The 57,485-nt window shown below is 73.2% G+C and carries 48 protein-coding genes and 1 tRNA gene (1 of these 49 running past the window's edge); 21 read left to right on the top strand and 28 right to left on the bottom strand.

Features of this window, described 5'->3' with window-relative positions:
• From AB0H37_RS32105 to AB0H37_RS32075, 7 genes are all read right to left on the bottom strand, one after another.
• Window positions 1-1,194, bottom strand: partial view of a sugar transferase gene (locus AB0H37_RS32105; RefSeq protein WP_329094964.1) — the 5' portion only. Its footprint begins 282 nt before the window's first position; only the first 1,194 of its 1,476 coding nucleotides appear in the window; it begins with the start codon at window positions 1,192-1,194; the stop codon falls past the left edge of the window.
• 420 nt (window positions 1,195-1,614) lie between these two features.
• Window positions 1,615-2,190 carry an aminoacyl-tRNA hydrolase gene (gene pth / locus AB0H37_RS32100; RefSeq protein ID WP_179832668.1) on the bottom strand — a complete coding sequence of 192 codons (576 nt, stop codon included), beginning with the start codon at window positions 2,188-2,190 and terminating at the stop codon, window positions 1,615-1,617.
• 125 nt (window positions 2,191-2,315) lie between these two features.
• On the bottom strand, window positions 2,316-2,960 hold the full coding sequence (locus AB0H37_RS32095) for a 50S ribosomal protein L25/general stress protein Ctc (RefSeq protein WP_329094967.1): 645 nt from the start codon (window positions 2,958-2,960) through the stop codon (window positions 2,316-2,318).
• A 299-nt stretch (window positions 2,961-3,259) separates the two neighbouring features.
• Window positions 3,260-4,240 (bottom strand): ribose-phosphate diphosphokinase, encoded by a 981-nt coding sequence (locus AB0H37_RS32090; RefSeq protein WP_141578287.1) that lies wholly within the window; start codon window positions 4,238-4,240, stop codon window positions 3,260-3,262.
• A 195-nt stretch (window positions 4,241-4,435) separates the two neighbouring features.
• A complete protein-coding gene (glmU, locus tag AB0H37_RS32085; protein WP_360616679.1) occupies window positions 4,436-5,875 on the bottom strand; it encodes a bifunctional UDP-N-acetylglucosamine diphosphorylase/glucosamine-1-phosphate N-acetyltransferase GlmU in 1,440 nt (479 codons plus the stop codon).
• A gap of 165 nt (window positions 5,876-6,040) precedes the next feature.
• Window positions 6,041-6,113, bottom strand: a tRNA-Gln gene (locus AB0H37_RS32080).
• Window positions 6,114-6,185: 72 nt separating this feature from the next.
• Window positions 6,186-6,410 carry a hypothetical protein gene (locus AB0H37_RS32075; RefSeq protein WP_329094975.1) on the bottom strand — a complete coding sequence of 75 codons (225 nt, stop codon included), beginning with the start codon at window positions 6,408-6,410 and terminating at the stop codon, window positions 6,186-6,188.
• A 329-nt stretch (window positions 6,411-6,739) separates the two neighbouring features.
• On the opposite strand from AB0H37_RS32075, the gene AB0H37_RS32070 reads away from it, so the two are divergent.
• Both AB0H37_RS32070 and AB0H37_RS32065 read left to right on the top strand, forming a co-directional pair.
• Window positions 6,740-7,693, top strand: a complete 954-nt coding sequence (locus tag AB0H37_RS32070) for an acyl-CoA desaturase (RefSeq protein WP_179832664.1) — start codon at window positions 6,740-6,742, stop codon at window positions 7,691-7,693.
• 17 nt (window positions 7,694-7,710) lie between these two features.
• On the top strand, window positions 7,711-8,493 hold the full coding sequence (locus AB0H37_RS32065; protein ID WP_329094977.1) for a TetR/AcrR family transcriptional regulator: 783 nt from the start codon (window positions 7,711-7,713) through the stop codon (window positions 8,491-8,493).
• Here the strand turns inward: AB0H37_RS32065 and AB0H37_RS32060 are convergent.
• A complete protein-coding gene (locus AB0H37_RS32060) occupies window positions 8,485-8,847 on the bottom strand; it encodes a VOC family protein (protein WP_360616678.1) in 363 nt (120 codons plus the stop codon). The two genes, AB0H37_RS32065 and AB0H37_RS32060, sit on opposite strands and share 9 nt — an antisense overlap.
• A 173-nt stretch (window positions 8,848-9,020) precedes the next feature.
• Window positions 9,021-9,809, bottom strand: coding sequence for a trans-aconitate 2-methyltransferase (locus tag AB0H37_RS32055; RefSeq protein ID WP_360616677.1), 789 nt, complete (start codon window positions 9,807-9,809; stop codon window positions 9,021-9,023).
• A 114-nt stretch (window positions 9,810-9,923) separates the two neighbouring features.
• On the opposite strand from AB0H37_RS32055, the gene AB0H37_RS32050 reads away from it, so the two are divergent.
• Both AB0H37_RS32050 and AB0H37_RS32045 read left to right on the top strand, forming a co-directional pair.
• On the top strand, window positions 9,924-10,727 hold the full coding sequence (locus AB0H37_RS32050) for a patatin-like phospholipase family protein (protein WP_360616676.1): 804 nt from the start codon (window positions 9,924-9,926) through the stop codon (window positions 10,725-10,727).
• Window positions 10,728-10,771: 44 nt separating this feature from the next.
• Window positions 10,772-11,260 carry a MarR family transcriptional regulator gene (locus tag AB0H37_RS32045; protein ID WP_179832660.1) on the top strand — a complete coding sequence of 163 codons (489 nt, stop codon included), beginning with the start codon at window positions 10,772-10,774 and terminating at the stop codon, window positions 11,258-11,260.
• A 79-nt stretch (window positions 11,261-11,339) separates the two neighbouring features.
• Here the strand turns inward: AB0H37_RS32045 and AB0H37_RS32040 are convergent, their stop codons facing one another.
• The 9 genes from AB0H37_RS32040 to metG all read right to left on the bottom strand — a co-directional run bounded on the left by AB0H37_RS32040 (window position 11,340) and on the right by metG (window position 20,803).
• Window positions 11,340-13,103, bottom strand: coding sequence for an ABC-F family ATP-binding cassette domain-containing protein (locus AB0H37_RS32040; RefSeq protein WP_329094986.1), 1,764 nt, complete (start codon window positions 13,101-13,103; stop codon window positions 11,340-11,342).
• A 60-nt stretch (window positions 13,104-13,163) separates the two neighbouring features.
• Window positions 13,164-13,652 carry a hypothetical protein gene (locus AB0H37_RS32035; protein WP_360616675.1) on the bottom strand — a complete coding sequence of 163 codons (489 nt, stop codon included), beginning with the start codon at window positions 13,650-13,652 and terminating at the stop codon, window positions 13,164-13,166.
• Window positions 13,653-13,716: 64 nt separating this feature from the next.
• Window positions 13,717-13,956 (bottom strand): hypothetical protein, encoded by a 240-nt coding sequence (locus AB0H37_RS32030; RefSeq protein ID WP_179832657.1) that lies wholly within the window; start codon window positions 13,954-13,956, stop codon window positions 13,717-13,719.
• 128 nt (window positions 13,957-14,084) lie between these two features.
• Window positions 14,085-15,014, bottom strand: a complete 930-nt coding sequence (locus AB0H37_RS32025) for a 4-(cytidine 5'-diphospho)-2-C-methyl-D-erythritol kinase (protein WP_329094991.1) — start codon at window positions 15,012-15,014, stop codon at window positions 14,085-14,087.
• 21 nt (window positions 15,015-15,035) lie between these two features.
• Complete coding sequence (locus AB0H37_RS32020) at window positions 15,036-16,217, bottom strand: hypothetical protein (RefSeq protein ID WP_360616674.1); 1,182 nt, start codon at window positions 16,215-16,217, stop codon at window positions 15,036-15,038.
• Complete coding sequence (gene rsmA / locus AB0H37_RS32015) at window positions 16,214-17,119, bottom strand: 16S rRNA (adenine(1518)-N(6)/adenine(1519)-N(6))-dimethyltransferase RsmA (protein ID WP_360616673.1); 906 nt, start codon at window positions 17,117-17,119, stop codon at window positions 16,214-16,216. The genes AB0H37_RS32020 and rsmA overlap by 4 nt, the downstream gene beginning before the upstream one ends.
• Before the next feature lie 58 nt (window positions 17,120-17,177).
• Entirely contained in the window at window positions 17,178-18,002 is an 825-nt protein-coding gene (locus AB0H37_RS32010) for a transglycosylase family protein (RefSeq protein ID WP_329094996.1), read from the bottom strand.
• A 156-nt stretch (window positions 18,003-18,158) separates the two neighbouring features.
• Entirely contained in the window at window positions 18,159-18,983 is an 825-nt protein-coding gene (locus tag AB0H37_RS32005) for a TatD family hydrolase (protein WP_179832655.1), read from the bottom strand.
• Entirely contained in the window at window positions 18,980-20,803 is a 1,824-nt protein-coding gene (metG, locus tag AB0H37_RS32000) for a methionine--tRNA ligase (protein ID WP_329094999.1), read from the bottom strand. The genes AB0H37_RS32005 and metG overlap by 4 nt, the downstream gene beginning before the upstream one ends.
• Before the next feature lie 92 nt (window positions 20,804-20,895).
• Between metG and AB0H37_RS31995 the strand changes: the two genes are divergently transcribed.
• On the top strand, window positions 20,896-22,512 hold the full coding sequence (locus AB0H37_RS31995) for a glycosyltransferase family 39 protein (RefSeq protein ID WP_360616672.1): 1,617 nt from the start codon (window positions 20,896-20,898) through the stop codon (window positions 22,510-22,512).
• A 161-nt stretch (window positions 22,513-22,673) separates the two neighbouring features.
• Here the strand turns inward: AB0H37_RS31995 and AB0H37_RS31990 are convergent, their stop codons facing one another.
• A complete protein-coding gene (locus tag AB0H37_RS31990) occupies window positions 22,674-24,560 on the bottom strand; it encodes a hypothetical protein (protein ID WP_360616671.1) in 1,887 nt (628 codons plus the stop codon).
• A gap of 46 nt (window positions 24,561-24,606) precedes the next feature.
• Complete coding sequence (locus tag AB0H37_RS31985; RefSeq protein WP_360616670.1) at window positions 24,607-25,962, bottom strand: glycosyltransferase family 2 protein; 1,356 nt, start codon at window positions 25,960-25,962, stop codon at window positions 24,607-24,609.
• A gap of 392 nt (window positions 25,963-26,354) precedes the next feature.
• On the opposite strand from AB0H37_RS31985, the gene AB0H37_RS31980 reads away from it, so the two are divergent.
• Window positions 26,355-28,181 carry a hypothetical protein gene (locus AB0H37_RS31980; protein ID WP_360616669.1) on the top strand — a complete coding sequence of 609 codons (1,827 nt, stop codon included), beginning with the start codon at window positions 26,355-26,357 and terminating at the stop codon, window positions 28,179-28,181.
• An 11-nt stretch (window positions 28,182-28,192) separates the two neighbouring features.
• On the opposite strand, the gene AB0H37_RS31975 is transcribed toward AB0H37_RS31980, so the two are convergent.
• Together AB0H37_RS31975 and rsmI are read right to left on the bottom strand one after the other, a co-directional pair.
• Complete coding sequence (locus AB0H37_RS31975; RefSeq protein ID WP_329095009.1) at window positions 28,193-28,495, bottom strand: hypothetical protein; 303 nt, start codon at window positions 28,493-28,495, stop codon at window positions 28,193-28,195.
• Between the two features lie 137 nt (window positions 28,496-28,632).
• Entirely contained in the window at window positions 28,633-29,478 is an 846-nt protein-coding gene (gene rsmI / locus AB0H37_RS31970) for a 16S rRNA (cytidine(1402)-2'-O)-methyltransferase (protein WP_179832649.1), read from the bottom strand.
• 97 nt (window positions 29,479-29,575) lie between these two features.
• Between rsmI and AB0H37_RS31965 the strand changes: the two genes are divergently transcribed.
• A complete protein-coding gene (locus tag AB0H37_RS31965) occupies window positions 29,576-31,405 on the top strand; it encodes a phospholipid carrier-dependent glycosyltransferase (protein WP_360616668.1) in 1,830 nt (609 codons plus the stop codon).
• A gap of 16 nt (window positions 31,406-31,421) precedes the next feature.
• Here AB0H37_RS31965 and AB0H37_RS31960 read toward each other — a convergent pair whose 3' ends face one another.
• A complete protein-coding gene (locus tag AB0H37_RS31960; protein ID WP_329095013.1) occupies window positions 31,422-32,630 on the bottom strand; it encodes an MFS transporter in 1,209 nt (402 codons plus the stop codon).
• Window positions 32,631-32,753: 123 nt separating this feature from the next.
• Between AB0H37_RS31960 and AB0H37_RS31955 the strand changes: the two genes are divergently transcribed.
• The 3 genes from AB0H37_RS31955 (at window position 32,754) to bla (ending at window position 35,929) form a co-directional block, all read left to right on the top strand.
• Entirely contained in the window at window positions 32,754-33,767 is a 1,014-nt protein-coding gene (locus AB0H37_RS31955) for a LacI family DNA-binding transcriptional regulator (protein ID WP_360616667.1), read from the top strand.
• A 66-nt stretch (window positions 33,768-33,833) separates the two neighbouring features.
• A complete protein-coding gene (locus AB0H37_RS31950) occupies window positions 33,834-34,868 on the top strand; it encodes a magnesium transporter CorA family protein (RefSeq protein ID WP_360616666.1) in 1,035 nt (344 codons plus the stop codon).
• A gap of 107 nt (window positions 34,869-34,975) precedes the next feature.
• Window positions 34,976-35,929, top strand: a complete 954-nt coding sequence (gene bla / locus AB0H37_RS31945) for a class A beta-lactamase (protein WP_360616665.1) — start codon at window positions 34,976-34,978, stop codon at window positions 35,927-35,929.
• Window positions 35,930-36,008: 79 nt separating this feature from the next.
• Here bla and AB0H37_RS31940 read toward each other — a convergent pair whose 3' ends face one another.
• A complete protein-coding gene (locus tag AB0H37_RS31940; protein ID WP_360616664.1) occupies window positions 36,009-37,658 on the bottom strand; it encodes a penicillin-binding transpeptidase domain-containing protein in 1,650 nt (549 codons plus the stop codon).
• A gap of 154 nt (window positions 37,659-37,812) precedes the next feature.
• On the opposite strand from AB0H37_RS31940, the gene AB0H37_RS31935 reads away from it, so the two are divergent.
• From AB0H37_RS31935 to AB0H37_RS31925, 3 genes are all read left to right on the top strand, one after another.
• Window positions 37,813-38,787 (top strand): LysR family transcriptional regulator, encoded by a 975-nt coding sequence (locus AB0H37_RS31935; protein WP_329095024.1) that lies wholly within the window; start codon window positions 37,813-37,815, stop codon window positions 38,785-38,787.
• Window positions 38,784-39,689 carry a serine hydrolase gene (locus AB0H37_RS31930; protein WP_179832642.1) on the top strand — a complete coding sequence of 302 codons (906 nt, stop codon included), beginning with the start codon at window positions 38,784-38,786 and terminating at the stop codon, window positions 39,687-39,689. Before AB0H37_RS31935 ends, AB0H37_RS31930 begins: the two co-directional genes overlap by 4 nt.
• A 98-nt stretch (window positions 39,690-39,787) precedes the next feature.
• Window positions 39,788-42,520: an AAA family ATPase gene (locus AB0H37_RS31925; RefSeq protein ID WP_329095026.1), complete on the top strand. Its 2,733-nt coding sequence runs from the start codon at window positions 39,788-39,790 to the stop codon at window positions 42,518-42,520.
• Between the two features lie 15 nt (window positions 42,521-42,535).
• Here AB0H37_RS31925 and AB0H37_RS31920 read toward each other — a convergent pair whose 3' ends face one another.
• Entirely contained in the window at window positions 42,536-43,867 is a 1,332-nt protein-coding gene (locus AB0H37_RS31920) for an amidase (protein ID WP_360616663.1), read from the bottom strand.
• Between the two features lie 494 nt (window positions 43,868-44,361).
• Between AB0H37_RS31920 and AB0H37_RS31915 the strand changes: the two genes are divergently transcribed.
• From AB0H37_RS31915 to AB0H37_RS31905, 3 genes are read left to right on the top strand one after another with little or no spacing between them, the layout of a single operon-like run.
• Window positions 44,362-46,722: a phosphoketolase family protein gene (locus tag AB0H37_RS31915; protein ID WP_360616662.1), complete on the top strand. Its 2,361-nt coding sequence runs from the start codon at window positions 44,362-44,364 to the stop codon at window positions 46,720-46,722.
• Window positions 46,722-47,816, top strand: coding sequence for an acetate/propionate family kinase (locus AB0H37_RS31910; RefSeq protein WP_360616699.1), 1,095 nt, complete (start codon window positions 46,722-46,724; stop codon window positions 47,814-47,816). Before AB0H37_RS31915 ends, AB0H37_RS31910 begins: the two co-directional genes overlap by 1 nt.
• Before the next feature lie 16 nt (window positions 47,817-47,832).
• Complete coding sequence (locus tag AB0H37_RS31905; RefSeq protein WP_360616661.1) at window positions 47,833-49,065, top strand: GAF domain-containing SpoIIE family protein phosphatase; 1,233 nt, start codon at window positions 47,833-47,835, stop codon at window positions 49,063-49,065.
• Between the two features lie 142 nt (window positions 49,066-49,207).
• Here the strand turns inward: AB0H37_RS31905 and AB0H37_RS31900 are convergent, their stop codons facing one another.
• The gene (locus AB0H37_RS31900; RefSeq protein WP_179844046.1) at window positions 49,208-49,708 is read right to left on the bottom strand and encodes an Lrp/AsnC family transcriptional regulator; all 501 of its coding nucleotides are present in this window, start codon (window positions 49,706-49,708) and stop codon (window positions 49,208-49,210) included.
• A 34-nt stretch (window positions 49,709-49,742) separates the two neighbouring features.
• On the opposite strand from AB0H37_RS31900, the gene AB0H37_RS31895 reads away from it, so the two are divergent.
• Window positions 49,743-53,315, top strand: a complete 3,573-nt coding sequence (locus AB0H37_RS31895) for an indolepyruvate ferredoxin oxidoreductase family protein (RefSeq protein ID WP_360616660.1) — start codon at window positions 49,743-49,745, stop codon at window positions 53,313-53,315.
• A 3-nt stretch (window positions 53,316-53,318) separates the two neighbouring features.
• On the opposite strand, the gene AB0H37_RS31890 is transcribed toward AB0H37_RS31895, so the two are convergent.
• Entirely contained in the window at window positions 53,319-54,128 is an 810-nt protein-coding gene (locus AB0H37_RS31890; RefSeq protein ID WP_360616659.1) for a DUF6338 family protein, read from the bottom strand.
• A 272-nt stretch (window positions 54,129-54,400) separates the two neighbouring features.
• Between AB0H37_RS31890 and AB0H37_RS31885 the strand changes: the two genes are divergently transcribed.
• From AB0H37_RS31885 to AB0H37_RS31870, 4 genes are all read left to right on the top strand, one after another.
• Window positions 54,401-55,627 carry a protein kinase gene (locus tag AB0H37_RS31885; protein WP_360616658.1) on the top strand — a complete coding sequence of 409 codons (1,227 nt, stop codon included), beginning with the start codon at window positions 54,401-54,403 and terminating at the stop codon, window positions 55,625-55,627.
• On the top strand, window positions 55,624-56,190 hold the full coding sequence (locus AB0H37_RS31880) for a hypothetical protein (RefSeq protein WP_360616657.1): 567 nt from the start codon (window positions 55,624-55,626) through the stop codon (window positions 56,188-56,190). The genes AB0H37_RS31885 and AB0H37_RS31880 overlap by 4 nt, the downstream gene beginning before the upstream one ends.
• Window positions 56,191-56,310: 120 nt before the next feature.
• The gene (locus AB0H37_RS31875) at window positions 56,311-56,916 is read left to right on the top strand and encodes a DUF2975 domain-containing protein (RefSeq protein WP_360616656.1); all 606 of its coding nucleotides are present in this window, start codon (window positions 56,311-56,313) and stop codon (window positions 56,914-56,916) included.
• Entirely contained in the window at window positions 56,916-57,140 is a 225-nt protein-coding gene (locus AB0H37_RS31870; RefSeq protein WP_179832632.1) for a helix-turn-helix transcriptional regulator, read from the top strand. Before AB0H37_RS31875 ends, AB0H37_RS31870 begins: the two co-directional genes overlap by 1 nt.
• Window positions 57,141-57,183: 43 nt before the next feature.
• Here the strand turns inward: AB0H37_RS31870 and AB0H37_RS31865 are convergent.
• A partial coding sequence (locus tag AB0H37_RS31865) for a hypothetical protein (RefSeq protein WP_360616655.1) occupies window positions 57,184-57,485 on the bottom strand: 302 nt, incomplete at its 5' end.

The following is a 57,485-nucleotide window of genomic DNA, read 5'->3' as shown; positions in this document are numbered from 1 at the left end:
CTCGTCCAGCGAGTACCGGCGCAGCCGGCGCCCCACCCGCGTCACCCGCGGGTCCTGCCGGATCTTGAACAGCACCCCGTCGTTGTCGTTGGCGGCCAGCAGCTCCAGCCGGCGCGCCTCGGCGTCGGCGACCATCGTGCGGAACTTCAGCACCGTGAACTCCCGGCCCCCGCGCCCGACGCGCGTCTGCCGGAACAGCACCGGGCCCTCCCCGGACATCTTGATCAGGACGGCGATCAGCAGCAGCAGCGGGCTCAGCACCACGATCCCGGCGAGCGCCGCCATCCGGTCGACCAGGCCCTTGAGGATCTTGCGGCCGCCGTCCAGCTCCGGGTGCTCCACGTGCAGCAGCGGCAGGCCCGACACCGGGCGGATCGAGATCCGCGGCCCGGTCACGTCCATCAGCGCGGGCGCCACCACCAGCTCGACGTCGTTGCGCTCGATCTGCCACGCCAGCCGGCGCAGCGCCACCCCGTCCATCTCCGGGCACGCCAGCACGGCCACCGAGTCGGCGCCGATCCGGTCGGCGACCGCCGCCGCCTGGCCGAAGTCGCCCAGCACCGGGACGCCCTCCACCTCGGCGACCGCGTCCTCGCCCGACGCCAGCGCCGGGGGCAGGCACACGGCCACGATGTCCATCCCGTGGTACCGCTTCTTCTGCAGCAGCCGGATCAGGTCGGACACCGACGTCCGGTGCCCCACCGCGACCACCCGCCGCATGCACTCGCCGTGCCACCGCTTCTTGTGCAGCCACTTGCGCAGCCGGTACCGCGCCAGCAGCGCCAGGAACGTCCCGAGGGGCAGCGCCATCACCACGTAGCCGCGCGCGACGTCGGTCTTGGTGGCGTACGCCCCGATCGCGAGCACCGCCATCAGGATGAATCCCGCGCGCAGGACCCGGTGGAACTCCTCGTACCCGACGCCCACGTACCGCGGCTGGTACGCGCGGCACAGCGCCAGCGCCGGGAGCCACACCACCGGCAGCGCCACGGTCAGCACCACGTACGGCGCGTCGAGCTCCGTCGGGACGCCCGGGAACCTGAGCACGAAGGCGATCACTCCGGCCATCAGCATGCTGGCGAAGTCGAGGGCCCGCGCGAGCCGCCGGTAGGTCCGGCTCCAGTTCTGCGATGCCGCGCGCTCGTGCTCATGGCGGATCGATGACTCGGCCTGAACCTTGTCAACGACGGCCATAAACCACTCACCAATCCTGTGTAACGCGCGCCCCGTCAGCGCGATTCACACCGAAGACGGCTGAACGTCGCCCGAGGTTCACATTGAACCTGAACCTCGATCGGCCTGCATCTTACGTTCGCTTTGCCGTGGTCACGGACGGAACGCGGCTATCAGTTGGACAATGCACCCGAACCACCCCGAGCGCACACGAAAGAGACGCCACTCGGCCTTGATCACGGTTGCCCGCCGGTCGCGAGGCCGGATCCGGTCACCCGACCGTAGGCGGCCGGTCACTTTGTGTGAGCGACTTCTCGTCCCGCGCCGGTAGCCATCCGACAGCGACGCAATCACGGGGCCGAAAACCAGGTCGCACTCGATTCGGCCTCTTCCGCGCGGCGATGCGAACGGTCCTTCCCGCCCTTCACGCGGCAGATCCGGTCAGTCCGCGTGGAAGGCGTTCTGCGCCGCGGCCAGCCCGTCCACCAGCAGCGCCTCGACCGCGTCCGCCGCCCGGTCCACGACGAAGTCGAGCTCCTTGCGCTCCGCCGCGGAGAAGTCCTTCAGAACGAACGCCGCCGCGTCCATCCGCCCCGGAGGCCGTCCCACCCCGAACCGCACGCGCGGATACTCCTTCGCGCCCAGCGACCTGGTGATGGACCGCAGCCCGTTGTGGCCGTTGTCACCGCCGCCCTGCTTCAGCCGCACCGCCCCGAAGGGGATGTCCAGCTCGTCGTGGACGACGACCACCCGCTCCACCGGCACCTTGTAGAAGTCCCGCAGCCCCTTCACCGGGCCGCCCGACTCGTTCATGAAGGAGCGCGGCTTCGCCAGCACCGCCCGCGCTCCGGCCAGCCGGCCCTCCAGCACGTCCGCCCGCGCCCGGTGCGACTTGAACCTGCCCCCGGCGCGCGCCGCGAGGACGTCCAGCACCATGAACCCCGCGTTGTGCCGGTTCTTCGCATACGACGGCCCCGGGTTGCCCAGCCCCACCACGAGCCAGAGATCCGCGTCCACCCGCACTCCTCACACGCGAGCACGGCCCCCGCCGGTGCGCGCACCCGCGGGGGCCGTGGAAGTACCTGCGGCCCGCCGTCCGGCGCGGCCGCGCGCCGTGCCGCCGGGCCCCGGCGGCACCGCCGTCACTCGGCGGCGGCCTCGCCCTCACCCTCGGGGGCCGCGGCCTCGGCCGCGGCGGCCTCGGCCGCCTCGGCGGCCTCCGCCTCGGTCTCGGTCGCGCCGGCCGACGCGGTCGCGTCGGCGATCTGCAGGACGAGGGCCTCCGCATCGACCTGCAGCGTGACGCCCGATGGCAGCTTCAGGTCGCCGGCCAGCACCTGCGTCCCGACCTTCAGGCCCTCGATGGACAGGTCCACGGCCTCGGGGATGTGCGTCGCCTCCGCCTCGACCGACACCTGGACCAGCTCCTGCTGGATGACGCCGCCCGCGACGACGTCGCCGACCAGGTTGACCGGCAGGTCCACGACGACCTTCTCGCCGCGCTTCACCAGCAGCAGGTCGACGTGCTCCAGGAACCCCTTGACCGGGTCGCGCTGGACGTCCTTCGGCAGCGCCAGCGAGGCGCCGTCGGAGAGGCCCTCGATGGTCAGCAGCACGTTCGGCGTCTTCAGGGCCAGCATCAGGTCGTGGCCCGGCAGCGCGATGTGCTGCGGGTCGGTGCCGTGACCGTAGAGGACGGCGGGCACCTTGCCGGCCCGGCGGGTGCGCCGCGCGGCACCCTTACCGAACTCGGTGCGCGGCTCGGCGGCAATGCGTACCTCGGACACGGCGAAAACTCCTCGTTGTTGCTTCCACGGCCGTCCGCCATCGGACGTCCGCTACGGACGATGCGTTGCGTTCCTCGCGCGCCGTCGAAGGGCGGGCGCGCTCAAAGATTCGTTTGCGTTCCCCGGGGAGTGCGGCCCCTGCGCGGGCACCGCACTTGAACGTCCCAGGGCATACGCGGTTGCACAAGTCTAGCCCAATACGGCAACGCCCAACGCCAAGGCCCTGCCGTCGCCATGACCCCCGCCATGGCCCCGGCCACGGCCGCCGGCACGCGGCGCGCCGTGCCCGACGTGGAGGTTCAGCTGTGGCCGCCGAAGAGGCTCGTGACCGAGCCGTCGGAGAACACCTCGTTGATCGCACGCGCGACCAGCGGCGCGATCGACAGCACCGTGAGCTTGTCGAACTGCTTCTCCTCCGGGATCGGCAGCGTGTTGGTCAGCACCACCTCGGAGATCCGGGAGTTCTTCAGCCGGTCCACCGCCGGACCCGACAGCACGCCGTGCGTCGCCGCGACGACGACCTTCGTCGCGCCCTGGTCGAACAGCGCGTCCGCCGCCTTCACGATCGTCCCGCCGGTGTCGATCATGTCGTCCACCACGACGCAGGTGCGGCCGGCGACCTCGCCGACCACGTCGAACACCTTGACCTCGTTGGCCACGTCCGGGTCGCGCTTCTTGTGGATGATCGCCATCGGGACGCCGCCCAGCCGGTCGCTCCACCGCTCGGTGACCCGCACCCGGCCCGCGTCCGGCGCGACCACGGTGACCTGGGAGGTGTCCAGCCGGCTCTCGAAGTGCCGGGCCAGCAGGTCCAGCGCGAACAGGTGGTCCACCGGGCCGTCGAAGAAGCCCTGGATCTGCGCCGTGTGCAGGTCGACGGTGATCAGCCGGTCGGCGCCCGCCGTCTTGAACAGGTCGGCCATCAGCCGTGCCGAGATCGGCTCGCGGCCGCGGTGCTTCTTGTCCTGCCGGGCGTAGCCGAAGAACGGCGCCACCACCGTGATCCGCTTGGCCGACGCGCGCTTCAGCGCGTCCACCATGATCAGCTGCTCCATGATCCATTGATTGATGGGAGCCGTGTGACTCTGGACCACGAAGGCGTCGGAGCCGCGGACCGACTCCAGGAACCGCACGAACGTCTCGCCGTTGGCGAAATCGTAGGCGGACGTCGGCGTCAGCTCGACCTGGAGGTTGTCGGCTACTTCCCTGGCCAGGTCAGGGTGGGCTCGGCCGGTGAAGAGCATCAGCTTCTTCTGACCGCTCGTTTTTATCCCACTCACCTCTGACAACTCCCCCTCAATGGAACCGTGCCCTGCATGTGGGTTGTCGTCCCCACCTCCCGCGCACCAAAGATCCGGCGCGCGGGTCGTCTTGTCGTCGAGCCGCTCTCCGGTCGGGCGGCTCTGTGTTGTCCTGGAAGACGCCGTCGTCCTCCACCTCCCCGCCCTGAGGCGGGGCAGTCCTCATCGGGCGCGCTAAGGCGCGCTCTCCTCGCCGGCCCTCCGGGCCGCCTCGGCCGCCGGCGTCCCCGGCCGCTTCCGCTCGACCCAGCCCTCGATGTTGCGCTGCCGCCCTCGCGCGACCGCCATCGCCCCCGGCGGGACGTCCTGGATGATCACCGAGCCGGCCGCGGTGTAGGCGCCGTCCCCGATCGTCACCGGCGCGACGATCATGTTGTCGCTGCCGACCTTCACATGCGACCCGATGACGCTGCGGTGCTTCTCCACACCGTCGTAGTTGACGAACACCGAACTCGCGCCGATGTTCGAGCCGGCGCCGATCTCGGCGTCGCCGACGTAGGTCAGATGCGGCACCTTGGTGCCCTCGCCGATGTCGGCGTTCTTGGTCTCGACGTAGGTCCCGACCTTGGCCCTGGGCGCGAGCCTCGTGCCGGGCCGCAGGTAGGCGTAGGGCCCGACCGAGGCCTCCGGCCCGATCTCCGCCCCGACGCACACCGCGTTGGTCACCGACGCTCCGGCGCCGACCGTCGTGTCGGTGAGCGTGCAGCCGGGGCCGATCCGCGCGCCCTCGCCCAGGTGCGTCCTGCCGTGCAGCTGCGTCCCCGGGTGGATCTCCGCGTCGGGTTCGGCGGTCACCTGCACGTCGATCCAGGTCGACGCCGGGTCGACGACGGTGACCCCGGCCCGCATGTGCGCCTCGAGGATCCGGTCGTTCAGCTGCCTGCGCGCCTGGGAGAGCTGGACCTTGTCGTTGACGCCCTGCGTCTCCACCCAGTCGGCGGCCAGGTGCGCGCCCGCCCGGTGACCGTCGCCGCGCAGGATCGCCACCACGTCGGTGAGGTACTCCTCGCCGCCCGCGTTGTCGGTCGTCACCCGCTTCAGCGCGTCCGCCAGGAGCGCGCCGTCGAACGCGTACATCCCGACGTTGATCTCGTTGATGGCGCGCTGGTCCCCGGTGGCGTCCTTGTGCTCGACGATCGCCTCGGCGCTGCCGTCGGCCGCCCGGATCATCCGCCCGTAGCCGGTCGCGTCCGGCATCTCGGTCGTCAGCACGGTGACGGCGTTGCCCTCGTCCTCGTGCGCCTGGACCAGCGCCCGCAGCGTCTCGCCCCGCAGCAGCGGGTGGTCGCCGTTCGTCACGACGACCGTCCCCTCCAGCGCGCCGGTCTGCTCCAGCGCCATCCGCACGGCGTGGCCCGTTCCGCCCTGCCGCTCCTGCACGGCGGCCTCGGCGTCCGGGGCGTGCTCGGCGAGGTGCCCGGCGACCTGCTCGCGCCGGTGCCCGACGACCACGACGAGCCGCTCGGGCTCCAGTTCGCGGGCGGCGGCCAGCACGTGGCCGAGCATGCTGCGCCCGCACAGCTCGTGCAGCACCTTCGAGGTACGGGACTTCATCCGGGTGCCCTCGCCCGCGGCGAGGACGATGACGGCGGCCGGGCGGCTCGCAGCACTCACAAGGAGGCTCCTCGGCATCGCGGACGGGGATCGGTCGCGGGCCCGCCCACCTGCGACATCATCACACGGCAGGCCGGGGCGAACCCGACACGGGCAGGATACCGCCCACCCCGCTCCTGTCACCCCACCGCCCGCCCCCGGCGAACCAGACGGCATTTCCGACAGCTCCGCCGCCAGGGCTCGAACCTGGAGTCTTCTGGACCAAAACCAGCTGCGTTTCCAATTACGCTACGGCGGATCGGCAGGACTCTTCGCTAACGCGGGGGCGCCTGCGAGGCCCACGATACCGGTGTGGGCTCGCGGCCCACACCTACTTACCTCGCCTGCCGCGGTCACCGAGGATCTTGCTGAGGACCTCGTCGGAACGGCTGACCAGCCGGGCCTCCGCGACCTCACCGCCGAGCATGGCACCGTAGGCCCATCCCTCGACGCGTCGGTACAGGTCCGCGCCCTTGCTCACAGTGATCTGCAGGCGCCCCCGGGACTCCCCGGGCTTGAGCTTGTCTCGGATCTCGCCCGGCATCGGTCCACCCATGGGAGAAGCATAGCGGAGACTTTGACTCTCCGCAGTTGATTGATTACCGAAGGCGATGCTAGGAGCATGGTCGTTTTGTCCGGATCGGTTTAGATCGTGCGGTACCGAGCAAGCCCACTGCGTGTCGGTCGGCCAGGGCCCGGTCGGGCGGCGCGGCGGTCTCCGCGCAGATGCGGCGGGCGGCCGCCTGGCCCCCAGTCCACACGAGAGTTATGTGACCGAAGGGGCAGTTTCCCGCTGAGTTTACTGTTCGGCTCTGCACAACCTACGGTCTCGTAGGTTACGTTGACGTAGGTAAGGCTGCCTCGAGTCACGGGAAGTGATGACGCATGACGACAGCTCCGGCCATGGATCCACCCCGCCCGCAGCGACGCCCCGAACTCGCGCCCCAGCAACGGGGCAACGCGGAGCGGGCGCTGGTCGCCACGTTCACCGCGCTGCCCTTCCTGGCACTGTTCGCCGCCGTCCCGCTGGCCTGGGGCCGCTTCCTCGGCTGGACGGACGTCGTGCTCACCGCGGTCTTCTACCTGGTGTCCGCTGGGGGCATCACGGTCGGCTACCACCGGTACTTCACCCACGGGTCCTTCAAGGCCACGCGCGGCCTGAAGATCTTCATGGCGCTGGCCGGGAGCCTGGCCATCGAGGGGCCGGTCATCACGTGGGTGGCCGACCACCGGCGGCACCACAAGCACTCGGACAAGGAGTTCGACCCGCACTCGCCGTGGCGGTTCGGCGACGACTGGAAGGCGCTGGGCAAGGGGCTGGCCTGGGCGCACTACGGCTGGCTGTTCGACGCCAACCGGACCTCCAAGCAGCGGTTCGCCAAGGACCTGCTGAACGACCGCGACATCAGGCGCATCCACCTGGCCTTCCCCGGTCTGGTCGCGGTGTCCTTCCTGCTCCCGGCCGTGATCGGCGGCCTGGTCACCATGTCGTGGACGGGTTTCCTCACGGCGCTGTTCTGGGCCGGGTTCGTCCGGATCACCCTGGTGCACCACGTGACGTGGTCCATCAACTCGATCTGCCACACCTTCGGCAAGGAGGAGTTCGAGGTCCGGGACAAGTCGCGCAACGTGTGGTGGCTGGCGATCCCGTCGCTGGGCGAGTCGTGGCACAACCTGCACCACTCGGACCCGACCTGCGCGCGGCACGGCGTGCTGAAGGGGCAGATCGACATCAGCGCGCGCATCATCTGGGCGTTCGAGAAGATGCGCCTGGCCCATGACGTCCGGTGGCCGAACCCCGACAGGCTGGCCGCCAAGCGCACGAAGCAGGCGGTTTGACCGCCACAATTGATTCCGTGACAGATCCCGCTCCCCGGACCCGCAGAAAGCGGATGACCGGCAAGGAACGCCGTGAGCAGCTCCTCGACATCGGCCGGACGCTGTTCGCCGAGCGCGGGCTGGACGGCACCTCGGTGGAGGAGATCGCGTCGGCGGCCGGCGTGTCCAAGCCGGTGGTGTACGAGCACTTCGGCGGCAAGGAGGGGCTCTACGCGGTCGTCGTCGACCGGGAGTTCGAGCGGCTGCTGAGTCTCGTCACCGACGCGCTGAACTCGGCGGTCCACTACCGGAGCAAGCTGGAGAAGGCGGCGCTGGCGCTGCTGGAGTACATCGAGGAGCACCCGGACGGGTTCCGCATCCTCGTCCGCGACTCGCACGGCGGGACGGGCCGGGGCAGCTACGCCAGCCTGCTGAGCGAGATCGCCGGCGAGGTGGAGCACATCCTGGCGCAGGAGTTCGACCGGCACGGGTACGACGACAAGTTCGCGCCGCTGTACGCGCAGAGCCTGGTCGGCATGGTGGCGCTCACGGGCCAGTGGTGGCTGGACGTCCGCAAGCCGCATCGCGAGGACGTGGCCGCGCACATCGTGAACCTGGCGTGGAACGGCCTGTCCGGGCTGGAGCCGAGGCCGTCGCTGGATCCGCGCCGCCGCCGCAAGGAGATGGAGCGGCAGGAGAAGCGCGCGGAGAAGGCGGCCGCCAAGGCCGGGCGGGCCGAGGAGAAGGCGGCGGCGAAGGCGGAGAAGGCCCAGCGCCGGGGACGGCGCGACTTCGAGGAGATCGTCGACCCGTCAGCCTGAGGGCCGTAGGAACTCCAGCCGGTTTCCCACGGGGTCGTCGGCGTAGAAGCGGTGGTGGCCGGGGAACAGCTCGTCCGGCGTGACGTCGTGGCCCGCGGCCCGCAGGCGCGCCGCGAGGGCGTCGAGGTCGTCGACGAGCAGGCCCGGGTGCGCTTTGCGGGCAGGCCGGAAGCCGGGCTCGACGCCGAGGTGGAGTTCGACGCCCGGGCCGCGGAACCAGGCTCCCCCGCGCTTGGCGAGTTCGGGCGGCTTGGGGATCTCCTCGAGGCCGAGGACGCCGCCGTAGAAGGCGCGGAGCCGGTCCTCGCTGCCGGGCGGGGCGGCGAGCTGGACGTGGTGGACACCGGTGATCATGGTCGCCTCCCGACATGACACCGGCGGCCTCCCGGAGTTCGTCCGGGAGGCCGCCGGCAGGGGTCGCCGGTCTCGGGTCGCGAGCCGGGTTTCGCGGACGCCGCCCATCCGCCGGAGATGGCACACCGCAGGGGAACGAGTCGCTTCCCTCGGGCGGGCGGGCGGCATCCCGTCTAGGGGGGTGTGGCGATCACGAAGATCCTCCGGAAGGGGAACACGGTGCCGTAGGGGGCCGCGGGGTAGGCGCGCCTGAGCCTCTCCCGGTACTCGGCGAGGAACTCGTCCGCCTCGGCGGGCGGGAGGGCGGTGAGGACGGGGCGCAGCGCGCTGCCCTTGACCCATTCGAGGACGGGGTCCTCGCCGTGGAGGATCTGCGCGTAGGTGGTCTCCCAGGCGTCGACGGCGCATCCGAGGCGGGCCAGGAGGTCGGCGTATCCGGCGGCGTCGAGGACGGGGGCGTCGCGCTGCAGGTGGGCGAGCCGGTCGCGCCACCTCTCGGAGCGGCCCATCTCGCGGAGCATGACGTGGCTGGGCGCGTCGAAGTTGCCGGGGACCTGGAAGGCGAGGCGCCCGCCCGGGGCGAGGGCGCCGACCCATCGGGGCAGCAGGTCGAGGTGTTCGGGGACCCACTGCAGGACGGCGTTGGAGATCACGAGGTCGAGGGGCCGCTCGGGCTCCCAGGCGGCGACGTCGGCGACGCGGAAGGCGAGCCGTCCCGGGATCTCGTGCGCGCGGGCCACCGCGATCATCTCCGGTGAGCTGTCGAAGGCGTCGATGACGGCGTCCGGCCAGCGGGCGGCGAGGGTGGCGGTGAGCTCGCCGCTCCCGCAGCCGAGGTCGGCGACGCGCGCGGGCGGGGCGCCGCCGAGCCGTCCGGCGAGTTCGGTGAAGGGCCTGGCGCGCTCGTCGCCGAAGACCCCGTACTGCGCGGGGTCCCACACGGCCGCGGTTTGTCTCGACATCAAGAAACATCATGCCCCGCGCATATCTTGATGTCAAGAATCTTGGGCGCGTGTCACGGCGACCGGTCGCCTGACGGATGCGCCGCCGCGCGCGGCGCTCCTAGGCTCCCCGGCATGACGGACGACAAGAGCGGATGGGCGCTGGCGCTCGGCCCCGGCGGGCCGGTCGGGACGGCGTGGCTGGTCGGCCTGGCGGCGGGGCTGCGCGAGGCGGGCGTGGACCCGGCGGGTGCGGGCCTGGTCGTCGGGACGTCGGCGGGCGCCATCGCCGGCGCGGCGATCACCACGGGCAGGGACCTGGCGGCGCTGGAGGAGCTGGCGCCGCGCAGCGGCCCGCCGGCGCCGGCGGACGACTCGGTGATGGTGCGGGTGTTCGAGGTGGGCGGCACTCCGGGCCTGGAACCGGACGAGGTCCGGCGGCGGATCGGGCGGCTGGCCCTGGACGCGGCCGCGCTGCCCGCGGACCGCCACCGCGCGAGCATGCGGTACCTGGTCGGCACGGACACGTGGCCGGACGCCCGGTTGCTGATCACCGGCATGGACGCCGTGTCGGGCGAGCCGGTGCTGTGGGACGGGTCGAGCGGCGTCCCGCTGTCGCTGGCGGTGGCGGCGAGCAGCGCCGCACCCGGCTTCGCCGAGCCGGTGCCGATCGGCGGGCGCCGCTACATGGACGGCGCGTTCGCCGGGTGGTCGGAAGCGGAGCTGACGAAGGGGGCCGGGCCGCTCGTCGCGGTGGACCCCGTGCCCCACATGCGCGGCGGCGGTGACGTCCGGATCGTCCCGGACGGACGGGCGCTGGAGGTGTTCGGACCGAGCCTCGGAGACCGGTCGCGCTGGACGCCCGTCTACCGGGAGGGCCTCCGGCAGGCGCCGGAGGCGGCCGAGCGGATCACCGCCGCGCTGGCCGCCCGCCGCTGATCGCACCCCGTCTTTCTCGATATCAAGACAGGTAGGGTGTCGGCATGCGCGATGAGGTCGACAGGCTGGTCGAGGCGTGGAACACCGAGCGTCCGGACCTGGACGTCCGGCCGCTGCAGGTCCTCAGCCGCGTCTCCCGGCTGGCCCGCCACCTCGACCGCGCCCGGCGCGCCGTGTTCGCCGACCACGGCCTGGAGCCCTGGGAGTTCGACGTGCTCACCGCGCTGCGCCGGGCCGGCGCCCCCTACCGGCTGAGCCCGGGCCGCCTCCTGCACGCGACGCTGGTGACCTCCGGCACGATGACGAACCGCATCGACCGGCTGGCGGCGGCGGGCCTGGTCGAGCGGCATCCCGACCCCCAGGACAAGCGCGGCGTGCAGGTCCGCCTCACCGACGCGGGCCTGACCCGCGTCGACGCCGCCTTCGCCGACCTGCTCGGCCGCGAGCAGGCGATCCTGGAAAGCCTCACCCCCGACCAGCGCGAAGCCTTGGCCGACCTCCTCAGAACCCTGCTCGTCCCCTTCGACCAGTAACGCCCAGGGGTTGCGCTTCGCCCCCAGGGCCAACACGGCCCGTTGAGCCGGACGACCGCGGAGACACGTCAAGACACGGCTAGCCGAGGTCCTCGGCGAGCATGAGCCACTCTTCCTCGACGTCGGCGGCCTCAGCCTGGATCTCCTTGAGCCGGGCGTCCAGCTCCTGGAGCTTGGCGTAGTCGGTGGCGTGCGCGGCGAGCTGCTCGTGGAGGGCGGCCTGTTGCCCGGCGAGCTTCTCCAGGCGGCGTTCGAGGCGGTCGAGCTCCTTGCGGGCCTTCCAGTCCTGGCCGCCCGCCTTGGGCTTGGGGGGCGCCGGGGCGGGCTCGTCGCGGACGACGCCGGGCTTGGGCGCGGTTCCGGCCGCGCGGCGTTCGAGGTACTCGTCGACGCCGCCGGGCAGCAGCGACACGCGGCCGTCGCCGAGCAGCGCGACGACGTGGTCGGTGATGCGCTCCAGGAAGTACCGGTCGTGGCTGACGACGACGAGGGTCCCGGGCCAGCCGTCCAGGAGGTCCTCGACCTCGGTGAGGGTCTCGATGTCGAGGTCGTTCGTGGGCTCGTCCAGGAGGAGGACGTTGGGTTCGGCCATCAGGAGGCGGAGCAGCTGCAGGCGGCGGCGTTCACCGCCGGACAGGTCGCCGATGGGCGTCCACTGCCGGTCGCCCGCGAAGCCGAGCCGTTCGAGGAGCTGGCTCGCGGTCCATTCGCGCTTGCCGACGGTGATGCGGCGGCGGATCTCCTCGACCGACTCCAGGACGCGCCGGGACGGGTCGAGGTCCTCCAGGTTCTGCGACAGGTGCGCGAGCTGGACGGTCTTGCCCTGCACGACCGTTCCCGAGACCGCCCGGACGGAGCCGTCGAGGAGGCGCAGCAGGGTGCTCTTGCCGCTGCCGTTGACGCCGACGAGACCGACCCGGTCGCCCGGGCCGAGCCGCCACGTCATGCGCTGGAACAGGTCGCGGTCGCCGAGGCGGACGCTGACGTCCTCGAGGTCGTAGACGGTCTTGCCGAGCCGCGCGGTCGCGAACCGGGTCAGCTCCACCGCGTCGCGCGCCGGCGGCTCGTCGGCGATGAGGGCCTGCGCGGCGTCCACCCGGAACTTGGGCTTGGACGTGCGGGCCTGCGGGCCGCGGCGCAGCCACGCCAGTTCCTTGCGGAGCAGGTTCTGCCGCTTGGCCTCGGTGGCGGCGGCGATCCGGGAGCGTTCGGCCTTGGCGAGGACGTAGGCGGAGTAGCCGCCCTCGTAGCGTTCGACGCGCCCGTCGACGACCTCCCACGTGCGGTCGGTCACCTCGTCCAGGAACCAGCGGTCGTGAGTGACGACGAGCAGCGCGACCTTGCGGCCCCTGAGGTGCCGGGCCAGCCAGTCGATCGCCTCGATGTCGAGGTGGTTGGTGGGCTCGTCCAGCAGGAGCAGGTCGGACTCGGGGACCAGGAGGCGGGCCAGCGCGACGCGGCGGCGCTCCCCGCCGGACATGCCGGCCAGCGGCGCGTCCAGGTCCAGGTCGGCGAGCAGGCCGCCGAGGATCTCGCGGACGCGGACGTCGCCCGCCCACTCGTGCTCGGCGCGGTCGCCCAGCACGACGGACCGGACGGTCGCGGTCTCGGCGAACGCGTCCCGCTGGGTCAGGTAGCCGAGCCGGATCCCGCGCGCATGGGTCACGCGCCCGTCGTCGGGTTCGGTCTCCCGGGCGAGGACGGACACGAGGGTGCTCTTGCCGCCGCCGTTGCGGCCGACGACGCCGACGCGGTCGCCCTCGTCCAGGCCGAGGGACACGGCGTCGAGCAGCGGCTTGGGCCCGTAGGCCTTGGCGACGTTCTCAAGATTGATCAGGTTCACGGCGCCTTCAAGCGTAGGGCCCCGCGCGCACCGCTCGCACGGCGCGCCCGGCCCGGACGATCAGTTCGGGGGCACCAGGCCCGAAGATCCCGGCTGATCCGGCTGATCCGGCTCATCTGGCTGACCCGGCTGACCCGGCTGACCGGGCTGACCGGGCTGCCCGTACTGGTCCGGCTGGCTGGGCTGGCCCGGCTGACCCGGCTGACCGGGCTGCCCGTACTGCCCCGGCTGCCCCGGCTGCCCGTACTGGCCGGGTTGGCCGTACTGGCCGGGCTGACCAGGCTGGCCCGGCTGCCCGTACTGACCAGGCTGGCCCGGCTGCCCATACTGGCCTGGCTGACCTGCTTGCCCGTACTGGCCGGGCTGCCCGTACTGGCCGGGTTGCTGTGGCGGGTATGGCGCGCCGGGCGGCCCGTACGCCGCGCCCGAGGCTGCGGACCTCGACGACCTTGTGGCGAGGACCACCACCAGGGCCACGATGCCGACGACGACGATCAGGAAGAGGATCACGAGGAGAAGCAGGAATGTCATGCCGCGGCCGCTCGCCATCTTGTTAGCCGATCTCGGGGGAGCCGATTGGTCGAGGCGGCCGCGTTCCGGCCGCGCGGCGAGCCTACTGCCCGCCCGCCTCCCCCGGCATCACGGAGCCGGGCGCCACGGCGCCCGGCACGGCGGGGCCCGGGACCGCGGGGCCCGGCACGGCGGAGCCCATTCCCGCGCCCGCCGCGGAGGCCGCCACCACCTTGTCGGGGGCGTTGCGGCGGAGATCCCGGTCGCGGCGCACCGCCAGCAGGATGAGCGTCGCCATCACGGCGATCGCCACGAGGCCCAGCATCCCGGACAGATACGTCATCGCTCCACCTCGCCGGTCGGGTCAGTCCCGGAGGAACCGGTGTCACGGATAGATGACGCGCTCCGCGACCCCGGGGTTCGCTTGTGTGACGATGGCAGCTACCGGGACAGGGCCGTCCCACCGTCGCGTCAGATGATTGTGGCCCCGGGGACGGGTCCATGGGCCCGGACGATCTGCTCCGCGACGCCGGCGGAGTCCAGCGCGTCCGCGAGCCCGGCGGCGTCGTCGTCGCTCTCGGCGAGGAACGCGCAGGTGGGGCCCGAGCCGGAGACCAGCGCCCCGATCGCGCCGAGGTCGCGGCCGGTGTCGAGCGTGCGGCGCAGCGACGGGCGCAGCGACAGCGCGGCGGGTTGCAGGTCGTTGGACAGCGCGGCGCCGAGGGCCTTGGCGTCCCCGGTGGCGAGCGCGGTCATCAGCGCCTCGGACACGGTCGGCCAGGCGGCCGCCTCCCCCGCCGCCAGGCGGAGCCGGTCGCATTCGCCGTAGACGGCGGGCGTGGACAGGCCGCCGTCGGCGGTGGCGAACACCCAGTGGAAGGTGCCGCGGGTGAGGGCGGGAGTGAGCCGCTCGCCGCGCCCGACACCGACCGCCGTGCCGCCGAGGACGGCGAACGGGACGTCGCTGCCGAGGTCCCCGCCGAGCTCCATCAGGTCGTCGCGGGTGAGCGCGGGCTCCTCCCGGTCGTCCCAGAGCCGGGCGCAGGCGACGAGCGCGGCGGCGGCGTCGGCGCTGCCGCCCGCCATGCCCCCCGCGACCGGGATCGCCTTGCGGATCGAGAGCCGCACGGCCGTCTCGACGCCGAGGCGCGCGGCGACGAGCCGGGCCGCCCTGGCGGCGAGGTTGTCCTCGCCGGTGGGGACGCCGTCGACCGCGACGCGCGCGTGCGGGGCCGCCCGGACCTCCACCGCGAGCCGCTCGGCGGGCTCGGCCGTCACCTCGTCGAACAGGGACACGGCGTGGAACACGTTGACAAGGTCGTGGTAGCCGTCGTCGCGGATCGGCCCGACGCCCAACTGGAGGTTCACCTTGGCGGGGACCCGCACCGTCACTGCGCTCACTCGCGAAACCCTACGGGACCCTCAGCCGCCGCTGGTGACGGGGAGGTTGCGGGGGTTGAAGTACGGGGTCGTGGCGAGTTCGCGCAGCGCCGAGGTCGCGTGCTTGTCGCCGGTCACCGAGTAGGAGCGGCGCTTGTCGCGGGCGTTCTTCGCCTGCTCGTCGGAGTCGAAGTACACGATGGCCTTGACCTGCGGGTCCTGCAGGGTCTTGGCGGCCTCGCGGAGCCATTCGGCGCGGCGCGGACCGTAGGACTTCGGCACCCCGAACTCGGCGATCATGATGGGCTTGTGGCGCCCCCGGGACCACTCCATGAACAGCTTCAGCGCCTCCGACAGGTCGCGGTAGTCGTAGTCGGCGCCGGGCTGGGCGTCGGCGCAGATCCAGTCGACCTGGTCGTCGCCCGGGTAGTAGGACCCGGCGTTCGCGCCGCTGAAGCCGCGGGCGGTGGGGCACCACACCCAGGCGACGTTGTCGACGTTCTCCCGCTTGAAGATCTCCCGCAGGTGCTTCCAGGCGGCGACGAAGTCGGCCGCCGAGTGGACGCCCTTCTGGCCGGACGACTTGTCCATGTCCCGCGCCCAGCGCAGGAACACGGGCTTGCCGAGGGCCTTGACGGCGCGGGCGCGCTTGGCGATCAGGTCGTCGTGCTCGCCCTGGACGATCTCGCGGGTGTCGCCGCCGTCCCAGGTCAGCAGCAGGTAGCGGTTCCCGTCCGCGACGGACTTCTCCAGCCCGCCCGGGAAGTCGCTCTTCCAGCCGCGGTAGCTCTGCACGATGTCGAGCCGGCGGCCGAGCTTCTGCTCGAAGTCCAGGACGGGCGCCATGCCCGGCTTGCCGGCGTCCTTCCCGGACGGCGTCGGCGACTGCGAACCGGATGGCGACTCCGAGGGCGATCCCGAGTCCGACGGCGACTCCGACGGCGAGCCCGACGGGGACGGCGAGGCGGACGGCAGGCCGGCGCCCTCCGCCGGCACCCACGCCCCGAAGTAGGCCCCCTGGTCCGGTGGGACCGGGGCCACGCCCGCCCGCGCCGTCGTCGTGATCTTGGGTGCCGCGCCGGCGCCGCCGCCGCAGCCCGCCGCGACCGTGGCGATCACGCCCGCGATCGCGAGCAGCGCCGTCCCCACGATCGGCATCCGGGTCCGCGCCGCTCGCGAACGCGCCTTCACATCGACCTCCGGCTCATACTGATGCTGTCTCATCCCCCGCGGGGTGCCCTCGCCTCAGGGGTTCGAGGGTGATCACCCCGGCGAGAAGGACCATACTCGGCAATCCGGGCAAATGCGGTCACGTCCAGCGCTTCGCCCCTGGCCCGCGGATCGACGTCCGCGGCGCGCAGCGCCTCCTCCGCGGCGGCCGCCGACCCGGCCCAGCCCGCGAGGGCCGCGCGCAGCGTCTTGCGGCGCTGCGCGAACGCGGCGTCGACCACGGCGAACACCTCCCGCCGGGACGCCCCGGTCGGAGGCGGGTCGCGGCGGGTGAACGCCACGAGCCCGGAGTCGACGTTCGGCGCGGGCCAGAACACGGCGCGCCCGACGGGCCCGGCCCGGCGGGCGTCCCCGTACCAGGCGAGCTTCACCGACGGCACCCCGTAGATCTTGGAGCCGGGCCCGGCGACCATCCGGTCGGCGACCTCGGCCTGCACCATCACCAGCGCGGACCGCAGCGACGGCAGCGCGGCCAGCAGGTGCAGCACGACGGGGACGGCGACGTTGTAGGGCAGGTTCGCCACGAGCGCCGTCGGCGCCGGCCCCGGCACCTCCGTGATCCTCATCGCGTCGGCGCGCACGACCTCCAGCCGCGCCGCGAGGTCCGGTTCCCGGGCCGCGGCCGTGGCCGGCAGCTCGGCGGCCAGCGCCGGGTCGATCTCCACCGCGACGACCCGCCGCACCTTCGGCAGCAGCGCCAGCGTGAGGGACCCCAGCCCGGGGCCCACCTCGATGACGACGTCATCGGGGTCCAGCTCCGCGGCCCGGACGATCCGCCGGACGGTGTTGGCGTCGATGACGAAGTTCTGCCCCAGCGTCTTCGTCGGCCTGATGCCGAGCCGCCCGGCCAGCTCCCGCACGTCCGCCGGCCCGAGCAGGCCCCTGGTGTCCCCCATGCGACAAGTCTCTCCTGTCATCGCGCGGACCCGTCCCCCAGGTCCCCGCGGGCGCCGGTCAGGAGAACAGGAACTTCCCGCAGTTGGGCCACTGGCCCTGCCAGCGGCCGTTCACCCGCTTGTAGAGCAGCTGGGCCCGGTAGGTCTGCTCGGCCGAGCTGGCGTCCGACGGCCTGCCCGAGCCGCCGACCGACGCCCACGACGCCATGGAGAACTGGTAGAGGCCGTAGTACCCGGCCGGGTTCACGGCCTTCGGGTTGTTGTGCGACTCGCAGTTGGCGAGGCCGTGCCAGTTCAGCCGCGTCACCGAGCCGCTGTTCGCCGACTTCGGCCCCACCGCGATGATCTGCGCGACGGGCTTGCGCTTCACCTTCCTCGCGAGGACCTTCGTGACCTTGCGGCCCTTGCGCCGGACGTAGGCCACCTTGACGATCGTGAGCCCGGGGCGGCCCTTGCGCAGCTCCTTCTCGCTCCACGGCGGGACGGACGAGCTCTTCTTGCGGACCGTCGGGGCGTTCGTCTTCACGACCTTGGTCACCGGGTCCGACAGCAGCCGCATGATCTTGATGACGTCCCCGGCGGGCTTGTCGGCGGCCGGCTCGACCAGGTCGTGCGGGCCGAGCGCGATCTTCGCCTGCTCCAGCACCTGGCCGACGGTCGCGCCGGTCGTCATGGTCTCGGTCTTCTTCGCGTCGACCATGATGACGATCTTGCGCGGCGCGGGGGCGGTGGTGCGCGGCGCGTCCGCGACGACGCCGTTCTTCGGGGCCGCCGATCCTCCGTCCCCACCGCACGCCGAGGCGAGCAGCGCGGACGCCAGCAGGACGGCGAGGGGCGCGATCGCGCGGGGCGCGCGCCCGCGCGGCGCGGATGGGGAAGGCACGGGGAGTTCCTCCAGGGAGCCGGGCTCGGGGGGCGCCCGTCCAACGGCCAGAGATTAGAGGTCCCCGCCCTTCTCCGCCACCGCAACGCCGCCACTCGCCCCATTTGCCCGATATGCGTGCCACGGGACCCGCGCCGCCGGCCGGCTTCGCGCGGGTCACCAGGGACCGAAGGCGCGCTCCCCGTTCGCGGCGATCGCGGCGCACAGCTCCGCCAGGTCCACGCCCTTGACCTCCGCCATCGCGCGGACGGTGTGCGGGATCAGGTACGAGGCGTTCGGCTTGCCGCGGTGCGGGATCGGCGTCAGGAACGGCGCGTCGGTCTCCACGAGCAGCAGGTCGAGCGGCGCCGCGCGCAGCGCGTCCCGCAGGGGCTCGGCGTTCTTGAACGTGACGTTCCCGGCGAAGCTCATCAGGTAGCCGCGATCGGCGCAGACCCGCGCCATGGCGGCGTCGCCCGAGTAGCAGTGGAAGACGACCGTGTCGGGCGGGCCCTCCTCCTCCAGGATCGCCAGCACGTCGTCGTGGGCCTCCCGGTCGTGGATGACCAGGGCCTTGCCGGTGCGCTTGGCGATGTCGACGTGGGCGCGGAAGGAGCGGTGCTGGTCCTCCTTGGGCGCCCAGTCGCGGTAGTAGTCAAGGCCCGTCTCGCCGATCGCACGGACCTTCGGGTGCGCGGCGAGCAGGGCGACGTCGGCCAGGACGGCGTCGCTGATGCCCGTCGTCTCGTTCGGGTGGATCGCGACCGCCGCGTACACGTCGTCGAACTCGCCGGCGGCGTCCACCGCGAACCGGGAGGACGGCAGGTCGCAGCCGATCGTGACGATCCGCGCGATCCCCGCCGCCCTCGCCGACCTCAGCTGCTCGTCCACCGGCGTGTCGACGATGTCGAGATGGCAGTGGCTGTCGAAGACGTCGACGGGCAGCCGCTCGGGCAGCGGGGGGTAGGACCGTGAGGCCTGCCCGTCCCCCTCCTCGCTCACGCCTTCTCCAGCCGGGCGAGTTCCTCGTCCACCACGGACGCGTCCAGCTTCTTGAACAGCGGCACCGGCTTGGCCAGCGGGACGCCCGGCTTGACGGGGATGGACTCCCAGCGCGCCTCGGTCGCGTAGTCGCCGGTGAGGATGCGGTAGTCGGGGCCGCCCTCCTCCGACACCGTCTCCAGCCTCGGCATGCCGCTCCACACGCCCTGCCCGCCGAGCATCTCGTAGACCTTCTGCGAGGAGTTCGGCAGGAACGGCGTCAGCAGCGTCTTGGCGTCGTCGACGACCTGCAGCGCGGTGTGCAGGATCGACTTGACCCGCTCGGGGTCGTCCTTCAGCTTCCAGGGCGCCTGGTCCGACAGGTACTTGTTGGCGTCGCGGACGACGTCCAGCGCCTCGGTGATCGAGTTCTTGAACCGCGACCGCCCGAGCTCGGCGCCCACGGCCCCGAACGCGGCGCGGCTGCGCTCCAGCAGCGCCCGGTCGGCGTCGGTGAGGTCGCCCGCCTCCGGGATCGCGCCGAAGTTCTTCGCCGCCATGTTCACCGAGCGGTTCACGAGGTTGCCCCACGCCGCCACCAGCTCGTCGTTGTTGCGGCGGACGAACTCCGACCACGTGAAGTCGGTGTCCTGGTTCTCGGGGCCGGCGACCGCGACGTAGTAGCGCAGCGCGTCCACGTCATAGCGCTCCAGGAAGTCCTTCACGTAGATGACCACCTGGCGGGACGAGGAGAACTTGCGGCCCTCCATCGTCAGGAACTCCGACGACACGACCTCCGTCGGGACGTTCAGCGCGCCCAGCGAGCCGGGCGTGCCGCCCCGGTCGCCCTGGCCGCTGTAGCCGAGCAGCATCGCCGGCCAGATCTCGGCGTGGAAGACGATGTTGTCCTTGCCCATGAAGTAGTAGGACAGGGCCTCCGGGTTCTGCCACCAGGCGCGCCACGCCTCGGGGTCGCCGGAGCGCCGCGCCCACTCCACCGACGCGGAGAAGTAGCCGACGACGGCGTCGAACCACACGTACAGCTTCTTGGCCGGGTTCTCGCGCCAGCCGTCCAGCGGGATCGGCACGCCCCAGTCGAGGTCGCGGCTGATCGCCCGCGGCTGCATGTCGTCCAGCAGGTTCAGCGCGAACTTCAGCACGTTCGGCCGCCACGGCGCCTCACCCCCGGGGCCGCGCCCCGCCCCGCCCTGCTTGCCCCGCAGGTACCGGCCGAGGACCTCGGTGAACGCGGGCAGGTCGAGCATGAAGTGCTCGGTCTCGGTGAACTTCGGCGTCTCGCCGTTGATCCGCGACACCGGGTTGATCAGGTCGATCGGGTCGAGCTGGTTGCCGCAGTTGTCGCACTGGTCGCCGCGCGCCCCGTCGTACCCGCAGATGGGGCAGGTGCCCTCGATGTAGCGGTCCGGGAGCGTCCGGCCGGTGGACGGCGAGATCGCGCCCATCGTCTTGGTCGCGAAGATGTAGCCGTTGTCGTACAGGCCCTTGAAGACCTCCTGGACGACCGCGTAGTGGTTCAGCGTCGTGGTCCGCGTGAACAGGTCGTAGGACATCCCGAGGCCGTACAGGTCCTCGGCGATCACGGAGCTGTAGCGGTCGGCCAGCTCGCGGGCCGTCACGCCCTCCTTGTCGGCCTGCACCTGGATCGGCGTGCCGTGCTCGTCGGTGCCGCTGACCATCAGGACCTTGTTGCCCGCCATCCGCTGGTAGCGGCTGAACATGTCGGCGGGCAGCGCGAAACCGGAGACGTGCCCGATGTGACGGGGCCCGTTGGCGTACGGCCATGCGGGCGCGGTCAAGATATGACGGCTTGACGAGGACATGGAATCAAGGGTAGTCGCGTCACGGGGGCCGCGGCACGCGAGTAATCTGGCTCGGCGTCACAGCACGGACCAGCGGAGGCGGGACTCAAGGCATGGCCCAGACCACGTCCGACCAGGCGGTCGCCCGGGAAGCCGGCGACGCGGGGCCGGAGGCGCCGTCCCTCCCCTCCCGCCTGCTGGCCCGGGTGCGGCGGACGCGGCGGGTGGTGTGGCTGTCGCTGCTGGTCGCGGCGTCCGCGGTGCTCGCCCAATGGGTGATCATGACGCCGCCGCTGTACTTCGACCCGTACTACGTGTGGCTCGCCGCCCGCGACTGGCCGCACATCCCGCTCACCCAGTGGCCGTTCGACGAGGTCCCGCACCAGGTCACCCGGATCGGGCTGGTGCTCCCGGCGAGGCTCGCCCAGGAGGTCCTCGGGGACGGCCAGGCCGCCTACTTCACCGTCGCCGCCCTCGGCGGCGCCGCCTTCTTCGTCGGGACGTACCTGGTCGTCCGGTCCCTGTTCGGGGACGTCGCGGGCCTGGTGTCCGCGGCGGTCATGCTGGTCCACCCGTTCTTCACCATGACCAACCCGTTCGGCCACGAGATCACCTGGTCGTCCGGGGTGATGCTGCCGGACATGCCGGGCGCCGGGCTGTTCACCATCGGGATGGCGGGGCTCGTCGTCGCGAGCCGCAGGACCGGCCGGGCGCAGACGCGGATGCTGCTCGCCGCCGGGGTGCTCCTCGGCGCGTCGTTCCTCGTCCGGGAGTTCCTGGCCTTCCTCTTTCTCGCCATCCCCGCCTACCTGGCGCTGCTGCGGATCCCGTGGCGCCGCAACGTCGTGGTCGGCGCGCCGATGCTGGCGATCCTGCTGGTCAACTTCGTCCACAACCAGCTGGTGTGGGGCAGCCCGCTCGCCGGGCTGATGTCGGCGGCCGAGCACGGCGGCCAGTCCCGCGACTACGTCACCCGCTCGCTCGCCGCGCGGTCGTTCCTGCGCGCGATGCACGAGTGGAACCCGCTCGGGCTCGTCTTCACCGCGGCGCTGGCCCTCACCGTCGTCGGCTGGGCCGTCACCCGCGACCGGCGGCTCGCGCTGGTCCTGGTGTGGTTCTTCACGCTGGCGGTGCCGCTGACGCTGTTCTCCGGCGTCCTCGACCCGAACGACATCTCGCTGCGCGCCTGGCTCCAGCGGTACTGGTTCGCCGTGCTGCCCGCGCTGCTCGCCGGCGGGTCCGGATCGCTGATCCTGATGTTCCGGATGCTGCCGTCCGACCTGGTGTCACGGCTGCGGCTGCGGACCGTCGTGGCGCCCGTCCTGGCGGTCGCACTGGGCGGGACGTACGCGGTGGCGGCCGTCCGCGCCGTCCCGGAACTGCCGCGCGACAAGGCGTGGAGCGAGCTGCGCGGCTACCTCGGCGGCCACCGCGACATCACGCTGATCTGCGCCGACCGGCGGCTCGCGCAGACCCTCACCTTCTACACGCGCGACGTGTGGGGCCGTCCGGTCTGGCGCGGCGAGATCCGCGACTTCCCGCACTACCTGCCCGTCCCGCGCAACGCGACGGAGGGGCCGATGCTCTACACGCGCTGGCGCGGCATGGAGTCGCAGATCGGCGGCGGCTGGCGCCCCGACCCCGCCCAGGGCTGGACGCTCATGTGGCGCTCGTCGGACGGGGTCCTGCAGCTCTGGAATCCCCCCGCAGGGAGCAGCACCGGGAATTAGGGCTTGTCTCGAAGTGGCCTCGGCCACGCACGCGAACGCGTGACCTGCCCGGTGCAGCGAAGCCGAAGGCGAGCGAAACCGGGCAGATCGCGAAGCGATGCCGCGTTCGCCCAGGCCCGGTCACGAAGCGAGCCGCAAGGCGAGCGCAGTGGGCCGGGACTTCAGCCACGCAGCCAGGCGACCCAGTCGCCCTCGACGGTGCGGCGGCTGGCGACGACGCGCCAACCGGGCGGGGCGCCCTTCGGCCATGACGCGGCGGGTGGGGCGTTCTTCGGCCAGGCCAGGACGATCATGTCGGCGTCCTGCGGCGGCGCGGTCCAGCGCGCGTCGAACACCCTCCCGTCCCCCCACCAGGCCCAGTAGTACTGGGAGAGCCGGATCGTCCACCAGATGTTCCAGTCGACGGCGATGGACCGCTGCTTCGTCAGGTCGACGCTGCCCCGCAGGTCGGTGTAGGCCGTCTCGGCGCGCACCAGCGGCTGCGCGATGCGCTCGGTGGCGGTGACGCACATGGCCACCGCGACGACGGCCAGCAGGCCCGCCAGCAGCAGCGGACCGTTCGTGCGGCGCGGCCGCAGCAGGACGGACGCCGCCGACAGCGCGAGCAGCCCGAGCCCGGCCAGCGTGGCGCGCCAGAGGTGGAAGGCCGTCCAGTCCCAGGTCAGGAACGATGTCTCCGGGAAGTCGTAGGCCGTGTAGGTGTACCGGGTGAGCAGGTCGCCCGCGTACCACTGGACGACGCACGCGGCGACGACCGTCAGCACGGCCGCCGTGCCCGCCGCCCACAGCAGCGTCCGCCGCGAGGCGCGCATCAGGACCGCGACGCCCACCGCGAACAGCGCCGGCGTAACGCTGGCCAGGTAGCGGCCGTACACGTAGTTGCCGATGCGGTACTCGACCGGCAGGGCCGCCGACGTCGCGAACGCGATGCCCGCCACGAGCGCGGCGACGGCGAGCGCCAGCGCCCGCAGCGGCCCCGGGGTGGTGCGGCGGACCGCGAGGAACGCGACCGCGACGAGCCCGAGCGCCGCCACGCCGCCGGTCGCGACGGACTGGTACCAGACCTGGCCGGTGCCGAGCGAGAGCGTCCAGCCCCACCCGTCCAGGGTGGTGAGGCGTTTCACGACGTTGCCGCCGAGGTCGTTGTCGCCCTGCGGGTACATGTGCGGCAGCAGGGACCGGTTCAGCAGCATCGCCGTGGCCGTCGCGGCGGAGAGGGCGAGCGCGGCGGCGGCCACGGCGCGCCAGGACCGCCACCGGAACACCAGGGCGGCGCCGAGCAGCGCGGCGTGCACGAGCAGCAGGATCGCGCCGCGGGTGTGGCAGGCGTAGGCGTAGGCGACCAGCAGCGACGCGCCCGCCCCGGCCAGTGTCAGCCGGACGGACGAGCGGCGCCCTGCCGGGGGCGGCGCGGTCAGCCAGGTGTGCGCCAGGAGCAGCCAGCCGACCACGAGCACCGGCAGGATCGCGTCGGTCAGCACGAACCCGGAGTAGAACAGCACGCCCGGCAGCAGGGCGGTGACGTGCGCGAAGACGTACGACCAGCGCCGCCGCACCGCCAGCCGGCGCAGCAGCAGGTAGGCCAGCGGCAGCATCGCCGCGCTGACCAGCGCGTTGATCGCCAGGGCGGCCCGGTAGACGCCGACCGGGCCCTCGCCGATCCAGAAGGCGGGCGTCAGCAGCAGCGGGTAGCCGCCGCGGTAGACCGTCCCGAACGACATGTCGGCGTCGGGCCCGCCGGTCAGGACGCGGGCCGCGAACAGGTACCCCGACTCGTCCGGCGTCGCCACCGGCACCGTCTGCCCCGACGCGAGCCAGAGGCGCACGGCGACCTGCGCGACCCAGCCGAGCGCGAACAGCCAGGCCCAGCGGCGGCGGTCCGCGCGCGGCGGGGCGGCGACCGGGTCGGCGGGGAAGGCCGGCGGCCGGGCGACCGCGCCTCCGGGCGGTGCGTCCGGGGGCGCGGCGTCCTGCGGCGTGTGCGTGCTCACCGGCGCGCGGCGCGCCGGGCGCCGGCTGCCGGGGAAAGAAGATCCATCGAGGGTCAAGCCTGTCATGGTGCGGGCGGGGCGCCCGGGCCCGGCCCGGAGACGCTCAGCGGCCGTCCTCGCCGCCGTCCTCGGGCGCGGTCGCGCCCGCCTTGCCGGCGGCCACCTTCTCCCGCTCGTCCGCGGTCGCGGCACCGTCGGCCTGCACGTCGCCCTCGGCGGCCTTCTCGGCCTCCTCGGCCTCGTCCCTGGCGACCTTCATCGCGGCGGCGTCGACGACGCCCGCGGCCTCCTCGGCCGGGTCCGTGAGCGGCGGGTGCTGGCGGCGGCGGATGCCGAGGATGCTGACGAACAGCGAGGCGAAGATCGCCTGGAAGCTCATCACCAGCGCGGTCGCGGCCGGGACGACGATGCGCAGCGAGTGCCGCGGGTCCAGCTCGCCGAAGCTGTTCACCCGCCAGTGCAGCAGGGAGGCGACCAGGCCGGCGAGACCGGCGGCGGCGAGCAGCCCGCCGAGCAGCAGGCCGCGCTCCAGGCTCCACCAGTCGATGACCTTCTGCACCCGGCGGTCGTGCGGCAGGAATCCCTCCTGCATCGCGTAGACCTTCGTCAGCAGCGCGAACAGCACCGCCTGGAAGCCGATCACCAGCGCGGCGGAGGCGCCGACCAGCGTGTCGACGTCGAAGGCGATCTCCCCGACGGTCACCGGACCGGTCGACAGCGCGATCCCGGCGACCAGGCCGAGCGTCATGAAGACCAGGCCGGGGATGAGGAACAGCCAGCGGGGGCTGTAGAGCATGAGGAAGCGCAGGTGGCGCCAGCCGTCGCGCCAGGTGTTGAGGTGCGGGGCGCGGGTCCGGCCGTCCTGCGACAGCGTGGTCGGCACCTCGCGGATGTCGTAGCCCTGCAGGGTCGCCTTGACGACCATCTCGCTGGCGAACTCCATGCCGCCGGTCTGCAGGCCGAGCCGCAGGATCGCGTCCTTGTCGAAGGCGCGCAGGCCGCAGTGGAAGTCGCCGATCTTGCTGCCGAAGAACAGCCGGCCGACGAAGCTGAGCACCGGGTTGCCCAGGTAGCGGTGCAGCGGCGGCATGGCGCCCTCGGCGATGCCGCCCTTGAACCGGTTGCCCATGACGAGGTCGGCGCCGTCGCGCAGCTCGTCGAGGAACGGGCCGAGGGTGGCGAAGTCATAGGAGTCATCGGCGTCGCCCATCGCGACGTACCTGCCGCGCGCGGCCCGGATCCCGCCCATCAGGGCGTTGCCGTAGCCCTTGTCGATCACCGGCACGACGCGGGCGCCCGCGTCCCGGGCCAGCTGCTGACTGCCGTCGGTGCTGCCGTTGTCGGCGATGACCACCTCGCCGTCGATGCCGCTGTCCTCGAAGAAACCGATGGTCTTGCGGACGCAGGTCTCGACCGTCTCGGCCTCGTTCAGACATGGCATCACTACGGAGAGTTCCACGCGATCTCCTTCGTTACCCCTGGTGGCGTCGTTACTCTTGGTGACCCTGTTACACCTGCTGACCGTCTGCGGCGTTTTCCACTAATCTCTATTGTTCCGCGTGTTGTTCATCGGGACGGCCCGTCGGCGTTCATGATGCCCGCCGAGGGCGGGGCATGATGGCCGCTCTCGTCAAGAGCACCCGTATCGTGTTGCCCACTTGCAACCGGAAAACCCTATCCGGCACCGTCGCGGGCGGCATGTTAGGACGTCAAGCATACGGGCACGGCGGCCCGGAAAGGTGGCCGGCTGTGACGCGCGCCGCAGGACGCAGTGCCGTGGACGAACGTAGTGCCCTGGACCGACGCAATGCCACCGGACCGGGGGCCGGACATCGAAGGGAAGGTGCGGCAGTGGCGGGGGAAACGCCGCGGGGCACCGCGCTCGACGGGTCGGCGCAGGGCGGGACCGCCCTGGCGACGGCGGCCGCGTCCGCCGCGGCGACGGCCGCACCGGACGCCCCGGGCGACACGCCCGGGGACACGAAGACCGGCCCGGAGTCGGCCAAGCCTCCGTCAGGAGTCGGCAACGCCGCTCCCGATTCCGGCACGGCGGACCTGGAATCCGGCATAACGGTCAGCGCTTCCAGCGAGGCCATTAAGGACGACCCGGAAACCGCCACAAAGGGGCGTCCGGAATCGGGGGACGCGCCGGACGACGCACCCGGAGAGAGTGCGGAGCCGGGTCGCGGACGCGGCCGCGGGTTGTGGACGCTGGCGCGCCGGAACCCGGTCTTCAGTGTGATCATTGCCATAGCGGCGCTGCTCCGCCTGGTGGCGATGCTCGGCTACCAGCCGGTGATGTTCTTCAACGACAGCTTCGACTATCTGAACGTCGCGATGGACCCGTACCCGCACCCGCTGCGGCCCGACGGGTACTCGTTCCTGTTGCTCGTCCTCAAGCCTTTCCACAGTTTCGCGCTGGTCGCCGGGCTCCAGCACCTCATGGGCCTGGCCATGGGCGTGATGATCTACGCGCTGCTGCGGCGCCGGTTCGGGCTGCCCGGCTGGGGAGCCGCGCTCGCGTCCGCGCCGGTCCTGCTGGACGCCTACCAGCTGCAGCTCGAACACCTGGTGCTGTCGGACACGACGTTCACCTTCCTGGTGATGTGCGCGGTGACGCTGCTGCTGTGGCACGACCGCCCGACCTGGAAGATCGCCGCGTCGGTCGGGCTCATCGTCGGGTTGGCGTGGCTGACCCGCTCGGTCGGGATGCCGGTGCTCCTCGGCGTGCTGGTGTACATGCTGATCCGCCGCAGCGGCTGGCGGCTCATGGCCGTCACGCTGGTCGCCTGCCTGCTGCCGGTGCTGGGCTACATGGGCTGGTACAAGGCCGAGAGCGACAAGTTCGCGATCACCGAGAGCAACGGGATCTTCCTGTACGCGCGGGTCTACAAGTTCGCCGACTGCCATCGGATGGAGGACCTGCCGGTCAGCGAGTACCCGCTGTGCACCGAGCCCGCGAACCGGCTGCCGAACTCGCAGGACGGCATCTGGAACGCCCGCTCCCCGCTCAACCGCTACACCGGCACGCGGTTCAGCCCCGAGAACAACAAGCTCGGCAACGACTTCGCCAAGCGGGCCATCGCCGCCCAGCCGCTCGACTACGCGCGGGTCGTCGCGCATGACTTCTTCCGCGTCTTCCAGTGGAAGCGCACGGTGTTCCCCGACCCGGCGACGTACTCGCAGTACGAGTTCGAGAAGAAGAGCAGGCCGCTGCCCGACTGGCACATGCCCGGCGGCGGGACGGCCGCCCAGGACGCGCGCGGCTACGAGCACGGCAACGCCCGCACGCAGGTCGTCGAGCCGTTCGCCGGGGCCGCCCGCGGCTACCAGGACGTCTTCTACCTGCGCGGCACCATGGTCGGCGGCATCCTGCTCCTCGGCCTGGCCGGGCTGATCCCGCTGTGGCGCAGGTTCGGCGGCGAGGCGCTGCTGCCGTGGACGCTCGCCACCGGGCTGCTGCTCGCGCCCGCGGCCACCGCCGAGTTCGACTACCGGTACGTGCTGCCCGCCGTACCGCTGGCGGCGCTCGCCGCCGGGCTGGCGTTCAGGCCCGAGGCCCGCGCGACGGCGGCCGGCTGGACGCGCCGCCTCACGGGCCGCGGAAAGAACGCGGCGACCCCGCCGGCCGAGCCGGCGGCACAGGAGTCCCCGGAGGCCGTCCGCGTCACCGCCTGACCGCCGCGCGGCTACCAGGCGTGCATGCGGCGGAGGTGGAAGACCATCGCCACGTCGCTGCCGCTGCGGGCCATCGGCACCTCGTCATGCCCGCCGTCCCTCGCCGACAGCGCCTTGACGTTCTGGCTGCCGCAGGTCGGGCAGGACCGGTCCATCCAGGGCGTCGTGCAGGGCTGGCCATGGCACCGGTAGATGACCGCCTCGTTGCCGTGCCCGTCACCGGAGTGCCGGACCTGGAACTCCTCATCCCAGGACGCTGCGCAGCTCAGACACTCGAAGACCCAGACTTCGCGGCTCGTCCATGCCTCATGCACGGCACTCGCCCCCTCACAGACCGTCTTCCGCGCGTGACTTCGGCGCCCCTGGTCTGCTCCGTCGGATGCCGCGGCCGGAGGCCACCGGATGATTTATGCCCAGTTGGAACGCGTTTTGACCGCATTGAGGGCGGTGACTATGTCCTGGCCTTGACCACGGCGTCGTACACGAGGCGCTTCTGGGCGCCGTTCTCCCGGGCGACCTCGGCGATGGCCTGCTTGCGCGGCGTCCCGGCGGCCTCCCGCGCGGCGACCGCCGCCGCCAGCTCCGCCGGGTCCGTCAGCCCCCGCGGCTCGGGCGCGCCGCCGACCACCACAGTGATCTCGCCGAGGACGCCGTCCTTCGCCCACGCGGCGAGGTCGCCGAGCGTCCCCCGGCGGACCTCCTCGTAGGTCTTGGTCAGCTCGCGGCACACCGCGGCGGGACGGTCCGCGCCGAACGCCTCCGCCATCGCCGCGAGGGTGACGGGCAGCCGGCGGGGCGACTCGAAGAACACCATCGTGCGGGGCTCGGCCGCGAGCGACTCCAGCCGGCGGGCCCGCTCGCCCGGCTTGCGCGGCGGGAACCCCTCGAAGCAGAACCGGTCGGTGGGCAGCCCCGACACCGCCAGCGCGGTCGTGACGGCGGACGGACCGGGCAGCACCGTGACCGGGACGCCCTCGGCGACGGCGGCGCGCACCAGCCGGTAGCCGGGGTCCGACACGCCCGGCATCCCGGCGTCGGTGACGACCAGCACGTCCCGTCCGGCGAGCAGGTCCTCCACCAGGCCCGCGGCCCGCTGCCGCTCGTTCAGGTCGTTGTAGGACACGACGCGCGCGGCCAGTTCGACGCCGAGGTCGCCCGCCAGCCGCCGCAGCCGCCGCGTGTCCTCGGCCGCGATGACCGGCGCCTCCGCGAGCGCCGCCCGCAACCGGGCCGAGGCGTCCTCGGGCCTCCCGATCGGCGCCGCCGCGAGCCGCAGCGTTCCCGTCTCCGCCTCCATCACGGCCCCCATCCCGGTCGTCCCGTCACGCGGCTCATTGTCCCAGGGAAGGCACCAAGGTCCTGAAGGAGGAGGGAAGTGCAAATAAACTCGCAGGATGTCGACGACGGATCTGGCTCCGGTCCCGGCCATGGCGTCCCGGCGCAGGCCCCCTCCGCTGCGGGAATGGCTCACGCCGGCGATCCCCGGCAGCCCGCTGCTGTCCTGGCTGGGCCCGCTGCTGGTCACCGCGCTCGCCGCGTACCTGCGTTTCGACCGGCTGGGGACGCCGAACGCCGTGGTGTTCGACGAGACCTACTACGCCAAGGACGCGCTCGCCCTGCTGAAGTTCGGCTGGGAGCACAACACGGTCGAGAACGCCGACAAGATGCTCATCGCCGACCCGGACGCCCAGATCTGGGGCAGCGGGCCCGCGTTCGTCGCGCATCCGCCCTTCGGCAAGTGGATGATCGCGATCGGCGAGTGGATGTTCGGCGCGACACCGTTCGGATGGCGGTTCGTGCCCGCCCTGGTCGGAACGCTGTCGGTGCTGATCCTGTGCCGCGTCGCCCGCCGGATGACCGGCTCGACGCTGCTCGGCTGCGCCGCCGGGCTGCTGCTCGCGCTGGACGGCCTGGCGTTCGTGACCAGCCGGGCCGCGCTGCTGGACGTCTTCGTGATGTTCTGGGTCCTCGCCGGGTTCGCCTGCCTGGTGAACGACCGGGACCGGTCCCGCCGGGTGCTCGCAGAGCGGATCGAGGACGGCCGGACCTCGGTGTACGGGCCGTTCCTCGCGCACGGCTGGCGGTGGGGGGCGGGCGTCTGCCTCGGCCTCGCCTGCGCCACCAAGTGGACGGGGGTCTTCTACGTCGCCGCGTTCGGGCTCATGACCGTCCTGTGGGACTACGGCGCCCGCCGCGCCGCCGGGATCCGGGCCCCGCTGCAGGGGACGATGCTGCTGGAGGCCGTCCCGGCGTTCGTGCAGATCGTCGTGGCGGGGCTGGTCGCCTACCTGGCGACCTGGTGGGGCTGGATCTTCAGGCCGGGCGGCTGGGGGCGCGGCGAGGTCTCCGGCAACCCGCTGTGGCGGCCGTTCGAGGCGATGCCGAAGCTGTGGCACTACCACTCGGAGATGCTCGGCTTCCACACCGGTCTGGACGCCAAGCACCCCTACCAGTCGTGGCCGTGGGACTGGCCGATCCTGCGCCGTCCGGTCGCGTTCTTCTACACCGAGCCGAAGGGCGCGTGCGGCGGCGCGACCCGCTGCTCGCGCGAGATCCTCGGGATCGGCACGCCCGCGCTGTGGTGGGGGGCGCTGGTCGCGCTGGTCGTGGTCGCGTTCATCTGGCTGATCCTGCGGGACTGGCGGGCGGGGGCGATCCTGCTCGGCTTCCTCGCGGGGTGGCTGACCTGGTTCCCGTCGGCGTTCGCCGACCGCACGATGTTCCTGTTCTACGCGACGCCGCTGATCCCGTTCATGGTGCTGGCGGTCGTCCTGGTGCTGGGCTACCTGATAGGACCCGCGCCCGCCTCGGCGGCGGGCGCGCACGCGGCGCGCCCCGGAGAGAGCGGCTACGACGCGGGGCCCACCGCTCCCCGGCGGGCCTCCTCCGAAGAACCTCCCGGCCTGCCGTGGGAAGCGCCGGCCGACGCGGAACCGGCTCTCACCCCGTACGACGAGCACGCGCCGCACGACGAGCACGAGCACACGCCTTATGACGAGGACAAGTCGTATGACGAGCACGCGCCGTATGACGGGCACGGGGCGCACGCGCCGCCGGCGCCCGTCCAGGCGGCCGGGGTCCGGCGGCTGATCGGCGCCGCCGCGGCGGGGGCCTTCCTGCTGGTGGTGCTGGCCAACTTCGCGTACTTCCATCCGATCCTGTCCGCGCAGACGATCCCCTACGACGACTGGCAGGCGCGGATGTGGTTCTCCCGCTGGGTCTGACGCGCGGCCCGGACCGTCACAGCCGGGCGGCGGCGTCCGCGGTGACGGCCGGGCCCGCGGCGGGGCGCAGCGTCCGCGCGCCGAGCAGGCACAGGGCCAGGGCGAGGACGCCCCCGACCCCGGCGCCCGCGAACGCGCCGGGCACGCCCGCGGCGTCCTGCCCGACGCCCGAGACGAACGAGCCGACAGAGCTGCCCGCGCCGATCGCCGCGACGATCCACGCGAACGCCTCGGTCACGGTCCCGGCCGGGGCGAGCCGGTCGACCAGCGTGAAGCTGCACGCCAGCACGGGCGCGAGGAAGACGCCGGAGACGAACGCGAGCACCGACATGACGGGCAGGCCCGGCGCGAGGACGAGCGGGATGTACCCGGCGGCGAGCGCGGCCAGCAGCCAGGGGAGCCGCCGGTGCGCGGCGCCCGCCCACGGGCGGGCGCCGTAGGCGATCCCGCCCGTGAGGGCACCGCCCGCCATGCACGCGAGCAGCAGCCCGGAGGCGAGGTCGCGGCCCAGGTTCTCGGCGTAGGCGACGACGGCGACGGAGTAGACGCCGAGCGCGATCCCGGCGCAGGCGAGCGACAGCAGCAGGACCCGCAGGCCGGGCGACCGCAGCGGCCCGGCCCAGTCCGAGGCGCGCGGCTCGCCCCGCCACCTGCGCGACGGCCCGGACAGCGCGACGACGAGCGTCCCGGCGATGCCGAGGGCGCCGGTGATCAGCAGCGCGGTCTCGGTGTTCACGACGGCCGCGGCGACGACGAGCAGCGGCCCGACGGTGAACAGCAGTTCCTGGGCGGCGGCGTCGAGCGCGTAGGCGGCGTCGACCTGCTCCGGACCGTCCAGGACGTCGGGCCACAGGGCGCGCAGCCCGGCTTCGAGCGGCGGGGTGGCGAACCCGGCGGCGGAGACGGCGGCGACCGCCACCGGAAGCGGGGCCGCCCCGACGGCGGCGAGCAGGGCGAATCCGGCCGCGGAGGCGCAGGCGGCGGGCAGCAGGACCCGCGGCTGGCCGAACCTGTCCATGGCGCGGCCGAGGACGGGCTGCCCGGCGGCGGTCGACAGCCCGAGGATCGCGGCGAGGGTCCCGGCGAGGGGGTAGCCGCCGTCGTCGGCGCGGACGTGCAGGACGACGGCGAGCATCCCCATCCCGTTGGGCAGCCGGCCGAGGAGGGTGCCGCCGAGCAACCGCCCCGCGTACGGCCTCCGCAGGAAGACGACATAGCCGCGCATCGATGGCCCCCGGGATCCTGTCTCAGTTGTCAGTCATACGTATTACCTCCGTCATACGTACCACTTCCGGGCCCTTCCGTTCTAGTCTGAATTCGTTCCACCGATCCGCCCAGGGAGGCGCAGGTGCCGGCGATCAGCCGTCCCACCAGCAAGGACGTGGCTCAGGAGGCCGGGGTCTCGCAGTCCACGGTCTCGCTCGTGCTGGGCGGCAAGTGGAGCGGGCGCGTCTCCCCCGCGACCGCGCGCAGCGTGCGGAGCGCCGCCGCGCGGCTCGGCTACCGGCCCAACCAGGCCGCCCGGAACCTGCGGCTCGGGACGAGCCGGACCGTGCTGCTGATGGTGCCGACCCTGACCGCGCCGTTCTTCGGCCCCGTCTACACGGGCGCCGCGCGGGTCGCGGCCCGGCACGGCTTCGGCGTCGTGGTCTCGACCTGGCCGGACGACGCGGCGGGCCCCGCCGACGGCCCGTTCGCGGCGCCGGACGAGGCGATCGACGGCGTCCTCGCGTCCTCGATGGCCGCGGAGGCGCTCGGCGGGTTCGGCGAGACGCCCGTCGTGATGCTGGACAGCGGCCCGGCCGGACGGCCCGGCGCCCCCGTCCCCACGGTCGACTTCGGTGTGGCCGACGGGATGCGGGCGATCGCGGCGCACCTGGCGGGCCTCGGCCACCGCCGGATCGGGCACGTGGCCGCCGCCCCGGACCAGTGGACGTTCCACGCCCGCGCGGACGCCCTCGCCGAGGTCGTGGCGGACCTGCCGGGAGGCGTCCTGACCCGGGCCGGCTGCGCGATCGAGGTCGCCTCGGCCAAGGACGCCGCGACCCGGCTGCTCGCCGCCCCGGAGCCGCCGACCGCGCTGGTCTGCGACGACGACCTGATCGCGGCGGGTGCGTACAAGGCGGCCCGCGCGCTGGGCCTGGACGTACCGTCCGACGTGTCGGTCACCGGTTTCGACGACGTGCTGCTGGCGACGGCGCTGGAACCCGAACTGACGACCGTCCGGCTGCCGGCCGAGGAACTGGGCGCGCAGGGCATGGCGGCGCTCCTCGACCTCCTCGACGGCCGCAGCCCGGCCCCCCGCGTCCTGCCGGGCGAGCTCGTCGTCCGCGGCTCGACGGCGCCGCCGCGCGCCCGCTGACCGGCCCGGACGGCCCGGCTCGCCCCGCCCCCTCATGTCCTGGGAAAGCAGGGGTATAAGCCGCGCATGGGATCTCATCCGTCCGAGACCGATGCCGACGAGGATCCGGGTAACCGGATCGGCTCGGCGCCCCCGCGGACGCGGGCCTGGCACGGCGGCGCGATCGAGGCGGAGGGCTTCCCCGTCGCGCGGCTGAGCGACTACCTGGAGCGCCCGGACGTCGTCGTCTGGCTCGACCTGTGCGCGCCGCGGCGTGAGGACCTGCACGTGGTCAGCGACGAGCTCGGCCTCGATCCCGTCGCCGTCGAGGACGCGGTGTCCCGGCACGAGCGGGCGAAGCTCGACCGCTACCAGGGGTACGCGTTCCTCAACGTCTACGTCCCGGTGGTGACCGACGGCGAGCTGGCGATGCACGAGGTGTCGGCCTTCGTCAGCGAGCGCGCCCTCGTCACGGTCCGGCAGGACTGCGGGTTCGACGTCGACGCGCTGATCCGGCGCTGGGACCAGACCCCGGACGCCGGTCTCGCCGAGCCGACCGCCGCGTTCCTGCTCTACGGGCTGCTCGACCTGGTCGTCGACCTGCAGCTGACGGCCGTCCAGGCGCTCGACGACGAGGCCGACACGGTCGAGGACCTCGTCTTCGACGCCATGTTCCCGGTCAAGGAGATCCAGCGGCGCAGCTACCGGCTGCGCAAGAACCTGGCCGCGCTGCGGCGGGTCGCGCTGCCGATGCGGGAGGTGCTCAACACGCTGCTGCGCCGCGACCTGAAGTTCGTCCCGGCGCCGCTCGTCCCCTACTTCCAGGACGTCTACGACCACACCCTGCGCGTCGCGGAGTCGACCGACGGCCTGCGCGACCTCGTCGCCGACCTGCTGGAGACGCGGCTGGCGCTGCAGGGCAACCGGATGAACGAGGTGATGAAGAAGGTCACCAGCTGGGCGGCGATCATCGCGGTGCCGACCGCCGTGACCGGGTTCTACGGGCAGAACGTCCCCTATCCCGGGTTCTCCCAGCACTCCGGCTTCGTCGCCAGCACGGTCATCGTCGTCGTCTGCAGCCTCTCCCTCTACGTGATCTTCAAGATCCGCGACTGGCTCTGATCGCGGCGTCCGGCGAGGTCGGGGCGCTGTCATATGCATTCGCATATCGAATCTCACGTCATATCAATATTGGACATGACCTTCCCGGCTCTGGTCTGCTCTCCCGCATGACGACCCACAGCACACGCGACCGGCGGCTCGGCGCCGCCGCTCTCGCCCTGACGACGGTCGCCGGCCTGGCCGGCTGCGGTTCCGGCGCGGACCCGGACGTGCGGAGCGCGGCGCCGCGCGGTGCCACGTCCACGATCGCCGTCGATCCCGCGCAGGCGAAGGTCACCAAGCAGATCGGCCGCCTCGAGGCGACCCACCACGCGCGCATCGGCGCCTTCGCGATCGACACCGGAACCGGGCGCACCGTCTCCCACCGGCCGGACGAGCGCTTCGCGTTCGCCTCCACGTTCAAGGCGATGGCGTGCGGTGCCGTGCTGCGCAAGGCCCGGCGCTCCGACCCCGGCCTGCTCGACAGGGTGATCCACTACACGAAGGACGACCTGGTCGACTTCTCCCCCGTCACCGAGAAGCACGTGGACACCGGCATGACCGTCGCCGCCCTGTGCCACGCCGCCATCACCCGGAGCGACAACACCGCCGGGAACCTGGTGCTGAAGCAGATCGGCGGGCCCGCCGGCCTCACCGCCTTCTTCCGCTCGCTCGGCGACGGGGTGAGCCGCAGCGACCGCTGGGAGACCGCCCTCAACGACTGGAAGCAGGGCGAGCTGCGCGACACCACCGCGCCGCGCCCGTGGGCGGGCGACCTGCGGGCCCTCACCGCGGGCGGCGCGCTCGTCCCGGCCGACCGCAGGCAGCTCGTCGACTGGATGAAGGCGACCATCACCGGGGACAAGCGCATCCGCGCCGGGCTCCCCGGGAACTGGACGGTCGGCGACAAGACCGGCACGGGCGGCGTCTACGGCACCGCCAACGACATCGCGATCGCCTGGCCGCCGTCCGGTGCCCCGCTGGTCATCGTGATCACCACGAACCGGTTCGGCGCCGACGACGAGGCCGACGACAAGGCCGTCGCCCAGACCGCCCGCGTCCTCGCCGGTGCGCTCCGCTGAGCGACCGCGGCGTGACGACCGCCCCTGGTACCGGACGTCCGGTACCAGGGGCGACGCGCGTCCAGGCGGGCGCCGGGGCTCAGAGCGCCCTGAGGAACTTCGCGGCGATGGGGGCGGCGGCCTCGGCACCGGTGCCGCCGCCCTCGACGATCACGGCGAAGGCGACGTCCTTGCGGTAGCCGATGAACCAGGCGTGGGTCGGCGGGTCGTCGCCCTCGCCGAACTCGGCGGTGCCGGTCTTGCCCGCCGTGCCGGACGGGAAGTCGACGCCGGACGCGGTGCCCTCGCTGACGACGGCCGGCATGAGGGCGTGCAGGGCGTTCTCGACGGCGGACTCCAGCCGCTTCGGCGGCTCGGGCTTGCGGCCTCCGGCGTCGGCGGCCTGCGCGGCGAGGGACGCCTCGACCAGGCGGGGCGAGCGCCAGGTGCCGTCGGCCGCGGCGGCGGCGACGCTCGCCATGTTGAGCGGGCTGGTCAGCACCTGGCCCTGCCCGAAGGACGCGGCGGCGAAGGCGGTGTCGTCCTTGTTGGCGGGGAACGCGGCGCGGACGGCGGGCAGCCCCGCGATGATCGGGGCGTTGAACCCGAACTGGGAGGCGACCTGGGCGAGCCGCTTCTCGCCGAGCTTGTCCACGGCGAGGCGCGCGAACGTGGTGTTGCAGGAGTGCGCGAACGCCTCGCGGAGCGGGACCGTCCCGAAGTCCTCGTGCTGGTAGTTGTGGAACGACCGGCCGTCGACCGCGGTGGTCGCCGGGCAGGCGACCTTCGTCGCCGGGGACATCCCGCCCGCGACCAGCGCGGCGGCCGTGACGACCTTGAACGTCGAGCCGGGCGGGTACCGGCCCATCAGCGCGCGGTTGTAACCGCCGGGCTGGTTCGCCACGGCGAGGATCTCGCCGGTGGAGGGACGCAGCGCCACCATGGACGCCGGCTTGCTCGCCCCGGCGACCGCCTGCCCGGCGGCGGCCTGCGTCTTCGGGTCGATGGTCGTCTTCAGCGGCTTGCCCTCGGCGCCGCCGAACCGCTGGAGCGTCTTCACCGGGACGCCCTCGGCGTCCACGATCTGCACGGCGAGCGCGGGCTTGCCGGAGAGGCGGCGCTCGTACTGCTGCTGGAGGCCGTCCGCGCCGGCCGGATCGCCCTTGCGGTACGGGGCGCCGAGCTTGCCCGCCGCCTCGGCGGACACCGGGCCGACCTGTCCGGCGAGCTGCCGGGCGGATCCGGACGGGGAGGACGCGAGGTCGCTGCCGTCCGCCGCGAGGACGGCGGCGCGGTCCGGCCAGGCGCGCGACGCGCGGAGCCGCTGCCCCTCCTTGAGCTCGGGGTACATGACCTGCGGCGACCAGCGGACGAGCCAGTCACCGTCCTTCTTGACCATCGGAAGCGACCCGTTGTACTTCCACATCCGGTCCCCTGCCAGCGTCACCTCGGCGCTGTAGGCCCCACCGACCTCGTCGCCCTTGGGTCGCCCCACGGAGGCCACCGTGTAGCGCTGCCCGACGACGCCGAGGTCGTCCCGCATCTGCTTGAACCGCGTCTCGAAGTCGGCGGGCGGAGCGTCGGTCAGCGCCTTCATCGCGGCGAGGTCGCCGCCGCTCCAGGCCGCGAGGTAGCGCTTCGCGGCGTCCCCGGGATCGTCACCGTCGCGCAGGAACCACACCGCCCCCGCCCCCACGATCACGACCGCCACCACGACCGCGGCGACGGCGAGCACACGGGATCGGTGCATCGTCGAACTCCTTCTCCCCCTGTCGGCCCACCGGCCGGGCGATCCGCCGAGAGCGCGGATGACCGATGGGGGCACAAGGACACCAGGCACCGCCCGAAAAGTCCAAGATTGATATCGGTCCAGATGAATATCCGTTTTGGTATCATCGCTGGTCGTGGACCTCGTCGGGCATCTGCGGTGCTTCGTCGTCGTCGCCGAAGAACTCCACTTCGGCCACGCGGCCGAGCGTCTCGGCATGGCGCAGCCGCCGCTGAGCCAGCGTATCCAGCGGCTGGAGAAGGAGCTCGGCGTGCGGTTGTTCGACCGGAGCAGCCGGCGGGTGCGGCTCACCGCCCCGGGCGGCCTGCTGCTGGAGGAGGCGCGTGACATCCTCACCCGCGTGGACCGCATCTACTCCGTCGCCGAGCGGGCCCGGCTGGGCGAGGTCGGGACGGTGCGCGCCGGCCTGCCGAGCGACCTCGGCGGCCGGGTCGTCGCCGCGCTGATCGCCGCGTTCCGGGAGCGCCGCCCGGACCTGCGGCTCGACCTGCGCGAGACGGGCACCGACCAGCAGATCCGCGCGCTCGCCGAGGGCGCGCTGGACGCCGGGGTGGTGCGGCACCCGTGTGACGCCCGCGGGCTGGAACTCGGCCCGATGCTGGCGCAGCCGCTCGGCGTGCTGCTGCCGGGCGGCGACCTCGCCGCGCAGCCGGGCGCCGGGTCACCGGAGGTGCATCTGGCCGACCTCGGCACCCGCGACGTCGTCGTCCCGCCTCGCGCGGAGGCGCCCGGCGCCCACGACGAGGTGCTCGCGGCCTGCCGCCGGCACGGGTACGCGCCCGCTGCCGTCCACGAGGCGCGGCATCCGGGGTTCGCGCTGGGGCTCGTCCTCGCGGGGACGGCCGTGGCGCTCGTCCCGCGCACCGACGACACCGCCGGGGCGGTGTGGCGGCCGCTGGCGGGCGAGCCGCTCGCCTGGCGGACGTCGTGCGCCTGGCGGCGGGCCCGCGACCCCGAGCACGCCCGCGCCATCGCCGACTTCACCGCCGTCGCGACCGCGGTGCTGCGCGGCGAGGCCGGCATGACCCCGCTGGACCGGGCCCCCGCCCGCCGGGTCGTCCCGCGCCCGTCCTCCGGGTTCCTGGCATGAGCGAGGTGCCCGTCAGGAGGGCGGGTGCGGCGGAGCGGATCGAGGCGGCGTTCCGGTCCGCGGGCGTGACGGGGTTCCTGCACGTCGTGGACATCGACACCGGCCGGGACGTCGCGGTCGGCGCCGACGAGCCGGTGGTGCTCGCGTCGGTGTTCAAGGTGCCGCTGCTCGTCGCGTTCCACCGGCAGGCCGCCGCGGGCGTGCTGGACCCGGCCGAGCAGGTCACGCTGCGCCCGGACGACCGCACCGCCGGGCCGACCGGGGTGTCGGCGCTGCTGGACGAGGTCCGCATGTCGCTGCGCGACCTCACCTGCCTGATGATCACCGTCAGCGACAACGCCGCCGCCGACGTCGTCATGGACCGGGTCGGCCTGGACGCGGTCAACGCGACGGCCGCCGACCTCGGGCTCCGCCACACCGTCATCGAGGGCAACGGCCGCGACCTGCACGAGTCCCTGCTCGCCGACGCCGGGGCGGACAGCGTCGCCGAGGTCTGGGCGCGGCTGGACGAGCCGGGCCTCCAGGGCCGGCTGCGCGCCCTCGACCCGCTCCGCACGAGCCGCAGCACGCCGCGCGACATGACCCGGCTGCTGTCGATGATCTGGCGGGACGAGGCCGCCCCGCCCGCCGGGTCGGCGGCGATGCGCCGCCTGTTCGGCCTCCAGGTCTGGCCGCACCGCCTGTCGTCCGGGTTCCCCTACGACGACGTCGTCGTCAGCGGCAAGACCGGCACCCTGCCGACCCTGCGGAACGAGGTGGGCGCGGTCGAGTACCCCGACGGCGCCCGCTACGCGGTGGCGGTCTTCACCAGGTCGATGCTGCCCGTGGCCGTCCTCCCCGAGGCCGACGCGGTGATCGGCTCCGCCGCCCGGATCGCCGTGGAGTCCCTCCGCCGCCCCTGAGTGTGCGGCGCGGCCGTCGAGGGGGACTCGGGCGCCCCAGCACTCGCTCGGAAAACATAAGCTGTACCCCTGTTTTGGACGTTCTTGGGGAGTGTTCGTTGCGGCTGCCGGAGCATCTTGAGCTACTGCTCACCGACGAGCCGGTGCTCGACGTCTACTCGCACGGCCCGTGGCGCGTCCCGGACGGGCTGTTCGAGGAGATCTCGGCGCGGATCGACGGGCTCGCGGCCGACCCGCGGGCCGTGGAGCTGACCACCGACGAGCACAAGCTGCTGACGCTGCCCGCGTCGCTCGTCACCGCGGAGATCTTCGGCATGCTGGCGTTCCTGCCGGGCGGCGGCGCGATCAAGGCGGGCTCGTGGTCGCAGCTCCCCGAGCGGCTGCTGCACCGGCACCTGGTCAACCCCGGGCCGCTCAGCACCCGGATGACCCGCTGGGACGCGCCGGGCGGGCGGTGGCGGCCCCCGGTGGACTGGCTCATCGAGGCGCCCGACCGGGCGCTGGCGATCGAACTGGCCCGCGACTGCCTGTCCGTGCTGGAGGGCATCGAGCCGATGGAGGAGCGCCGCAAGGCGCTGCTGCGCCTCTACGACGACCCGCCGGTCTGCGACGTGAACCTGCCCAAGACGGAACTGCGGGAGCACTGGCACGCGCACGCCGGAGACGACATCGTCGCGGCGGTCCCCGAACTGCTCGGCCCTGTCGGCTACCTGGAGTGGGTCTGCGCGGGCCTGCTCGCGTCCTACGAGCACCTGATGGAGGCGGCGCCGCGCGAGGAGACGGTCGAGGTCCACCTGGTCCAGCTGCTGCTTCAGGGCAGCATGGAACAGGTCCCGGCCGAACTCGCGGTCGCGCTCGGCGAGGACCGGTACGGCGAGCTGCTCCAGCGGTTCACCGCGGAGCGCCGCGGGTTCAAGGCGGGCGCCTGGCAGGAGCGGACGCGGGCCTGGCTCGTCCGGGCGCTCGTCGCGGGCGCCGCCGACGCGTGCCGCGGCTGGCTCGACATGGCGATGCGGTTCATCGCGATCGTGCAGGGCCTGCCGGGCGACCCGTGGTTCCCGAAGGCGGAGTGGATCCCGGTCGGCCAGTTCCAGACCGACCTGCGCCGCCTGTACGCACCGCGCCGCCGCGTCGTGAACCCGCTCACCGAGACGTTGAAGAGCGTGCCCGCCGCCGCCGGGTCCGCGACGACCGCGGCCGGCCGGCCGGAGATCGCCACCTCGCTGGTCGAGCAGCCGGAGGTGACCGCGGCGCTGGCCGAGCTGACCCGCGGCAGCGCGTCCGTCCGGCTGCTGATCAGCGGGCCGGACGGCACCGGCAAGCGCGACGCGGCGCAGGAGCTCGGCAAGGCGCTGGCGCTCGGCCGCGATCCGCACTGGGTCACCGACAACCTGTACGCCGGGCAGCGCCTGTCGGACGCCGTCGCCAAGCTGCACGCCGACGCCCGCGACTGCGCCGGCGACCGGCTGCTGATCATCGAGGGCCTGGACGGGATCGTCGCCGACCCCGGCAACGGCGAGGCCCTGGCCGCCGAGCTGCACCGGCTCCTCGCCGTCCACCCCGACCTGAACCTGGTGGCGCTGTGCGACGCCGGCGGCGAGGAGCGGATCCGCGAGATCAACCCCGTCCTGCCGCAGCGGTTCCGGATCGCCCGCACCCGGCCGTTCACGGCGGCGGGCCACGCCGAGCTGTTCCGCCGCGCGCTGGACGCCCGCGGCGCCCGCGGCACCCGCCCGGCGATCGAGGCGGCGGGCGCGCTGCTGGCCGCGACCCCGCCGACGCAGACGCTCCGCAACGCGCGCCTCGCGCCGCATCTCGCCGACCAGGTCGTCGCCGCCGCGCGGGCCCGGCTCGACGCCGACGCGGAGGGCGGCGGGCTGGTCGTCCGCAAGCAGGACGTCCCGGCCGCGCTCGACACCGCGCAGGCCGCCGGGAACCCGCTGGCCGAGCTGCGCGAGCTCACCGGCCTGGAGACCGTCAAGCACGAGATCGCGCTGCTCGTCGCGGGCACGCACGCGGCGCGGCTGCGCAGCGAGTCGGGCCTGCGGATCACCCCGCCGACCCGGCACATGGTGTTCACCGGCAATCCGGGCACCGGCAAGACGATGGTGGCCCGGCTGCTCGGCCGCATCTACAAGCGGCTCGGCGTCCTGTCGTCCGGGCACCTGGTGGAGGCGTCCCGCGCCCACCTCGTCGGCGAGTACATCGGGCAGACCGCGCCCCGCACCCGCCGCCTGGTGGAGCGCGCGGTCGGCGGCGTCCTGTTCATCGACGAGGCGTACACGCTGACGCAGTCGCCGCTGAAGGGCGACTACGGGCACGAGGCGATCGCCGAGCTGGTCAAGCTGATGGAGGACCACCGCGACGACCTCGTCGTGGTCGTCGCCGGCTACCAGCAGGAGATGGCCGAGTTCCTCGCCGCCAACCCCGGCCTGGACTCCCGGTTCCCCAAGCAGATCCACTTCCCCGACTACGCCGACGACGAGCTGATCACGGTGTTCGGCCAGCTCGCCGCCGCCGACGGCTTCGAGCTGGCCCCCGGCACCGAGGACGTCCTGCGCTCGATGCTGCGCCGCGCGCCCCGCGGCCCGTCCTTCGGCAACGGCCGCCTGATGCGCAACATGCTGGACGTGGCCGTCGCGAACCAGGCCGACCGCGTCGCCTCCGCCGCCGTCGCCCTCACGAGCGACCCGGCGGTCAGGAAGGGCGCGGGCAAGGACAAGGGCGGCGACCAGGCGCCCCCCACCAGGGAGGAACTGGTCACGCTGACCGCCGACGACCTTCCCCCGCTCCTGGACCACCCCGAGGAGTTCTTCGGCCTCTACCTCTAGCCGGGCGGAGACCGGTCAGCGGGCGAGATGCTCGGCGGCGGTGAACAGGAGGCTCTCCGCGCCGCGGCGGGTGACGAGTTGCGCCCCGACCGGCAGCTCGCCGCCGCCGCCGTCCGCCGGGACGGTTCCGGCGGGAACGGACAGGGCGGGCAGTCCCAGCACGTTCCACGGCGAGGTGAGGCTGACCAGGAGCGCGGTGAGCGGGCCGAGCCCGACCTCGGTCGCGCCGATCCGGGGCGCGGGGATCGGCATGGTGGGCATGGCCAGCAGGTCGTAGCGGTCCAGCAGCCCGGCGATCTCCTCGGCGTACCGGTCCCGCTCGCGCAGCGCCCGGACGAGCCGCCAGCCCGGCATCCGTCCCGCGCCCTCCAGGCGGGCGAGGGTCGCCGGCTGGTACCGGCCGGGCGCCTCGGCGACCCGCTCGGCGTGCACGTCGTACGCCTCGCTGTACTCGATCGCCAGGAACACCTGCCGGAGCCCGGCGAAGTCGATCCGCTCGGACGGCGCGTCCGGGAACAGGGCGCGGACGCGCCGCTCCACCTCGGGGTCGCACGCCGGCGGCTCGATCCAGGCGACGCGCCCGTACGGCGTGGCTCCGGCCCGGTCGCCTCCGCCGGACGAGCCGTCCAGGAGGGAGGGGACGGCCTCCGCCGGCCCGGTCAGCGCGTGATAGGCGAGGCGGCAGTCCTCCGCGGTGGCGGCGAGGACGCCCACGTGGTCGAGCGAGCGCGACAGGGGGAACACTCCGTCGGTCGGGATGACGCCGTGCGGCGGCTTGAACCCGGCGATCCCGCAGAACGCGGACGGGATGCGCACCGATCCGCCCGTGTCGGTGCCGATGGCGAGCGGGACCATGCCCGCGGCGACCGCGACGGCGCTGCCGCTGCTGGACCCGCCGGACATCCGCTCCCGGTCGTGGGGGTTGCGGACCGCCCCGTTCACCGACACGTCGCCGCTGCCGCCGAACGCGAACTCCTGCGTCCCGGTCTTGCCGACGATCACGGCGCCGGCGTCCCTCAGCATCGTCACGCAGGCCGCGTCGGCCTCGGCGACGTACCCGGCGAAGTGGCCGGACCCCATGCCGGTGGGCAGCCCGGCGACGTCGACGATGTCCTTCACCGCGACCGGGACGCCGTGCAGCGGGCCACGGTCGACACCGGACGCCAGCTCCTCGTCGGCCCACCGGGCGGCGGTCTCGGCGCCCTCGGCGTCCAGGGTCACGAAGGCGTTCAGGTCCTTGTCGACCGACTCCAAGACCCGCGCGACCAGGCCCCGCGCCGACTCCCGGCCCGCGCGCAGGTCGCGCCCGATGCCGGTCAGCGTCCGTCCGGTGAAGAACCCGCCCATTCCGCCTCCTTGCCTCTTACCTGTGCCGATCTGCGTAGCATCTCAGACCTCCGCGGCCCCTTCCGCCCGCCCGCCGTCCCGGTCGTCGTGCATGATGTCGCGCTTTGTCATCCAAGCGTCGCTCATGGTCGACCACTGGCCGCAGATTGCCCGCCGCTCGTCGACCGCGCTCCCGGAACCGCGAACCTACGCCCGGGTAGGCGGCAGGCTTCCAGCACCCGGAGGTGACGCTCCCGCCGGTTCGCTGGGGGGCGGGGCGGAGGCCGCGCGCCGTCGCGCCCGGCATACCGCCCCTGTAACCGGCGACGGTCACACCGAGGTGGGGGACGAGGTCACGGCCGAGCGCCGTGGCCTCGTTGTCGCCGCGGCCTTCCCGGGACGTTCGCCCCTGGGCCCGCGGGCCCAGGGCTGATGGGCTCTCGGTGACGGTTGAGAACCCCGTCCGTGGGGACGGGATGTCCTCAGGGCGGTCGAGAACACCCGGGAGGACGCGCATGACCCAGTCGGGCACCCTGAGCGATGACGAAGTACAGCAGATCAACGCGTACTGGAGAGCCGCCAACTACCTGTCCGTGGGGCAGATCTACCTCCTGGACAACCCGCTGCTCCGCGAGCCGCTCGAACGGCGGGACCTCAAGCCGCGGCTGCTCGGGCACTGGGGCACCACGCCGGGCCTGAACTTCTGCTACGCCCACCTCAACCGCGTGATCAGGGCGCGCGACCTCGACATGATCTACGTCATGGGCCCGGGGCACGGCGGTCCCGCGGCGGTCGCGAACGCCTGGCTCGAAGGCACCTACAGCGAGGTGTATCCGGAGGTGTCGCAGGACGAGGCGGGCATGCGGCGGCTGTTCCGGCAGTTCTCCTTCCCCGGCGGCATCCCGAGCCACGTCGCGCCGGAGACGCCCGGCTCCATCCACGAGGGCGGCGAGCTGGGCTACTCCCTCGCCCACGCGTTCGGGGCGGCCTTCGACAACCCCGGCCTCGTGGTCGCGTGCATCGTCGGGGACGGCGAGGCCGAGACGGGCCCCCTCGCGGCGAGCTGGCATTCCACCAAGTTCCTCGACCCGGTGCGGGACGGCGCCGTCCTGCCCGTCCTGCACCTCAACGGCTACAAGATCGCGAACCCGACGGTGCTGGCCCGCATCCCCGAGGAGGAGCTCGTCCAGCTCCTGGACGGGTACGGCTACCGGCCGTTCCTGGTGAGCGGGGACGAGCCCGCCTCCATGCACCGCAAGATGGCCGCCGCCCTCGACCAGGCCCTCGACGAGATCGCCGACATCCAGCGCGGCGCACGCGAGGGGCAGGCGTCGCAGCGGCGCCGCTGGCCCATGATCGTCCTGCGGTCCCCCAAGGGCTGGACGGGCCCGAAGGAGGTGGACGGGCTGCCGGTCGAGAACACCTGGCGGTCCCACCAGGTGCCGCTCGCCGGAGTGCGCGAGGACGCCGAGCACCGCGCGCAACTGCAGGAGTGGCTGCGCTCCTACCGCCCGGAGGAGCTGTTCGACGAGGCGGGCCGGCCGGTGGCCGGGCTCCGGGCGCTCGCGCCGGCGGGCGACCGGCGGATGAGCGCGAACCCGCACGCCAACGGCGGGCTGCTGCTGAAGCCGCTGGCGCTGCCCGACTTCCGGGACTACGCCGTGGAGGTCGACAAGCCCGGCACCACCACGACCGAGCCCACCCGGAGGCTCGGGACGTTCCTGCGCGACGTCGTCCAGGCCAACCCGTCCAACTTCCGGATCATGGGCGCGGACGAGACGGCGTCCAACCGGCTCGGGGACGTCTTCCAGGTCACCGACCGCGTCTTCCAGGGCGAGCTGCTGCCGACCGACGAGCACCAGGCCCGGTCCGGCCAGGTGATGGAGGTGCTGAGCGAGCACCTGTGCCAGGGCTGGCTGGAGGGCTACCTGCTCACCGGGCGGCACGGGCTGTTCAACAGCTACGAGGCGTTCGTGCACATCGTCGACGCCATGTTCAACCAGCACGCGAAGTGGCTGAAGGTCACCCGCGGCCTGCCGTGGCGGCGGCCGATCGCGTCGCTGAACTACCTGCTGTCGTCGCACGTGTGGCGGCAGGACCACAACGGCTTCACCCACCAGGACCCCGGCTTCCTCGACGTCGTGCTGAACAAGAAGCCGGAGATCGTCCGCGTGTACCTGCCGCCGGACGCGAACACGCTGCTGTCGGTCGGCGACCACTGCCTGCGCTCCCGCGACTACGTCAACGTGATCGTGGCCGGGAAGCAGCCCGCGCTGAACTGGCTGCCGATGGACGCCGCGATCGCCCACTGCACCCGCGGCATCGGCGTCTGGGAGTGGGCCTCCACCGACGGCGGCGCCGACCCCGACGTGGTGCTCGCCTGCGCGGGCGACATCCCGACGCTGGAGACGCTCGCGGCCGTCGACCTGCTCCGGCAGCTGTTCCCCGAACTGCGCGTCCGCGTCGTCAACGTCGTCGACCTGATGCGGCTCCAGCCGTCCGGCGAGCACCCCCACGGCCTGTCGGACCGCGAGTACGACACGCTGTTCACCACCGACAAGCCCGTCATCTTCGCCTTCCACGGCTACCCGTACCTCATCCACCGCCTCACCTACCGGCGCGCGGGACACGGCAACCTGCACGTCCGCGGCTACAAGGAGGAGGGGACGACGACCACGCCGTTCGACATGGTCATGCTGAACGACCTCGACCGGTTCCACCTCGTCATGGACGTCATCGACCGCGTCCCCTCCCTCGGCGCCCGCGTCGCCCACCTCCGGCAGCGGATGGCCGACCAGCGCCTCTTCCTGCGCTCCTACACGCGCGAGCACGGCGAGGACGCCCCCGAGGTCCGCGACTGGACGTGGCCCTACTGATGCGGGTCCTGACGGTCAACCCCGGGTCGAGCAGCCTGAAGGTGAGCCTGCTCGACGCCGACGACACGGTCCTCGCCGAGGACTCCGCCGGCGGCCACGAGATGGCCGGGCTGGTCGCGGACCTGCCCCGGCCGGACGCCGTCGGCGTCCGGTTCGTCCACGGCGGTACGGACTTCACCGCGCCGGTGCGCGTCGATGAGAAGGTCACCGCGCGGCTCCGCGCGCTCGCCGACCTCGCGCCGCTGCACCAGCCCGCCTCCCTGCACGCCCTGGCCGAGATCACCGGCGTCCTGCCGGACGTCCCGGCCGTGGCGTGCTTCGACACCGCCTTCCACGCCGCCCTCCCTGCCGCCGCCGCGACCTACGCGCTGCCCCGGGAGTGGTGCGAGCGGTTCGGCCTGCGCCGCTACGGCTTCCACGGCCTGTCGTTCTCCTACGCCGTGCGGCGCGCCGGCGAGATGATCGGCGCCGACCCGGCCGCGCTGCGGATGGTGGTGTGCCACCTCGGCGCCGGCGCCTCCCTGTGCGCCGTGGCCGAGGGCCGGTCGGTCGACACCACCATGGGGTTCACGCCCCTCGAAGGGCTGGTCATGGCGTCGCGGGCGGGAAGCGTCGACCCCGGCATCCCGCTCTGGCTGATCGAACACGGCCTCGCCCCCGCGGAGGTGGGCGACGCGCTCGAACGCGACTCCGGGCTGCGCGGCCTGACCGGCACCGGCGACATGCGCCGGGTCCGCGAGCGGGCGGCCCGGCACGACGCGACCGCCCTCGCCGCCCTGGACGTCTACCATCACCGCCTGCGCGCCTGCGCCGCCGCGATGACGGCCTCGCTCGGCGGGCTCGACGTCCTCGTCTTCACCGGCGGGATCGGCGAGCACGATGCGGCGGTCCGCCTGCGGCTGGCCGAGGACCTCGCCTACCTCGGGACCTCCGTCGACCCGGACCGCAACGCCGCCGCGGACGGCGACACCGACGTCACCGCCGCCGGCGCCGCCGTCCGCGCGCTCGTGGTGGCGGCCCGCGAGGATCTGGAGATCGCCACCGGGGTCCGGAGGTGCCTGCGCGGAGATGGTCCGCCCGGCGCGACCGGGTAGTACATAAGGTGTGAACGTGGAGAACACGGCGGGCGCTTCGGAGGGTGCGATCCGCAGGCTGGCGAACATCCAGGCGATCACCGACGAGGCGTTCGCCAACATGGACATGGACGAACTGCTCGACACCCTCCTCGACCGCGTCCGCGCCGTCCTGAGGGTCGACACCGCCGTGGTCCTGCTCCTGGACCGGGAGGAGCGGCTCCTCGTCGCGACGGCGGCGAAGGGCATCGAGGAGGAGGTCGCCCAGGCCGCCCACGTCCCCCTGGGCGAGGGGTTCGCCGGGCGCGTCGCCGCCGAGCGGAGGCCGGTCTACGTGCCGGACGTGCCCAGCGCCGGCGTGTTCAACCCGCTGCTCGTCGAGCGGGGCCTGCACTCGCTGCTCGGCGTCCCGCTCGTCGGCGGCGGGACGCTGGTCGGAGTCATGCACGTGGGGACGCTCGCCCACCGCCGGTTCACCCCCGAGGAGACCGGGTTCCTCCAGCTCGCGGCCTCCCGCGCCGCGCTGGCGGTGCAGTCCCTGGTCAGCCGCGCCGAACGCGCCGGCGCGCTCGAACTGCAGCGCAGCCTCATCCCGGCCGCGCCCCCGGAGGTCTCCGGGCTCGAACTGGCCGCCCGCTACCGCCCCGGCAAGGCGATCGTCGGCGGGGACTGGTACGACGTGTTCACGCTCCCCTCGGGCGAGGTCGGCATCGTCATCGGCGACGTGGCGGGCAACGGGCTCCCGGCGGCCGTCGTCATGGGCCGGATGCGCAGCGCGCTGCGCGCCTACGCGCTGGACAACGACGACCCGGCCGTGGTGCTGCGCAAGCTCAACCGGAAGATGCTGCACTTCGAACCCGAGGCGACGGCGACCGTCCTGTACGCGGTCGTCGACACCGCCACGGGCCGGGTCCGGCTGTCGTCGGCCGGGCACCCTCCCCCGGTCCTCGCGCTGCCGGAAGGCCCGGCCGAGCCCGTGGACATGAAGTTCGACGTCCTGATCGGCCTGGGCGAGGGGGTCCCCCGCCGGACCCTGACCCTCACCCTCCCGCCCGGCGCCCTGCTGTGCTTCTACACCGACGGGCTGATCGAGCGGCGGGACGAGTCGATCCTGGCCGGAGTCGCCCGGCTGTGCGAGGCGGCCTACGCCGGGCCACCCGAGGCGGTCGGCGCGGCGGTGATGTCGGCGCTGATCGGCCGCCAGGCGGCCCCGGACGACGTCGCGCTCCTGATCGCCCGCCGCGTCCCCCCGGAACGCCGGGACGGCTGACAAGGCATCGGCCCGCGCCTGCCGAAACTACGGCATGTCCCCTGCCCCCCGTCCGGGAGGCCGGGACGCATCGTCTACGCGACCGCGGGCATCTTCTCGGACGGATCCGGGGGGCACCGAGCGGAGGACCGTGGAGCGGGCGTCAGTCGGCCGGTTTGCGGGACGCGGCGCGGGCGCGCTTCTCCTCGTCCTCCAGGAGGGGACCCACGCGGAACGGGACCTGGTGGGTCAGGACGATCGAGGTGGTGCTGCGGCGGACGCCGGGGCAGGCCAGGATCGAGTCGATGACCTCGTGGAGCTGCTTGCCGTTGGGGGCGACGGCGCGGACGAGGAGGTCTCCCTGACCGGTGATCCCGAGCACCTCCAGGACGCGCGGGATCGCGGAGAGCGCGACGGCGGCCTCGCGCAGCCGGCCCTGGGCGACCTCCAGGGTGACGAAGGCCGTCAGCTCGAAGCCGATGGCACCGAGGTCGACCTCGCGGCCGCGGTGGCCGATGACGCCCTCGCGTTCGAGGCGCTCCACCCGGGCGTGCGCGGTGTTGCGGGCGATGCCGAGCTTGGCGGCCAGTTCCGTGACGCCGATGCGGGGCTGCTCGACGAGGCGGCGCAGGATCTGCAGATCGAGGAGAGTGGTACGGGTCACAACGCTCAGCTCCGGCGGGTAACTCGGTTCTGACTTGAGCAATCCGCTCAATTATCGTCCAGCCATCTTGCACTCCGCTCAGCGTAGGCGGCTCAATGCAAGCATGAGCACCACCGTTTCCTCCTCCCCCCTTCGCGACCGGCTCGCACTGGAGCGCGGCCGGATCGCGATCGGCGGGGTGCACGCCCTCGTCCGGCTGCTGCTGGAGCAGCGGCGCGCGGACGCCCGGCGGGGATGGCGGACCGCCGGGTTCGTGTCCGGATACCGCGGGTCCCCGCTCGGCGGCCTCGACCAGCAGCTGGTGCGGGAGGCGAAGCTGCTGGAGGGCCACGACATCCGGTTCGTGCCGGGCGTGAACGAGGAGCTGGCGGCGACGGCCGTGTACGGGTCGCAGCTCGTCGAGCACCTGCCGGGTCCCCGGTTCGAGGGCGTGTTCGGGCTCTGGTACGGCAAGGCGCCCGGGGTGGACCGGTCGCTGGACGCGTTCAAGCACGCGAACTGGCTCGGCACGTCGGAGCGCGGCGGGGTGCTCGCCGTGGTGGGCGACGACCCGGCCGCGAAGTCCTCCACGCTGCCGTCGGCGACGGAGGGCGCGCTCGCGGAGGCGTTCATGCCGGTGCTGGTCCCCGGGTCGGTGGGCGACCTGCTGCGCCTCGGGCGGCACGGCTTCGAGATGTCCCGGTTCAGCGGGGCGTGGACCGGGTTCAAGCTCGTGACGGACGTCGCCGACTCCCACGAGATCGTGGACGTCGAGCCGGTGCCCGACCCGGTGTACCCGGAGTTCGCGTGGCGGGGACGGCCGTGGAAGCCCACGCGCAGGCCGGGCGTCGACCTCAAGGGCACGACGGCCCTTGAGACCGAGGTCCTCCAGGGCCGCCTGCAGGCCGCGACGGCCTACGCCGCCGCCAACGGCCTCGACCGGATCGAGGGCGCCGCCGGCGACGCGGTCGTCGGGCTGGTCGCCGCGGGCCGCACCTACGTGGAGCTGCGCGAGGCCCTCGACCGCTTGGGGCTGGACGACGAGGCCCTGGCCCGCCGGGGCGTCCGGCTGCTGCGCCTCGCCATGATCTACCCGCTGGACGCGGACCGGATCCGGGAGTTCGCGCGGGGACTGCGCGAGATCGTCGTCGTGGAGGAGAAGCGGGCGTTCGTCGAGACGCAGATCCGCGACGTCCTGTACGACCTGGCGGAGCGTCCCGCCGTGTACGGCAAGAACGGCCCGGACGGCGCCGGTCTCGTCCCGCCCGACGGGGGCCTGGACGCCGACCGGCTCGTGAAGGCCCTCGCCGGGCTCCTCGCCGACCGCGTCGGAGAGGAGCACGTGGACCTGCGCGACGCGGTGCTGAAGCCCCGCACGCCGCAGATCAACCTGCTCGCCCCGGCGCGCACCCCGTACTTCTGCTCGGGCTGCCCCCACAACCGGTCGACGGTCGTCCCGGACGGGTCGGTCGCGGCGAGCGGCATCGGCTGCCACGTCATGACCGTGTTCACCGACCGCGGCATCGGCACCACGCAGATGGGCGGCGAGGGCGCGATGTGGGTGGGCGCGGAGCCGTTCTCGGACACCGGGCACATGTTCCAGAACCTCGGCGACGGGACGTTCTTCCACTCCGGCAGCCTCGCGGTCCGGCAGGCCGTCGCCGCCGGCACCAGCATCACCTTCAAGATCCTCTACAACGCGGCCGTGGCGATGACCGGCGGGCAGGACGCCGACGGCGGCTCCGACCCGGCGGCGATCACCCGGATGCTGCACGCCGAGGGCGTCGCGAAGATCGTGGTGGTGGCGGACGACCCGTCCCGCTACCCGCGCGGGACGGACTGGGCGCCCGGCGTCCGGGTCCGGCACCGCGACGACCTCGACGCCGTCCAGCGGGAGCTGCGCGCGATCCCGGGCGTGACCGTGCTGCTGTACGACCAGGCGTGCGCGGCCGAGACGCGGCGCAAGCGCAAGCGCGGCCTCGTCCCCGACCCGCAGACCCGCGTCCTGATCAACGAGGCCGTCTGCGAGGGGTGCGGCGACTGCGGCACCAAGTCGAACTGCCTCAGCGTGGAGCCGGTCGAGACCGAGTTCGGCCGCAAGACGCAGATCAACCAGACGTCCTGCAACAAGGACTACTCGTGCGTGGACGGCGACTGCCCCTCGTTCGTCACCGTCCTGCCCGGGAAGAAGCCCAAGGCGGCGCGGACCCTGCCGCCGATCGGCGAGCTGGAGGAGCCCGGGGCGCGGCCCGAGTCGGCGGACGTGCTGCTCGTCGGCATCGGCGGCACCGGCGTCGTCACGGTCAACCAGGTGCTCGCCACGGCGGCCCTCATCGACGGCCGCCACGCCCGCGCGCTCGACCAGACCGGGCTGAGCCAGAAGGCCGGCGCGGTCGTGTCGCACCTGCGCATCGGGACCGCCGACCGGGACCGGCCGGGCATGGTCGGCGCGGGCGGCGCCGACGCCTACCTCGTGTTCGACTCGCTGGCCGGGACGACGGAGGCCAACCTGCGCCGCTGCGCGCCGGACCGGACCGCCGCGGTCGTGTCGACCAGCGAGGTGCCGACGGGGCAGATGATCGTGGACACCTCGGTGTCGCTGCCGCCGAGCGCGTCGCTGGTCAAGCGGATCGCCGAGCGCACCCGGGCGGAGCGGCTGGTCGCGCTCGACGCCCTCGCGCTCGCCGAGCGCTGGTTCGGCGCCACGACGACGGCCAACTTCGTGGTGGTCGGCGCCGCCTACCAGGCGGGGCTGCTGCCGCTGTCGGCGAAGGCGATCGAGGAGGCCCTCACGCTGAACGGCGTGCAGGTGGACGCCAACGTCCAGGCGTTCCGCGCCGGGCGCCGCCTCGTGCTCGACCCCGAGGGCCGGGGCGACGCCGCCGCGCCGGCCGCGCAGGTCGCGCCGCGCCCGCTGGACTCGACGGCGTCGGCCGCGATGGACCTCGTCGACGCGTCCGGCGTGGACGGCGAGCTGGCCCGCGTGCTGCGGATCCGCGTGCCCGACCTCGCCGCGTACCAGAACCTGGCGCTCGCCAAGCGGTACCTGGACGCGGTCCTGCGCGTCGCCGGGGCCGAGGACGCGGCGGGAGCGGGCGGGCGGCGCCTCGCGGTCGCCGTGGCGCGCAACCTGTACAAGCTGATGGCCTACAAGGACGAGTACGAGGTGGCCCGCCTGCACCTCGACCCGGAGCTCGCCCGGCGCGTCGAGGAGCAGTTCGGGCCCGGCTCCACGATCGCGTACATGCTGCACCCGCCCCTGCTGCGGGCGGTCGGGGTGGACCGGAAGATCGCCCTCGGCCGGACGGCCCGCCCGGCGTTCCGCGCGCTGCGCGCGATGCGGCGGCTGCGCGGCACCCCGCTCGACCCGTTCGGCGCCACCGCGCAGCGGCGCGCCGAGCGGCGCCTCGTGACCGGGTACGTCGCGGTGGTGAACGAGCTGGTGGCCGGACTGGACGCGGGCGCCGCCGGGGACGGCCGGCACGACGCCGCCGTGCGGATCGCCGAGCTGCCGGACATGATCCGCGGTTACGAGGACGTCAAGACCGCGAACGTCGCCCGGTACGAGGAGAGCCTGCGCGAGCTGCTCGCCGCGTGGCGGGCCGAGCTGTCGCCGAGCCGGGTGTGACGCTCAGGTGATCGCGCCGGCCACCGCCCCGGCCAGCGCGATCACCACCAGCTCCAGCGCGAGCAGCTTGGCCAGCGGGCCCGGCGCGAGCCGGGCCGCGTAGCACTGCTCGACGAAGATCTTGAGCTGGTCGGACGGGTGCAGGCGCGGCGCGGAGTGCCGGGACGGGACGCCGCGCAGCGCCGCCGGCGGCAGCGGCCGCTCCTCGACCGGCCGCACCAGCACGCTGTTGACCGCCCGCGTCGGCACGACCATCCGGTCCCAGTGCAGCGCGTCCAGCGGCAGCGGCCCGCCGTGCCCGTCGAGCCGGAAGATGGGGCCGCACAGGGTGATGAAGGGCAGCTCGTGCCCGCGCGCCGCCGACTCCTCTCCGAGGAGTCCGCGAAAGGTCTCGCCGCTGTTCAGGGTGATTTCGAGTTCGACGTCGCGGTCCCCGTAATCGGCGTTCGCCCCGGCCGCCGGACGTGCCTCGACGGGAAACGGCCCGGGACGATTCTCCAGCCGCGCCAGAACTGCCGCGGCCAGCGATGAGAGGGTGAGGGAAAGCGCGAGGAAACAGCACACCGCCCACGCCACGGCGAGGGGCGGGACCGGGGCGCCGCCCTCGTCCAGGAGGTGAAGCGGGCTCGGTACCGCGGCCTGCCCCAGCACGCCCAGCAGGATCGATGTCACCGTCGTGACCATCGTGCCGGCGACCACCACGCGGGAGAACCGCGGCAGCGCGTCCCCCGGCCGGGCCCGTTCCCGGCGGCCTCGCACCAGATCGAAATGCAGGCCCGGAACCGCCGCCAAGGCCAGTAGTACGACAGGCACGACAATGGAGCTCTCGGTCAAGGTCGCCCCTGCCCTGCATCGCGGGTCATGGGCCCCAGATCCTGTCAGTTGGACCAGGGAATCTCAATATGAAGACAACTGACTCCCGGTCCAATTGCCGTTCCTTTCCGGGACCGCCGGAAAGGTCTTCTCCGCGCACCGGCTCCGCCGTCGCGGGGCGGGCGGGTCGAACCCGCCGGGGCCGGCGGCGCGTACCTCCTGACGAGCCGGGGACCGCGCCCGGCACCGGAGTGCGACGAGGGTGACGTCCAGTGGAAACGGGACTGCGGCTGACGGAGCGCTACCGCCTCGTGGAACGCCTCGACGACGGCGGGACGATGGAGGTCTGGCGCGCCTGGGACGAGCTGCTGGGCCGTCCCGTCGCGGTGAAGGTCCTGACGCCCGCGGTCACCGGTTCGCAGCGGGGGTTCCGGCGGGGCGTGAACCGCGCCGCCGCGCTTTCCCACCCCGCACTGGAGACGATCTTCGACAGCGACCAGACCCGCGACGCGTCCGGGCGGCTCGCGTCCTTCGTCGTGACCGAGTTCCTGGTCGGCGAGCCCCTCACCGACCGGCTGCGGCGCGGACCGCTCGCCGCACCCGAGGCGGCCGCCGTCTGTGCCCAGATCGCGGGTGCCCTGGAGGCCGCGCACGCCGCGGGCGTGACGCACGGCGATCTCACGCCGGACAGGGTCGTGCTCGTCCACGGCGACGTCGGCATCGACGTGAAGGTCGTCGACACCGGCATCGGCGGCGTCATCCGCGCGTCGGCGGGAGACGGTACGGAGACCGCCGAGATCCAGACCGCCGACAGCGGGGCCGCCGACGTGCGTGCGCTCGGCGTCGTCATCGCCACCTGCCTCGGCCCCGGGGCGTCCGAAGAACTCTCCGCGCTCGCCGCCCGCTGCATGGGCCCGGACGCCCCGTCCGCCGCCGAGGTCGCCGCTTCGCTGGCCCGCGACGAGGGGCCGCCGAGCGCCCTCTTCGTCGCCCCGGTCACGGCCCGGCCCGACGGCCCCCGGAGCAGCGCCCCGCCCCCGCCGCCCGCGCCGGCCCGCCGCGGGAACGTCCGCCTCGCCGCGCTCGCCCTGGTCGTGGCGATCCCGGTCACGGCCGCCGCGGCGGTCCTGCTGTCGGCGCCGCGCTCCCCGGTCGCCGTCCCGGCTCCGGCGCGGACGAGCGCCGTCCCGCCGGCCCCCGCGCCGACGCTCCGGACGCCGCCGCCGGCGTCCGCTCCCCGCGTCACCGACGCGCTGGGGCGGCTGCGCCCGATCGTCAGCCGCGGCTACGCCGCCGGCGAGATCCGCTCCGACGTCGCGATCGACCTCGACAACGTCATCACGAACCTGGAGAACGACCTCACCGCCGACCGCGAGGTCGACGTCGGCGGCCGGATCGCCGAACTCCACGACAAGATCATCACCCGGCTGAGGGAGCGCGGCCTGTCCCCCGGGCTCGCCGACGAACTGAACCGCGTCCTCGCGACCGCCCAGGCATGACGGGCGGACGGCGCACCGCGACGTGGCGGCGCGAGGACCTCCCCCGCACGCCGCCCGCCACCCGCTTCCCCTGGCTCGCGCTGGCCGGCGTCGCCGCCACGATCGTGGCGGCGACCGTCCTCGTCCTCGGGATCGGCGACACCCTCTCCAGCCGCGACGGCTCCGCCGGACGCCTCCTCCCGCTCCAGGCGGCGTCCCCGACCGCTCCGCCTCCGCCCGAGACGTCCGCTCCCGAGCAGTCCGGCCCGCGGACGCCTTGGCCGCCCGGATCGACCGCCTCCGAGCCGCCCCCGCCGGAGCCGCCGCCCACGGAACCGAGCGTCGACGAGGTCCTGGTGAGGCTGCGCGATGCCGTGGACCAGGGCGTGGCCGCCGGAGACGTCCGCGACGACGTCGGTCTCGACCTGGGCAACGTGATCGAGCGGATGCTCGGCCACGGGGAGCGGAGCCGCGCGGACGTCGCCTCCCTCCGCCACAAGATCGTTATCCGGGCCCGGGAGGGCGCCATCACCGGCGGCCGCGCCGAGCAGCTCCGCGTGATCCTCGACGGCGCGCTCCCCTGACCGGCGCTTCTCCTCAGCCGCCGTAGGCGCTCGACCCCGATTCGGGGCCCGGACTTGACGGCGGCATATCGTTTATCGTTATTATCGAAAAACGATACGCCACCCCCGAGGAGACGACCCATGACACCGACGACGCTCTGGTCGCGGTACGACAGCCATGTCCTGGAGCTGCTCATCGGGCTCGGCCTGCTGCTGGTCGGGCTCTTCCAGGCGCTCTTCCCGATCCTCGGCGTGACCGGCCCCTTCCCGCCGATCGACACCCGCGACGTCACCCTCCGCTCCACCTCCCAGGTGCCGCACCTCGCCTCGGGCGGGACGGCCCTGCGCGGCACTCACCACGCCGAACTGGCGGTCGACGATCCCGGCCTGGGGGACCGCCTGCTGCTCGCCGCCCCCGAGGTCGCCCGGGCCGTGCTGATCGTCGTGATCCTGTCGATCCTGATGCGGATGGCCGCGACCCTCCGCACCGGAGACGTCTTCGTCCCGGCGAACGTCCGGCGGCTCTTCGCGATCTCCACCGCCGTCCTGCTGCTCGGCGCCGCCGTCCCCGCCCTCGACATGGTCACGACGGACGCGCTGGTCGGCGGCACCCCGCTCGCCCCGGCGGTCGAGGCGAGCTTCATGTTGCGAGCCTCGGACATCCTGCTGGGCGTCCTGATCGCGGCGCTGGCCGGGGCGTTCGCGCACGGTGCCCGCCTGCGCGCCGACACCGAGGGCCTGGTCTGATGCCGCCCGAGGATCCCCACCAGATCACCGTCCACCTGGACGCGATCCTCGCCGACCGCGGCATCACCCTGGTCGAGCTGGCCGAGCGCGTGGGCGTGACCCCCGTGAACCTCTCCATCCTGAAGAACGGCCGCGCGAAGGCGATCCGGTTCACCACCCTCAGCGCCCTCTGCCGCGAGCTAGGCTGCCAGCCCGGCGACATCCTCTCCCGCACCGAGGACTGAGCACCCTTGAGGCCGACAAGCGCAACCATCAGGCGCAACGACCTCAGCCACCACAGCAACCACCAACAAGCCAGACCAACGCGATTGCGAGCGAAGCCAGGTTCGAGCCCGCGAGAACCTGATCGCCGAGTGAGCCGCCAGCCGAACCGAGGCGATGCAGCAACCGCACGTGTTTTTGGGCGGTCGGCGCCCCCAGGCGCCGACCACCCAGACTGACGGCGACAAGCGCAACCAACAGGCGCAACGACCCCAGCCACCACAGCAACCACCAACAAGCCAGACCAACGCGATTGCGAGCGAAGCCAGGTTCGAGCCCGCGAGAACCTGATCGCCGAGTGAGCCGCC

The sequence above is a fragment of the Actinomadura sp. NPDC023710 genome (genome assembly GCF_040639875.1).
Classification (GTDB): Bacteria; Actinomycetota; Actinomycetes; order Streptosporangiales; family Streptosporangiaceae; genus Spirillospora; species Spirillospora citrea.
The sequence above is the reverse complement of the archived record's forward strand: the minus strand, read 5'-3'. Positions and strand labels throughout refer to the sequence as shown.

Excerpts from the sequence above, each read along its gene's own strand:
- AB0H37_RS32075 (WP_329094975.1), bottom strand. The coding sequence starts at position 6,410 with ATGGGTGGACCGATGCCGGGCGAGATCCGAGACAAGCTCAAGCCCGGG.
- AB0H37_RS32070 (WP_179832664.1), top strand. The coding sequence starts at position 6,740 with ATGACGACAGCTCCGGCCATGGATCCACCCCGCCCGCAGCGACGCCCC.
- AB0H37_RS32060 (WP_360616678.1), bottom strand. The coding sequence starts at position 8,847 with ATGATCACCGGTGTCCACCACGTCCAGCTCGCCGCCCCGCCCGGCAGC.
- AB0H37_RS32055 (WP_360616677.1), bottom strand. The coding sequence starts at position 9,809 with ATGTCGAGACAAACCGCGGCCGTGTGGGACCCCGCGCAGTACGGGGTC.
- AB0H37_RS32050 (WP_360616676.1), top strand. The coding sequence starts at position 9,924 with ATGACGGACGACAAGAGCGGATGGGCGCTGGCGCTCGGCCCCGGCGGG.
- AB0H37_RS32045 (WP_179832660.1), top strand. The coding sequence starts at position 10,772 with ATGCGCGATGAGGTCGACAGGCTGGTCGAGGCGTGGAACACCGAGCGT.
- AB0H37_RS32035 (WP_360616675.1), bottom strand. The coding sequence starts at position 13,652 with ATGGCGAGCGGCCGCGGCATGACATTCCTGCTTCTCCTCGTGATCCTC.
- AB0H37_RS32030 (WP_179832657.1), bottom strand. The coding sequence starts at position 13,956 with ATGACGTATCTGTCCGGGATGCTGGGCCTCGTGGCGATCGCCGTGATG.
- AB0H37_RS32020 (WP_360616674.1), bottom strand. The coding sequence starts at position 16,217 with ATGAGACAGCATCAGTATGAGCCGGAGGTCGATGTGAAGGCGCGTTCG.
- rsmA (WP_360616673.1), bottom strand. The coding sequence starts at position 17,119 with ATGGGGGACACCAGGGGCCTGCTCGGGCCGGCGGACGTGCGGGAGCTG.
- metG (WP_329094999.1), bottom strand. The coding sequence starts at position 20,803 with ATGTCCTCGTCAAGCCGTCATATCTTGACCGCGCCCGCATGGCCGTAC.
- AB0H37_RS31995 (WP_360616672.1), top strand. The coding sequence starts at position 20,896 with ATGGCCCAGACCACGTCCGACCAGGCGGTCGCCCGGGAAGCCGGCGAC.
- rsmI (WP_179832649.1), bottom strand. The coding sequence starts at position 29,478 with ATGGAGGCGGAGACGGGAACGCTGCGGCTCGCGGCGGCGCCGATCGGG.
- AB0H37_RS31965 (WP_360616668.1), top strand. The coding sequence starts at position 29,576 with ATGTCGACGACGGATCTGGCTCCGGTCCCGGCCATGGCGTCCCGGCGC.
- AB0H37_RS31960 (WP_329095013.1), bottom strand. The coding sequence starts at position 32,630 with ATGCGCGGCTATGTCGTCTTCCTGCGGAGGCCGTACGCGGGGCGGTTG.
- AB0H37_RS31950 (WP_360616666.1), top strand. The coding sequence starts at position 33,834 with ATGGGATCTCATCCGTCCGAGACCGATGCCGACGAGGATCCGGGTAAC.
- bla (WP_360616665.1), top strand. The coding sequence starts at position 34,976 with ATGACGACCCACAGCACACGCGACCGGCGGCTCGGCGCCGCCGCTCTC.
- AB0H37_RS31940 (WP_360616664.1), bottom strand. The coding sequence starts at position 37,658 with ATGCACCGATCCCGTGTGCTCGCCGTCGCCGCGGTCGTGGTGGCGGTC.
- AB0H37_RS31930 (WP_179832642.1), top strand. The coding sequence starts at position 38,784 with ATGAGCGAGGTGCCCGTCAGGAGGGCGGGTGCGGCGGAGCGGATCGAG.
- AB0H37_RS31920 (WP_360616663.1), bottom strand. The coding sequence starts at position 43,867 with ATGGGCGGGTTCTTCACCGGACGGACGCTGACCGGCATCGGGCGCGAC.
- AB0H37_RS31915 (WP_360616662.1), top strand. The coding sequence starts at position 44,362 with ATGACCCAGTCGGGCACCCTGAGCGATGACGAAGTACAGCAGATCAAC.
- AB0H37_RS31910 (WP_360616699.1), top strand. The coding sequence starts at position 46,722 with ATGCGGGTCCTGACGGTCAACCCCGGGTCGAGCAGCCTGAAGGTGAGC.
- AB0H37_RS31880 (WP_360616657.1), top strand. The coding sequence starts at position 55,624 with ATGACGGGCGGACGGCGCACCGCGACGTGGCGGCGCGAGGACCTCCCC.
- AB0H37_RS31875 (WP_360616656.1), top strand. The coding sequence starts at position 56,311 with ATGACACCGACGACGCTCTGGTCGCGGTACGACAGCCATGTCCTGGAG.
- AB0H37_RS31870 (WP_179832632.1), top strand. The coding sequence starts at position 56,916 with ATGCCGCCCGAGGATCCCCACCAGATCACCGTCCACCTGGACGCGATC.